The organism is Luteimonas fraxinea (assembly GCF_021233355.1).
Classification (GTDB): Bacteria; Pseudomonadota; Gammaproteobacteria; order Xanthomonadales; family Xanthomonadaceae; genus Luteimonas; species Luteimonas fraxinea.
This window is the reverse complement of sequence record NZ_CP089507.1, coordinates 2807717-2865387: the sequence shown is the minus strand read 5'-3', so window position 1 is coordinate 2865387 and position 57671 is coordinate 2807717. Positions and strand designations below refer to the sequence as shown.

Annotated in this window: 54 protein-coding genes, 1 tRNA gene and 1 pseudogene (1 of these 56 cut by a window edge); 26 read left to right on the top strand and 30 right to left on the bottom strand. The window is 62.9% G+C overall.

Features of this window, described 5'->3' with window-relative positions; all coding sequences use genetic code 11:
• On the bottom strand, positions 1-393 hold the 5' portion of the coding sequence (gap, locus tag LU699_RS12845) for a type I glyceraldehyde-3-phosphate dehydrogenase (RefSeq protein WP_232137269.1). The gene continues 612 nt to the left of window position 1, outside the view; only the first 393 of its 1005 coding nucleotides appear in the window; its start codon is at positions 391-393; its stop codon lies off the left edge, out of view.
• Between the two features lie 1210 nt (positions 394-1603).
• Here gap and LU699_RS12840 point away from each other — a divergent pair.
• Positions 1604-1912, top strand: coding sequence for a hypothetical protein (locus LU699_RS12840; protein WP_232137271.1), 309 nt, complete (start codon positions 1604-1606; stop codon positions 1910-1912).
• A 27-nt stretch (positions 1913-1939) separates the two neighbouring features.
• A complete protein-coding gene (locus LU699_RS12835; protein WP_232137274.1) occupies positions 1940-2671 on the top strand; it encodes a hypothetical protein in 732 nt (243 codons plus the stop codon).
• A 658-nt stretch (positions 2672-3329) separates the two neighbouring features.
• On the opposite strand, the gene LU699_RS12830 is transcribed toward LU699_RS12835, so the two are convergent.
• The 17 genes from LU699_RS12830 to LU699_RS12755 all read right to left on the bottom strand — a co-directional run bounded on the left by LU699_RS12830 (position 3330) and on the right by LU699_RS12755 (position 20349).
• Positions 3330-3764: a hypothetical protein gene (locus LU699_RS12830; protein ID WP_232137276.1), complete on the bottom strand. Its 435-nt coding sequence runs from the start codon at positions 3762-3764 to the stop codon at positions 3330-3332.
• An 816-nt stretch (positions 3765-4580) separates the two neighbouring features.
• The gene (locus LU699_RS12825; RefSeq protein ID WP_232137278.1) at positions 4581-6644 is read right to left on the bottom strand and encodes a peptidoglycan-binding protein; all 2064 of its coding nucleotides are present in this window, start codon (positions 6642-6644) and stop codon (positions 4581-4583) included.
• A 97-nt stretch (positions 6645-6741) separates the two neighbouring features.
• The gene (locus LU699_RS12820; RefSeq protein WP_232580194.1) at positions 6742-7629 is read right to left on the bottom strand and encodes a hypothetical protein; all 888 of its coding nucleotides are present in this window, start codon (positions 7627-7629) and stop codon (positions 6742-6744) included.
• 54 nt (positions 7630-7683) lie between these two features.
• Complete coding sequence (locus LU699_RS12815; protein ID WP_232148816.1) at positions 7684-8916, bottom strand: Tle-like phospholipase domain-containing protein; 1233 nt, start codon at positions 8914-8916, stop codon at positions 7684-7686.
• On the bottom strand, positions 8913-9485 hold the full coding sequence (locus tag LU699_RS12810; protein WP_232137283.1) for a hypothetical protein: 573 nt from the start codon (positions 9483-9485) through the stop codon (positions 8913-8915). The genes LU699_RS12815 and LU699_RS12810 overlap by 4 nt, the downstream gene beginning before the upstream one ends.
• 125 nt (positions 9486-9610) lie before the next feature.
• A complete protein-coding gene (locus LU699_RS18445) occupies positions 9611-10069 on the bottom strand; it encodes a DUF4189 domain-containing protein (protein ID WP_425491077.1) in 459 nt (152 codons plus the stop codon).
• 11 nt (positions 10070-10080) lie between these two features.
• Positions 10081-11109, bottom strand: a complete 1029-nt coding sequence (locus LU699_RS12805; protein WP_232137284.1) for a TrbL/VirB6 family protein — start codon at positions 11107-11109, stop codon at positions 10081-10083.
• 12 nt (positions 11110-11121) lie between these two features.
• Entirely contained in the window at positions 11122-11859 is a 738-nt protein-coding gene (locus tag LU699_RS12800) for a KH domain-containing protein (protein ID WP_232137285.1), read from the bottom strand.
• 55 nt (positions 11860-11914) lie between these two features.
• Positions 11915-14383, bottom strand: coding sequence for a VirB4 family type IV secretion/conjugal transfer ATPase (locus LU699_RS12795; RefSeq protein ID WP_232137286.1), 2469 nt, complete (start codon positions 14381-14383; stop codon positions 11915-11917).
• 4 nt (positions 14384-14387) lie between these two features.
• Positions 14388-14699 carry a VirB3 family type IV secretion system protein gene (locus LU699_RS12790; RefSeq protein ID WP_232137287.1) on the bottom strand — a complete coding sequence of 104 codons (312 nt, stop codon included), beginning with the start codon at positions 14697-14699 and terminating at the stop codon, positions 14388-14390.
• Positions 14692-15066, bottom strand: coding sequence for a TrbC/VirB2 family protein (locus LU699_RS12785; protein WP_232137288.1), 375 nt, complete (start codon positions 15064-15066; stop codon positions 14692-14694). The genes LU699_RS12790 and LU699_RS12785 overlap by 8 nt, the downstream gene beginning before the upstream one ends.
• Before the next feature lie 77 nt (positions 15067-15143).
• Entirely contained in the window at positions 15144-15974 is an 831-nt protein-coding gene (locus tag LU699_RS12780) for a lytic transglycosylase domain-containing protein (RefSeq protein WP_425491076.1), read from the bottom strand.
• A gap of 88 nt (positions 15975-16062) precedes the next feature.
• Positions 16063-17097 (bottom strand): P-type DNA transfer ATPase VirB11, encoded by a 1035-nt coding sequence (gene virB11 / locus LU699_RS12775; protein WP_232137290.1) that lies wholly within the window; start codon positions 17095-17097, stop codon positions 16063-16065.
• Positions 17098-17111: 14 nt separating this feature from the next.
• Positions 17112-18317, bottom strand: coding sequence for a TrbI/VirB10 family protein (locus tag LU699_RS12770; RefSeq protein ID WP_232137291.1), 1206 nt, complete (start codon positions 18315-18317; stop codon positions 17112-17114).
• Positions 18314-19084: a TrbG/VirB9 family P-type conjugative transfer protein gene (locus LU699_RS12765; protein WP_232137292.1), complete on the bottom strand. Its 771-nt coding sequence runs from the start codon at positions 19082-19084 to the stop codon at positions 18314-18316. The genes LU699_RS12770 and LU699_RS12765 overlap by 4 nt, the downstream gene beginning before the upstream one ends.
• On the bottom strand, positions 19084-19992 hold the full coding sequence (locus LU699_RS12760) for a VirB8 family type IV secretion system protein (protein WP_232137293.1): 909 nt from the start codon (positions 19990-19992) through the stop codon (positions 19084-19086). The genes LU699_RS12765 and LU699_RS12760 overlap by 1 nt, the downstream gene beginning before the upstream one ends.
• 12 nt (positions 19993-20004) lie before the next feature.
• Entirely contained in the window at positions 20005-20349 is a 345-nt protein-coding gene (locus LU699_RS12755) for a hypothetical protein (RefSeq protein ID WP_232137294.1), read from the bottom strand.
• 732 nt (positions 20350-21081) lie between these two features.
• Here LU699_RS12755 and LU699_RS12750 point away from each other — a divergent pair.
• The 12 genes and pseudogenes from LU699_RS12750 (at position 21082) to LU699_RS12700 (ending at position 32749) form a co-directional block, all read left to right on the top strand.
• The gene (locus LU699_RS12750; protein ID WP_232137296.1) at positions 21082-21648 is read left to right on the top strand and encodes a hypothetical protein; all 567 of its coding nucleotides are present in this window, start codon (positions 21082-21084) and stop codon (positions 21646-21648) included.
• Between the two features lie 72 nt (positions 21649-21720).
• A pseudogene (locus LU699_RS12745) lies at positions 21721-23394 on the top strand (type IV secretory system conjugative DNA transfer family protein); the annotation flags it as partial.
• Positions 23395-23585: 191 nt separating this feature from the next.
• Entirely contained in the window at positions 23586-23918 is a 333-nt protein-coding gene (locus LU699_RS12740) for a hypothetical protein (RefSeq protein ID WP_232137298.1), read from the top strand.
• The gene (locus LU699_RS12735) at positions 23915-26332 is read left to right on the top strand and encodes a hypothetical protein (protein WP_232580193.1); all 2418 of its coding nucleotides are present in this window, start codon (positions 23915-23917) and stop codon (positions 26330-26332) included. Before LU699_RS12740 ends, LU699_RS12735 begins: the two co-directional genes overlap by 4 nt.
• Positions 26333-26430: 98 nt before the next feature.
• Positions 26431-27399: a hypothetical protein gene (locus LU699_RS12730; RefSeq protein WP_232137301.1), complete on the top strand. Its 969-nt coding sequence runs from the start codon at positions 26431-26433 to the stop codon at positions 27397-27399.
• A 17-nt stretch (positions 27400-27416) separates the two neighbouring features.
• Positions 27417-28682, top strand: a complete 1266-nt coding sequence (locus LU699_RS12725; protein ID WP_232580192.1) for a hypothetical protein — start codon at positions 27417-27419, stop codon at positions 28680-28682.
• 108 nt (positions 28683-28790) lie between these two features.
• On the top strand, positions 28791-28964 hold the full coding sequence (locus LU699_RS18440; protein ID WP_425491075.1) for a phosphatidylglycerophosphatase A: 174 nt from the start codon (positions 28791-28793) through the stop codon (positions 28962-28964).
• Positions 28965-29140: 176 nt separating this feature from the next.
• The gene (locus LU699_RS12720) at positions 29141-29770 is read left to right on the top strand and encodes a GntR family transcriptional regulator (protein WP_232137303.1); all 630 of its coding nucleotides are present in this window, start codon (positions 29141-29143) and stop codon (positions 29768-29770) included.
• Positions 29771-29951: 181 nt separating this feature from the next.
• Complete coding sequence (locus LU699_RS12715) at positions 29952-30092, top strand: benenodin family lasso peptide (RefSeq protein ID WP_232137304.1); 141 nt, start codon at positions 29952-29954, stop codon at positions 30090-30092.
• Between the two features lie 49 nt (positions 30093-30141).
• A complete protein-coding gene (locus tag LU699_RS12710) occupies positions 30142-30291 on the top strand; it encodes a hypothetical protein (protein WP_232137305.1) in 150 nt (49 codons plus the stop codon).
• A 59-nt stretch (positions 30292-30350) separates the two neighbouring features.
• Positions 30351-31025, top strand: a complete 675-nt coding sequence (locus tag LU699_RS12705; RefSeq protein WP_232137306.1) for a lasso peptide biosynthesis B2 protein — start codon at positions 30351-30353, stop codon at positions 31023-31025.
• Positions 31025-32749, top strand: a complete 1725-nt coding sequence (locus tag LU699_RS12700) for an asparagine synthase-related protein (protein ID WP_269781272.1) — start codon at positions 31025-31027, stop codon at positions 32747-32749. Before LU699_RS12705 ends, LU699_RS12700 begins: the two co-directional genes overlap by 1 nt.
• A gap of 12 nt (positions 32750-32761) precedes the next feature.
• On the opposite strand, the gene LU699_RS12695 is transcribed toward LU699_RS12700, so the two are convergent.
• Both LU699_RS12695 and LU699_RS12690 read right to left on the bottom strand, forming a co-directional pair.
• Positions 32762-34843 carry an Atxe2 family lasso peptide isopeptidase gene (locus tag LU699_RS12695; protein ID WP_232137308.1) on the bottom strand — a complete coding sequence of 694 codons (2082 nt, stop codon included), beginning with the start codon at positions 34841-34843 and terminating at the stop codon, positions 32762-32764.
• Positions 34844-34884: 41 nt separating this feature from the next.
• Complete coding sequence (locus LU699_RS12690) at positions 34885-37131, bottom strand: TonB-dependent receptor plug domain-containing protein (protein ID WP_232137310.1); 2247 nt, start codon at positions 37129-37131, stop codon at positions 34885-34887.
• A 389-nt stretch (positions 37132-37520) separates the two neighbouring features.
• Here LU699_RS12690 and LU699_RS12685 point away from each other — a divergent pair, with 389 nt between their 5' ends.
• Together LU699_RS12685 and LU699_RS12680 are read left to right on the top strand one after the other, a co-directional pair.
• The gene (locus tag LU699_RS12685; protein ID WP_232580191.1) at positions 37521-37976 is read left to right on the top strand and encodes a helix-turn-helix domain-containing protein; all 456 of its coding nucleotides are present in this window, start codon (positions 37521-37523) and stop codon (positions 37974-37976) included.
• A 110-nt stretch (positions 37977-38086) separates the two neighbouring features.
• Positions 38087-38371: a helix-turn-helix domain-containing protein gene (locus LU699_RS12680; protein WP_232137314.1), complete on the top strand. Its 285-nt coding sequence runs from the start codon at positions 38087-38089 to the stop codon at positions 38369-38371.
• Positions 38372-38898: 527 nt separating this feature from the next.
• On the opposite strand, the gene LU699_RS12675 is transcribed toward LU699_RS12680, so the two are convergent.
• Complete coding sequence (locus LU699_RS12675) at positions 38899-39105, bottom strand: hypothetical protein (RefSeq protein WP_232137316.1); 207 nt, start codon at positions 39103-39105, stop codon at positions 38899-38901.
• A gap of 176 nt (positions 39106-39281) precedes the next feature.
• Here LU699_RS12675 and LU699_RS12670 point away from each other — a divergent pair, with 176 nt between their 5' ends.
• The 7 genes from LU699_RS12670 to LU699_RS12640 all read left to right on the top strand — a co-directional run bounded on the left by LU699_RS12670 (position 39282) and on the right by LU699_RS12640 (position 44418).
• Positions 39282-40103, top strand: coding sequence for a S1/P1 nuclease (locus LU699_RS12670; protein ID WP_232137317.1), 822 nt, complete (start codon positions 39282-39284; stop codon positions 40101-40103).
• A gap of 105 nt (positions 40104-40208) precedes the next feature.
• On the top strand, positions 40209-41075 hold the full coding sequence (locus tag LU699_RS12665; protein ID WP_232137318.1) for an MBL fold metallo-hydrolase: 867 nt from the start codon (positions 40209-40211) through the stop codon (positions 41073-41075).
• A gap of 62 nt (positions 41076-41137) precedes the next feature.
• Positions 41138-41647, top strand: a complete 510-nt coding sequence (locus tag LU699_RS12660; RefSeq protein WP_232137319.1) for a molybdopterin-binding protein — start codon at positions 41138-41140, stop codon at positions 41645-41647.
• 33 nt (positions 41648-41680) lie between these two features.
• Entirely contained in the window at positions 41681-42475 is a 795-nt protein-coding gene (gene modA, locus LU699_RS12655; protein WP_232137320.1) for a molybdate ABC transporter substrate-binding protein, read from the top strand.
• A gap of 3 nt (positions 42476-42478) precedes the next feature.
• On the top strand, positions 42479-43189 hold the full coding sequence (modB, locus tag LU699_RS12650) for a molybdate ABC transporter permease subunit (protein WP_425491069.1): 711 nt from the start codon (positions 42479-42481) through the stop codon (positions 43187-43189).
• A complete protein-coding gene (locus LU699_RS12645; protein ID WP_232137321.1) occupies positions 43189-43803 on the top strand; it encodes a molybdenum ABC transporter ATP-binding protein in 615 nt (204 codons plus the stop codon). Before modB ends, LU699_RS12645 begins: the two co-directional genes overlap by 1 nt.
• Positions 43804-43866: 63 nt before the next feature.
• A complete protein-coding gene (locus LU699_RS12640; RefSeq protein WP_232137322.1) occupies positions 43867-44418 on the top strand; it encodes a flavin reductase family protein in 552 nt (183 codons plus the stop codon).
• Positions 44419-44440: 22 nt separating this feature from the next.
• Here LU699_RS12640 and LU699_RS12635 read toward each other — a convergent pair whose 3' ends face one another.
• Positions 44441-45925 carry a M56 family metallopeptidase gene (locus LU699_RS12635; RefSeq protein ID WP_232580190.1) on the bottom strand — a complete coding sequence of 495 codons (1485 nt, stop codon included), beginning with the start codon at positions 45923-45925 and terminating at the stop codon, positions 44441-44443.
• On the bottom strand, positions 45912-46283 hold the full coding sequence (locus tag LU699_RS12630) for a BlaI/MecI/CopY family transcriptional regulator (protein ID WP_232137326.1): 372 nt from the start codon (positions 46281-46283) through the stop codon (positions 45912-45914). The genes LU699_RS12635 and LU699_RS12630 overlap by 14 nt, the downstream gene beginning before the upstream one ends.
• Before the next feature lie 278 nt (positions 46284-46561).
• On the opposite strand from LU699_RS12630, the gene LU699_RS12625 reads away from it, so the two are divergent.
• Both LU699_RS12625 and LU699_RS12620 read left to right on the top strand, forming a co-directional pair.
• Complete coding sequence (locus LU699_RS12625; RefSeq protein ID WP_232137328.1) at positions 46562-48550, top strand: acetyl-CoA hydrolase/transferase C-terminal domain-containing protein; 1989 nt, start codon at positions 46562-46564, stop codon at positions 48548-48550.
• 64 nt (positions 48551-48614) lie between these two features.
• Complete coding sequence (locus tag LU699_RS12620) at positions 48615-48932, top strand: BolA family protein (RefSeq protein WP_232137330.1); 318 nt, start codon at positions 48615-48617, stop codon at positions 48930-48932.
• Between the two features lie 247 nt (positions 48933-49179).
• Here LU699_RS12620 and tkt read toward each other — a convergent pair whose 3' ends face one another.
• Complete coding sequence (tkt, locus tag LU699_RS12615; protein ID WP_232137331.1) at positions 49180-51168, bottom strand: transketolase; 1989 nt, start codon at positions 51166-51168, stop codon at positions 49180-49182.
• 98 nt (positions 51169-51266) lie between these two features.
• Positions 51267-52619 (bottom strand): dicarboxylate/amino acid:cation symporter, encoded by a 1353-nt coding sequence (locus LU699_RS12610; RefSeq protein ID WP_232137332.1) that lies wholly within the window; start codon positions 52617-52619, stop codon positions 51267-51269.
• A gap of 110 nt (positions 52620-52729) precedes the next feature.
• On the opposite strand from LU699_RS12610, the gene recQ reads away from it, so the two are divergent.
• Positions 52730-54562, top strand: a complete 1833-nt coding sequence (gene recQ / locus LU699_RS12605; protein ID WP_232137333.1) for a DNA helicase RecQ — start codon at positions 52730-52732, stop codon at positions 54560-54562.
• Between the two features lie 163 nt (positions 54563-54725).
• Here the strand turns inward: recQ and LU699_RS12600 are convergent.
• The 5 genes from LU699_RS12600 to pal all read right to left on the bottom strand — a co-directional run bounded on the left by LU699_RS12600 (position 54726) and on the right by pal (position 57651).
• A tRNA-Lys gene (locus LU699_RS12600) sits at positions 54726-54801 on the bottom strand.
• A 72-nt stretch (positions 54802-54873) separates the two neighbouring features.
• Positions 54874-55551, bottom strand: a complete 678-nt coding sequence (gene queC, locus LU699_RS12595; protein WP_232137334.1) for a 7-cyano-7-deazaguanine synthase QueC — start codon at positions 55549-55551, stop codon at positions 54874-54876.
• Between the two features lie 76 nt (positions 55552-55627).
• Positions 55628-56308, bottom strand: a complete 681-nt coding sequence (queE, locus tag LU699_RS12590) for a 7-carboxy-7-deazaguanine synthase QueE (RefSeq protein WP_232137335.1) — start codon at positions 56306-56308, stop codon at positions 55628-55630.
• A gap of 3 nt (positions 56309-56311) precedes the next feature.
• Positions 56312-57130: a tol-pal system protein YbgF gene (ybgF, locus tag LU699_RS12585; RefSeq protein ID WP_232137384.1), complete on the bottom strand. Its 819-nt coding sequence runs from the start codon at positions 57128-57130 to the stop codon at positions 56312-56314.
• A gap of 8 nt (positions 57131-57138) precedes the next feature.
• On the bottom strand, positions 57139-57651 hold the full coding sequence (gene pal / locus LU699_RS12580; protein ID WP_232137336.1) for a peptidoglycan-associated lipoprotein Pal: 513 nt from the start codon (positions 57649-57651) through the stop codon (positions 57139-57141).
• Between the last annotated feature and the right edge of the window lie 20 nt (positions 57652-57671).

Below are 57671 nucleotides of genomic sequence, written 5' to 3'. Positions count from 1 at the left end.
CATCGGCGTGTCGTCCTTCGACGGCGCCGACAGGATCACCTTCTTCGCGCCCGCATCGATGTGCTTCTGCGCGGTGTCCTTGGTCAGGAACAGGCCGGTCGACTCGATGACGACGTCGGCGCCCACTTCGTCCCACTTCAGGTTGGCCGGGTCGCGTTCCTGGGTCAGGCGGATCTGCTTGCCGTTGACCAGCAGCGTGTTGCCCTCGACCGACACCGTGCCCTTGAAGCGGCCGTGCACCGAGTCGTAGGACAGCATGTAGGCCAGGTAGTCTGGCTCCAGCAGATCGTTGATCGCGACGATCTCGATGTCGCCGTCGAAGTTCTCCACTGCCGAACGCAGCACGTTGCGGCCGATGCGGCCGAAGCCGTTGATGCCTACCTTGATCGCCATGAATCCGGACTCCTGCAGCCGCGCGCACGCGGCAAAAGTGGGAAAGACGTGGCCGCGCGGCGCGTGGGCGCCAGCCCGGACAGCGCTGCACAGTCTATCAGCCGCGCCGAACCCGAGCCCCGTGCCAGCCCCGCGCGGCGTGCGCAATGATCCCGATCAAGGAGTTCGCGGCAGGAGGCAGGAGCACTGCCGGCATCACACGCCGACCGGAAACGCGCGACGCTGCCCCTCGCCCTGATCGCCCTCGCTGGCCTGACGCCGCCCAGTCGGCCGGCAACTGGGCCGACGCCCTCGGCGTCTCTCACGCGACCCGACAGAGGAGACGTACGTAGTCTGGGTGGGAAGCATGTCGGTTTGCGAGGCTTTACCTTGCGGTGGGATCGCTAGCAATAGCGAGGCAAGACGTTTTGAGGGTCGCAGTTGCAAAGACTTTGATTGAACACCGATTTTTCCGATCAGAACGCCCAGGTATATGTAAACGCTAGTAGACCTAGGCTATTGCTAGTGCAAAAGTTTGGTCCACAAGCGCATCTGGTCATCAAAACTTGGTGTGGATGATTCCTTGCAGTTTGGCGTGCACGAACGAATTGAGCGGTTGCCACGCAGAAGACTTGAATTCGTCGAGCGAGACAAAAAAACTAGTTAAATCAGAGAAGTCCATGACCATCTCAATTGATCCGAACAAGCTGAGAGTGACCGCGGAGCGACTGGAGCGAGTCCTGCTTCTTCACAAGAGCAAACGAATAGTTCAAAGCTTGCTAACGGGGCTTGGTGATCTGACTCTAGTCGCAAAGGCTGGCCGAGTTCTCGAACCTTTTACCGATGTTCCCTGCCACCGCGCTTTCGCAGAAGGGGTTTTTGCTGATCTAAAAAACCCAAGCCTCGAGGACGTATACGTTGCGTTTGCGATTGAGTTGAAGGGTGGACTTTCGGATACGGATCGCCAAAATCTTGAGAGGCTCGAGCAGATGCGACCGTACGAAGGCGTGACTCTTCCAATCAGTCTCCCTAGTGCAGCCAGACCGACTTCTAACGGGCGCTGGTAGATTGCACCTGCTCCGCCGCCAGCTCGCATGTTCGGACGGGCACGGAAGTGGAGCGAGAACGGAGCTCAAGCATGCCCCCCAGATCGCTTAACCCTTATGGACTCAGCGCATTGCCGCTGCTATTGCTGTTATCTGCTGTCCTACCCGCATGCACAGGAGCAAGGATGAATCCCGTCTACACGCAGTCGATGGTCGAGCCAATCACCGTTGAGAAGCGCTCGGAAAAGGAAATTTCGTTCCGCTACAAGGTCCGACCTGAGAGTAGTCACTACTCCGGCGGCGTTGATTTTGAGCGTGTCGACGATGCGCTCCGCATTGTCATCAGCCGCTGCGCTGTGGGATCTCCGTGCGAGCCAATGGCGAAGTCAGTGATCCCCCTGGACGATAGCTGGCAGGCGGAAGTGCACCTTCCCTTTGATGCCGCGCGCGTCGTCGTTTTGCATGCCGATGGCGAAAAGCAGGTCTATCCCTAATCACCTTGCGCAAGAAGGAAGACACGGATGTCTGATCAAGACCAAAGGCCGAGTGACCGTGCCGTTTTGGGTATCCATACGAATACGGAGCCAGGCTCGCCTCTGCTCGATGGACACGCTTGGCTGACGATCACGCGAAGTGGTAAGACCGAGGCCTACGGCTTATGGCCGGCGGACCATCCGCGCTTCAGTCAGGAGGCGGCGCCCCCAACCGACGTGCGCCGCGGCATCGAGAATGGTTTTGAGGCGACCGCGAGTCGCTATTACGCGTTAACACCTGATCAGCTCAAGACGTTCGAAGCGGCGACCCGTGAAAAGGTCACTTGGGCATACACCAACACCTGCGCCTCCTGGGCTAGCGACACGGCCCACCGCGTGACGGGAGAGCGCGTCAGCGCCTCTGAGCTCGTGGGCCTGACCGATACGCCAAGACAGATGCGCGAGAGTATCGATGCGCTTGAAAAACAGCGCAGAACTACCCAAGACGCGCCGCACCAACCGACTGAAGCCCAAGACCATGGATCGTCATCTCGCTCTCTCTCAACGAGTGACAAACGCGACCCGCAAGTCGAGCAGCTCTTGGCTTCCGCCGGAGATCCAGAGCGTATGAGAACTGCGATTGAAGCGCTGCAGGAATCTGCCCGCGGGCAAGCATTCGCGATGGATGCTTCGGCACACGCGGCGCAGCTGACTCATGCCGAGCAGGCTCAGGGAGATCTTGAGCGCGCACGTGGTGAAATGTCGCAGCAACACGCCTAAACGAGTTGCCTCGGGCCTGCGGACAGGCTGAGCTGCCTACGAACAACGCGACCTGAAAAGTTAGCCGTCAGACACTTTTCGATCCAAGGCTGCGCTAAGAGCAGTGCGCGCTCAGAGAGTCTCGCCCTTAGATAGTCCGCCACGCATGTGCCGTCCGCGCGCGCCATGTCGCTAAGCTTCCCGCCGCACAGATCCAGCGCTTTGTCGGTGTCCTGCCACCCATCCGCGCACTCGGTATTGGTCTCCGCACCGACCCGTCCGCAGATCTGCGTAGCGACTGCACTTGTTTCCGAGATAGTCCTCGCGATGAGCTTCCCCTCGTAGCTCTGACCACTGGCCACGTATGACCAAGTGCCGCAGATGCGTTCACCGCGCTGGACCAGGACATAGCGACTGCACTCATCAGAAGACGCAGCGCCTTCACACGACTCCCAGACTCCACTGAAGGGAGCACTCTCAGGGGCTGCTGCCGGCGAGGTCTGCGCGGACGCCGGGGGCACAGCAGTGTCTCTAACCTGGTGACCCCCAGCGCTCTGGTCCGCGCTTAGGCCGCCGCAGGCCGAAAGCGCAAGGATCGCAACGACGCAAGCTAATCGCATACCTGTATTCCCTCTTAGACCACGATCACAACGCCATCGCCACACGAGCTCTGTCGGACTCAGCAGCCACACTTGCCAACACCCTCATAGCTGCGCACTCCAGCGGAGTCAGAAATCTTGACCCGCGCGCGAACGTCGAAGTATTCGCAGCCGTCCTCAGCGTCCTTCGGGCATGTTGAACGCCCGGGCGAATAGTCCACGCGGGCGGTTCCGCCAGGAAACTGGAAGTCCTCGGTCCACGAGTCCCCTTCCCCATAACCGAAATGGTTGTTCCAGGGTTTGGTGGACTGCGCCAACACCTCTCTCTTTCCCAAATCGAATTTGAGAGGCGACCCTTCGGCGAGCTCGTGGAAAAAGTGCGTGCTCAGATTGGCTGGGCAGCGCATATTTGGCACAGCGACCCGGCAGCCGCAGCCGTCTGTATAGACGCAGCTTAGCGGCTGCGCTGTGCGGTCTGAGGGCCAAGCGGTTGACGTCGCAAGCAGCAGCGCCATCCAGATCGTTCCGCGCGTCATGCCTGCTCTCGCGAATGGGAGTGGGTATGCCTTGAACAGCCTCGGGAGTAGGCGACGACTGGGTGAGCGAGTGGCGGTGGAGAGCCAACTGCGCCTATGCGCCAAGCCTTGGCGATCTGATGAACATGACGAGACCCCTTTCGGGGTCTCGGACGTCGGCGCTTTCTTGGAGATTTTGGCCTCCGCCCCCCGCTCACGGGTGAAATGGCCTGGACGACAGAAGTAGATTCGCACGCAATGCCATGAAGGCTGTGTAGGCGAAACCCTAACTGGGAAGTAGGTGATAATCCGGGCGATCGAAGAGCGAACGAAGAACAGCGCCCCCGAGCATTAATGCTGGTGCGGCGTCATGTCTTTTCTGCCAGGACCGTTCCAGCGTCCCGGCTGCTCGCCTACGGGGCACACGGTCAGATACTGGCGAAACGAATTTATATCGTCATTCGACCAAGTCTTCCCGTAAGTATTGATGGGTTGGCAATGCGGCAGGACGACGAAGGCGCCCGTGTAGGGTGGCACCGGCATCCAACAGCGAAGCGGCGCCTTCCGCACATCTTGTCCCTGTTCGCAGAACAGGAACGGGTCGCTATCCCGATACGTAAGAACTTGATCAAGGTCCTGCGCGCCTACGCAGGAACTCGCGAGCAGGAGAGCCGTGAGAGTGAGCGGAATTCCAGGCTTCATACAATTCCTTCGTAGAGCACATTGGAAGAGTTGCCTGCTGAGCCACTGCACCAAGCAATCCGCTGGTGCAGTGGCGGCAGGCGACCGTTTTAATTGAACACAGATGCGAGATCGCTATCGGGACAGATCCTGGCTTGCTTTGGCCGGATCGGTGATCGCTTGATCCGCAGACTGTTTCTGCCACTGCTGCCCTTGCTCGCTCGACGCGTAATTGTCCACAAGGCGGCGAATATCTAGGCCGTCAGCATCTCGAGCAGCAGCTAGCATGCGCTGCACGAAATCTCCCTGCGATTCCCTCAAAGCGCTTTCCTGCTCCGTCCGCTCTTCGGCCGGACGACTTCTTTCCAGCTCCTCCATCTTCCCGCGCGTTTCAGGCCCCACGATTCCATCGACACGAATGCCGGCGGAGCGCTGCAGGTTCAGCACGGCCTCCCGGGTCGAGTCGCCAAATTTTCCGTCGGCGGAAAGCGCACGACCTGACGCATCGCTAAAGCCGAGCTGATGCAATCTACTTTGGAACTCCGCCACGCCAGGCCCATTTGCGCCGTGCTGCATCAGCTGATCATTCGCGCGCGACGCCTCTACTGCGCTCGCAACGGCGTCTTGGGACTGCCCACCAAAGATCCCATCGACTTTGATCGCGCTATCGGCCTGAAGCGCGCGCAGCGCGTGATCGGTGTGTGTGCCGAATGTGCCGCTTCTCGTCTCGAGAGGCTGTCCATCCTCACCGCGGTAGCCGAGCTGATTGAGCTGCTCTTGCAGCGCAATCACCGCGGCCCCATTGGCGCCGAGCTGCAGCGCGCCTGCCGAAAGCGCGGCGCGGGTAACATCTGCCGCGCTGGTCTGCTCGCTCCCGCGCAGCACTGGCATCGGATCAACGCGCCGTCCGTCGCGGAGGAGTTCAAAGTGCAGATGCGTGTCGCCGTGCGCAGGTGTGTTGCCTGTGCGGCCCATCGTGCCAATCTGATCGCCCGCCTCAACGCGCTGACCGTTTCGCACTGAAAATGCGTCTAAGTGGAAATACTTGGTCATCGAGCCGTCGTCATGCTGGATGCGCACGGTATTGCCAGCATCGGCATTTCCCGGCGCAACCTGCACAACGCCGCCCGCAAACGCGACGATAGGATCGCCCACCTCGCCTTGGATATCGATGCCGCCATGCGGCTTCCCGCTGCTGCGGGGCGTTCCGAACTCACCTCGCCCTTCGCGCGGCTTATCAGCCTGATTGATCTCTGTATTGCCTGGCGCAGGCCAAGTCGCGCCCGAGCGCTCAGGCGCCGGAGGTGACGTCCGCTCGGCCTCTGGGCGGCTTATCTGGTCAGTGATGGCCTGACGGGTCGCTTCGTCCGCGCGGCCAGTCTGCTCCGCGCCCCTTGCAGCTTGAAAGCTGCGAACCGCCTCCTCGGTGCGCTGACCGTAGATGCCGCTCGTCGTCTCAAGCTGATTACCCTGCCCGTCGCGATAGCCCAGCGTGTTGAGCGACTCCTGCAGCGCCCGCACGTCCTGACCGCGCTCGCTACGCGACAGCACGCCGTCGGCAAGCGGATCAGGTCTGACAGCCGCGCCTGGCAGCTGCGCAGTCGCTTCGATGCCACGATCCGGGATCGCGATTGCAGCATACTTCGCCGTCCAATACTGGGTGAACGACGTAGCGAGATCGCGATCGCTCAGCCTTGCGATCGCATCCTGTCGGTGACCAGTCAAACGCGAGAACTCGGCGTCATCAATATTGCCGAGAATGTTCGTGCGCGTCCTCGCGCCCGAGAACTCGCCGGTTGCGATTGCACGCTGGATCGACGCGTATCCGCCGCCACCCTGCTGGTGGGCCAGATACATGTCGAGTCCGTTCGGCGACTCTGCCCCCGACAAAAACGGGTATCCGGTCTCATTGGAGCGGTTGGTGATCTGAGTGCGATTACGCGCGTAGAGCGCTGCGGCGGCATCCGTGTTCGCGGTTGCGTCAAACTCGCGTCCCGTGATCCCGAACTCTGCTGCCGTGCGCGGCATGAACTGGAACAGCCCCTTGGCGCCGCTCTCGCGATTGTGCGCGTCCGCGTTGAACTTCCCGCCTGTTTCAATGTAGGCAAAGCGCAGAAAATCGTCGCGAGGAATACCGCTCTCAGCAGCCTCGCGTTCGATGATGTCGAGAACAGCTGCTCTGTCGTGATTACCGGCCATCATTGGCTCCTCAGGTGAAGTGCGGCCGCGGCGGGCCGCAGGACGTCAACCGGACTCAATCCTTGAGTCTTATGCAGAGCGGTCAACTCGAAATAGGTCAGGGCGCCTGATAGCGCTCTGTATTCGCGTCGAGTTCAAAGCTTAGCGCATCTTCTGGGCCAAGTGGACGAGTCTGGCCGGGGCCGACAACAGTCTCGCCGGACTGAACGATGCGTATGCGCGGGAGATCTCCGCCGGAAGACGGCTCAAACTCGAGTTCACCTGAACTGGCCGCGCAGGTCATCACGCCTCCTTCGCAGGCCTCAGCATTGTCGCTTCCTGCTTGGACAGTGCCGACATACGTCCAGACCCGGAACGGCGTTTGCGGCAACCCGTTTTTATTAAACAGGAATAGAGCGTAATTGGACATCGCAACGCCGTCTTCAAACATTCGGGTGGGCACGCCGAGAATCAATCGCCCGTCCGCCAGTTTGTGAGAGACAGTGCGGCGAGACTCATCCACCATTTCGGGCTGATTGAGACGGCCGAACTCACCGACAAAACCATCCGTCGCAATCTGAGACCAACCTGCTTGACCGCCCTCATCCTTCTGGACGAGCGTGACCTGCCCGATCGCGACATGCCCCGGTTCCATTGTGGTGCTTTCAGCCTCCGAGCCGTCCGTCCCCACAGAGCGCGACGTAAAGCCTGTGAAGTAGTGCTCGCCGTTCAAGTCGAACGCGTGGCCATACCAATATCCAACAGTCGCGCCGCCTTCAACCTGGAAGCTGTGGGCGCCATCGCCATCGCGCTGGTATACGAAATACAGCACGCTGTCCGGAGACGGCGGTTTCAAAGCGGTCATGCTGTTGTCCTTGTCCTGGATGTCCGTGGGCGCTGTCTGTACGGCTTGCGCCGATGAAGCTCCGCTCGTGTCGCCGCCCTGCGCGCAGGCCGAGATAGCAAGCGCGCCACCAATCAAAACGCACATGAACGATCGCTTCAAAACCCTCTCCTTGATAGAACGCCGCAAGCTCGACCGACACCGGAGACCGCCCGACTAGGCCTGACGCGCCGCCTCCTGATGCGTAGGTCCGCTCTGCTGGGCAGCGTCCCGCTGCGCCAGCTGCTGCGCTTCCTGATCCGCTCGCTGCTGCCAGGCCTGGCCGGAGGGTGAGGATTGGAGGTCCTGCGTCGCATTGCGAATGCTCTCAGAGTTCCCGCTCTTCGCGGCGTCCAAAAGTCGCGACACATAGTCCTGCTGCGTCGTGCCTTCGTTCCGCGCAAGCTGCACGTCGCCTCGATCACTGGGCGCGTCAACAGACGCCCGGCGGCCATCCCGCCCCCTCTGAGACTGCTCTTCCTCACGCCTCGCAGGCTCGCCAGCTGGAAGCGGGCCGCGGATCGCATCCACGCCATCGCGAATGAGTCCGCCCGGGCCACGCGAGATAACGGTCGCCCCGACGCGGCGCGCCTCGATATCGCTTCTGTAGCTCTCGATGGAGCGGTCGTTGTCGTTCGCGCGCGTGCGCGCAGCTTGGTCGTTGAGGATCGAACGATCGGGCTTCCCATCGCCATCTACGGGTAAGAAGTTATGCATGCTGTGCGAGCCGAACGAGCGGCCCGCTGCTGTGAGCGGAAAGTCCGGCGTAATGAAGTCGCGCCCACGGTGCTCGTGGTAGCCCGACTGGCGAAGGACGGTCATTTCCCGCTCTGTGGCATAGATCCTGACTTGCCCGTAATGCGGGCTCGCCGAACTCACCGCATCGGCCGCCATCACGTGGTTCAAAACGCGATTGCCGCCTTCGGGAATTCGTCGATCCAGGCTCGCCGCGCCGTAGGCGTTGAACGTCTCGCCGCGCAGGTCAAAGTGATGCGCTGACACCTGCGCAAGCGTTCCGCCCAGAGAGTGCCCGGTAACTGTGACTTCCGGTGCCGCGCGTCCAGGCGTCTTGTTTGACTGCTCCGCGTAGCCGATGGCGCGCCGGGTCAGCTCGATCGCATCGTTCGCCTGCGGATTGGTGCGGCTTGCCACCATCGATCCGTCCGCAACGACACCGTCCTTCCAGATCTGCTCAGTGCCGCGGTGCGCCACCACGATCTCGCCCGTATCGGCGCGCTGATAGACAGTGCCTTGGTAGCCGGTCCGGGCATTGTTCACGTGCTCCCGGATGCGATAATCAACGCCTTCGATCGTCACGTGCTCGTTGTAGGGCGGACTGCGCACGCCGACGCGGCGATCCTCGTAGCTGTCATTCGCGAGGCCCGCATATTGCTGCGACGGCACGCTCACGGCTGCGCCTGCTGCGCTGAAATCACCACTTCAAAGAACTCAGATTTTCTTGCGTCAGGCACATTCTCCAAAGACGGGTCCCCGAACTCTGCGTAGTTGTCGATCTCAGCCTTCGGATAGTGACCTTCCCAAAAGAACGTTGGCTTCGACCCACCCTGCTCGATTGCGTCGGCTTCAAGCGCGGCTACGAAGGACGTTGCCATCGGGTCACTCGATTCACGAAGGCTGACACGCGTCTCAATGAACTTCCAATGACACACGCCGCGGCCGTAATAGTCCTCATCGAGCACTTGGTCGGCAAACACGCGACCTACAAACTCTGTATCGGACACGCGCTTGAGCGCGACTGGCTCATTGGTCGAGATCCGGGGCACTGCGCCCGAAAGCGGCTGCGGCTCGCCGCACTCACCAGCGTTTTCGACGTCGTATTGAGCGGCAGCATCGATCTGCGCGAACGGCCCTGGAGCATCTTTGAGCACAACGCGAATGTCGTAAGCGTTCTTCGGGGCGGGATTGAGCTTACGCATCGCCTCAGCCCTAGATTCCTGACTCTCTTGTGCTGTATCCATCAGTCCTGACTCCAAATTCCGTTGGCCGCATCCAGAAAAGAATGTGGCGATGAGTAAACCCGCGCAAATTGACTTCACCCAGATCTCCTTAACGCGCCACTGCGAAGCGGCAATCGAGCGACGCGCTAGCGCACCGTTGGAGTGGCATCACCACTGCAGCCGCTCCAGCGGATTTCGCATGCTCGCCCACAGTCGCGCTTTGCTGCGTTGGTTGCCGAGCGTAGCGTCGGTTCAATCGCCCACCGCGACTTGAAACTGCTAGTAGCAACCGCGGCGCACTCATTTACAAACGTGACCTCAAGGGCGCACATGCCGCCACCACGCTCCGCACACATAGTGGTCGCCGCGCGAACGGCATCCCCCTCGCTCAGGTGCCCTGTGACAAAACCCGTGAGCCCATTTGTCTCGCTTACCGCATAAGCGCCCCACCTGTCGTCCGGGTGTGCTTGGCGGGTGTCGCCGACGCCATGTGCCGGGAGGAACACCCGGTTGTAGTCTGCAGAGCCAGGCTGCTGGGCGGCCGCCGACAATGTGGCGACGAGCCCGATAGCGATGCACAGCACGCAAGCTCGACATTGCCGCATCTTCTTCATCATCAGCCAATCCCTCCGTCACCACCTCGCCGAGGGCGCGAAGGCAGCGTTTCCTGCTTGAAGTCGGACACCTGGCCCGTGCTGTTGCGACCGACATTGCCAAAGCTTGAGTTTGCTGCGAACTGGCCAAGCGTGCCGTTGAAGAACATAGCGGCCATGGGCGGCGTCATCACCATCAGGACAGACATCAGCAGACCAACACCGCCCTGCTGAACAGCGGCGGAATTCAGGCCTCCACCAAAGCCGGGGCCCATCGCGCCAATGCCGATGCTCGACAAGGTGTACGCCGCCACCATCGCCGCAGCAGCCATCGCAACGACTTTGGTCGCGATGGAGACCATCACCGCGAGCACCGCCATCGCAAACATTGTGCCTATGCCGTAAAGAAGCCAGCGCTTGAAGAGGTCTTTTGTCTGATCGAATAGCAGAGCCAGGATGAAAAGCGGGCCAAAGCCCACGAAGAGAACGAGCGCAATCTTGTAGAGAAGCAGCATCGCGCCGCCGATGACTGAGGGTCCGGCGATGCCAATACCGGTCAAATTGGTCACCGCCTTCTGGTCTCGCGTGTTCGCATCGCTGCCCTGAGTCGGGAGAGCATCGACGAGGGCAAAAATCAGGCCCATCGTTTGGAGATTCTTGTCGATCGCGTCTTCCACTTTGCTGTCGTTGCCCGACACGACCTGATGGATCGATGTCGGCAAATCACTGGTGAAAAACGTCGTCAAATTGTTGCCGAAAAACGACATGGAGGTCGCAGCGATCACGATCAGAAAAGCGCGAAGTGATCCCACGACTAGGCCCATCAACGACTCACGGCTCCGGCCCGTTACGATCAGAAAGCCCTGAATGAGAACCCAAAGCACCAGAAGCGTGAAAACGATCCCGCTAACGAACCGCGTCGTTCGCCCCAAAAGCGCGTTCTGAAACGCGGCGATGTCAGAATTCACAACCCCGAAGATGAACTTGAAAAACGCCCATGACGCAAACCCACTCGGGTTAAACATCGCAACACTATCTGGCAGAAATTCCATGATGCGAACGCCTTATTTGATGATCGGCATCGAGAGAGAGCCACTGCCTTTGAGCGCGTTTCGAGTTAGCGCCGCCTGCGAATTACGAATGTGCGCGATTCGCGCCTCGTAAGCGGACATGTAGGTGTTGTAGCGGTCGCGATCGTTGTCCATAAGCGCAGTAAGTGCGAGGAGTTCATTCGTGTTTTGCTGAATGTTCGCGTAGTCATCAGCGCCGAGAGTCCTGCGATGGTCTTCGATCTGCTTCAACCGGTCATAGTTCTCTTTTGAGCGCTCGAACATACGCATCGAAAAGCGGTACTGGGCGAGCTCAGTGTTGGCGAGGTCTTTGCAGAGCTGTTGCTGACTGCTTCCAAGGCCTGTGGCCGCGCCGGACGTACAGAGCTGGTCGATCCCGACTGCACTCGCCGTTGGCTGCGTCGCATTAAGCGCCTCGTCTCCTGTAGGCGTGGCGATCATCTCTGGCGTCGTGCCGCCACGGGGGTTGACCCGAAGCTTCCGATTGACGTCGTTGAGCTTGTCAATGACGTTTCCGTTCTTGCCGATGCGGTTTTGCAGCTCTTTGATTTCCTGCTGCGTCTTCGTGTCGTTCACCTGCCACGCTGCCGCAGCCGCCCCGGTTCCGAGCAGCGCGATGACCGCGAGCGTGGCCGTCAGGCCGCGGCTGGCCTTTGGCAGATCAGGCGTCGTCCCGAAAGTCCTGGCCCATGCGGCAGCAAAGCCATGGCCGCGTTGTATGGTCGATGTCATATGCCCTTCTCCCGAAGTCTTCGATCAATGCGTCTAAGCTTCACAGGCGGCGGCGTCAGCTGTTTGCAGCGCGCCGACTACTGCCCCGCTCCACCTGCCCCTTGGCCGCGCGCCCCGATCCCTTCCGGTTTTCATAGAACGCTTCCAGCCATTGCTCGGGCGTGAGCTCCGAGCGATCCACGCCAAGTCGCTCGGACTCCTCCCGAACGATCTGGTCCATCACTTCAATGTTGTCTGTGCTTGCCGAGATCACAGCCAGCGCATCGTCCATGCCGCGCAGGTTGAGCTGGCACACGGTCGAACCATGTCCCTGCTTGACCAGGAACGAGCGTGAGCGCTCGTCCAGGTTCGCCACCACTTCGAACTCCGCTTCCGTGAGCTTCAAGCCCTCCATGTAATCCGCGCGCGAGGCATTCGGATTGGGAAGAAGAATGAGCGTTGCCGTCTGCTCGATCAGCGCTGCCGAGATGTCGCTCGCAAGCGCATCCTCGGGACTTTGCGTCGCAAAGATCCCAAGGCCATTCTGCTTTCGGATGGTCTTTTGCTTGTTCTTGGCGAAGTCTTTGAGCGCGCCGCCGCCGTCGAGGATCTTCCAGAACTCATCCATCACGTAGATGAGCGGACGACCATCGATCAGGTCTTCCAGGCGGTGCAGCAAGTAATTGATCACCGGCACGCGCACTTCGGCGTTGTCGATGACGTCCGTGTAGTCAAACCCGATGATGTTCGCGCGGTCCAGGTCAATGATGTCGACCGGGTTGTCAAAAACCCAGCCGAGCGTATTTCCGGCGGTCCATTTGCGAAGGCGCGCGAACAGTCCGTCGTCGCCCATGTTCGGAAGGCTCTTCTGAAAGTTCGTCATCGAACGCAGATGCTTGGGCATGTCGAGCATGCTCTCCACCGCGCGGAAGACGTCCTCATCCTCACGCGCGGTGTAGCTGACCTTACCCGCGAGCACCTTCATCAAATTGCCAAGGAACTGCACGTTTGCTTCCGTGCGCTCGCATTGAAAGGGATTGAAGCCGGTGGGTTGCCCGTTATCAAGCGCAAGATAGTTGCCACCACAGGCACGCACGAAGATCTCTGCGCCGCGGTCCTTGTCGAAAAAGAAAATGGTCGGCGCAGGATCGTATTTCTGGACCTGGCTGAGCAGGAAGTTGATCAGCGCAGTCTTGCCGGTGCCGGACTTGCCGATCACCATCGTGTTGCCGATCGCCTTCTCACCGAGCGAATTCTCCGCCGGATGCGTTGCGTGGAAGTTGAAGTAGTAAGGCTGTCCGTTTGTGGTCTGCAGGACGGTCAGGCACTGACCCCACGGGTTGTTGTCCTTCTTACCAGTCGCAAAGTTGTGGAGCGGCGAGAGGCCGAGGAAGTTCAGCGAGCTGACATTGGCAAGACGCGTGCGGAACTTCCAGTTGCCCGGAAGCTGGGAGTAAAACGCCGAGCAGACAGCAAGATCCTCTTTGACAGACACAAACCCCGCGTTCGAAAGCTCGGCTCGCGTTGTCGCGATATTCTGCGAGAGCAGCTTCTGATCATCGGCGTAGAGCGCCATCATGAAGTGGTACTCGCCAAGCACAAAGTTGCCGGACGCTACCTGATCCATTGCGTGATCCATCTCGATCACCTGGCTGACGGCCTTGTCTCCCGAAGAGATCATCATGCCCTTGGTGCGGTCGAGGATCTTCAAGGCATCCTGACGGCCCATTGGGCTGAACGAATGCGTGATGACGTATTCAAAGTCCAGATACTTCAAGTTGTTCAGGATGCCGGGATACGTACCGTCTGTGAACTCCTTGATGTTGAGGATCGCGCCGAACTGATTTTTCCCCCCGGGCGCACTGACGACGAAGTCGCCGGACTTTGCGGAGAACATGTGGCGCGCCACTGGCAGGTAGTCATAGATAGGAGCGCGAAGCACGGGGACCGGCTCTTCGAGCCGGTTGAGCAAGTAACCAAAGAAGCTCAGCGTCTCTGAGAACACAACGCCATTGTCCGCCTCATACAGGCCAAGGCGCACTGGCGCGTAATCTTTGAGCACGGCCTCGACGTTGCCAGCGAGCTCCATCGTCTTACCTACCGCCTGGTCCTGCTCGGCCTGAAGTCGGCTTGTATCGGCCGACTTTTCGATGAACTTCTTACCGGTCACAATGGGCCGGTAGATCATCGTCAAGTAGAGCTCGTTTTGCATGATCTTTTGCGACGAAAGACGCTCAAAGTACTCGTCTGACATCTGCTGATTGAAGGGCTGATCGAAGCGGCTCTCGACATCGATGCGGCCGCGCCGCCGAACGTCGTGAACCCAAAATGCGACATTGACAAAGTCTGGCGCACGAAGGGTTTGGAGCATCCGGTTGAAGGTGTTGTGCCTGTGTTCGAGCTCCCACTCCTCTCGGCCCACGAACGGCAACCCGTCAAGCCGCCAGGTAATGAAAAAGTCTCCGCCCGTTGTCTTGACCACATGCGCAGACACGTGGGCGGAGAGCGGTACGAACTCGGAGATGGCGGTGTCGGGCGCGAGCATGACGCTAGTCCTTCGGCTGTTCGAATGTCTTGCGATAGCTGTTGGGCGAAAGCACCCACATGCCGTTGTGATGCTTCAAATTTTTGACCTTCGTGCGGAACTGCAGCCTCAGGCCAAGCAGACGAAAGATCATCTCGTCCCGCCGCGCCATCTGTCGCATGATCATCACCACGAAAGGGAGCAGCAGCAGGAAGAACATGTCGATGTAAAACGTCAGCAGCAGGCACGCGCCAGCGGCGATCGCAAAGGGCAGATACGGAACCCCAAGGAACATCGCCGGACGCGTGCAGCCCCGAAAAAGAACGTCTTTACGCATAGACCGGCAGAAGCTGCACGACAACCATCGCGGTCTTCGTGACGTCTGCGGGGAGCAACATCTTGGCAATCTGCGCAGCCGCACCGATCAGAAATCCGCCAATCAGAACAGGCGCGACGTCGCCGATGCGCTTGTGGTTGAACGCGATCTGATAGCCCGCGAAGATCACCGCGATCGTCACGATCGCGATCGACGCGACGTTGAGAAGCGCGTTGATGTTGTTGAAAAAACTATTGACGCGGCTAGTCGCGCCGCTGACGTCTTGCGCCATCGCAATGAGCGGAAATGTCGCAACGCTCGCGCACGCGGCCAGAGCGGCTGCACGGGCGGCGCGAGCGGTCGAGATGATCGAATCTGCTTTCTTCATGAGTTGCCCCTTCTTAGTGGTGAGTTGAAATGTGCTGGGTGTAGCGCGACCGGTCCCTCGGTCAGATGAAGCGTGATCTAGAAGACAAATGCGGAATCCCTCGCGGGCGGCGCTTGGTGCACCGCAGCCGGCTGAGTGCTCGGCGCCGGCGCCCCCATGCCCTGGGGAGGGGGCGCAGATGGCCTCGGCGCGCCAACCAGTTGCACCACCACTGGTCCGTCCTCGGCGGCGGGAGAAGCGCCTGCACCCGCGCCGTCGCGCCGCACGGCCGCGGGGGCGGCGGCGGTGATCGCGTCCACAGGCGCGGGCTGCAGGCGAGACGTCTCCTGGGTCGCATCTTGGCGAGCGCTCGAGGCTGCAGCTTCCGCGACGCGACGCGCGATCAAGCTTTCAACGGCGCTCACGGCTGCGGCGCGCGCCGGACGCGGGGTGCTTGGCTGAGACCGGATGACCGGGATAGCGGCCGCTTGCGCGCCGCTTGCGACCGCGCCCTGCCAAGACGCAACCACCTTCTGGACGTATCCATGACGAAAGCCGGTCGTGAAGTTGCCGGAGTAGTAGCAGCTAAACGCCTTGCCCCAGTCTTGACCCGAGCGACCGTAGCACTCGGCGAGGATCCGCGAGCCGGCCTGCACATTGGGGCAGATATCAAACGCTTTCTCGTAGCTGTCGAGCCCCTGCTTATCGAGGTTGTAGCGGTTCACCTGCGCGATGCCGAGGGAAAAGTTGTAGCCTTCCTGTTCGAGCATGCGCGCAGTCGAAAGGGCCTCGCCAAGGCTCCGAGGCTGCCTAGCGAGCCGTCCGCCTACAACGCCGATCGCGAACGGATTGAACGACGATTCGACCTTGGCGACGTGATGCATCACCTCGGCTGGAACCGCGAGATCCGCGCAGGCCATCATCTCGATCCCTGGCAGCATTACCGCACCTCCCCGCCCATGGCGCGGCGCGCGAGCGCCGTGCACGCAGCGCCAAATGCAACGCAATTCCAGGCGCTCATGCCAGGCCTCGCGTGGGATCGAAATCGATACCCGTGATGAAGCGGCGCCCTGCGTGCGCCTTGATGTGCACCACGATGTCGATCGTCAGCTTCAAGAGACGCTTGATCACTTCGAACTCAAGCCCCGCGCCCTCTGCCGACGCTTTGACCATCAAAGCGAGTTGATCCCACGTCTGCGACGTGCTGCCGGCATGGCAGCTCGTGATCGAGCCTGGGTGGCCGGAGGCGCAGTTGCGGATGAAATAGAAAGACTCGTCACCCCGGAGCTCCGCCAGGATGATGCGATCGGGCTTCATACGCAGACATGCCTCCATGCAGGTCTTCGCCGAGATGTTGCTCGCACTTTGTCCGCCCTTGGAATAGAGCAAGTGCACGACATTGGGCTGAGACAAGAAAAGCTCGCGCGCGTCCTCGATCGTGACCAACCGCTCCTGATGTGAGATGTGGTTTACGAGCGACTTCATGAAGGTCGTCTTGCCGCTGCCAGTCGCGCCGGAGACCACGATGTTCTTGTGATACTGGACGGCTTTTTGAAAAAATACGGCATAGTTGCGCTGACGCCGAAGCTCCAAGAGCTCCTGATCGTAATCACTGACGGTGTGTTCTTGCTCGACGACCTCGTCAAAAAAACCGTCCCGCGCATACTCTTCGAGCGTCTTCCCAAATCGCGCCGGGAGGCGAATCGTGATCGACACCTTTCCCGCGTCGCATGCGGGCGGTATCACGAACTGAGCACGCTGACCGGTTGGAAACGTCAACGAGACCATCGGATCGGCATCCGTAATACGCTGGCCGGTGTTGCTTTCGTTGACCACTGCCGTGCAGAACTGGCGTGCCCGCTCAAAGGTAAGCGAGGGCACTTCGACGCGGTTCCAGCCCGAACGCGTCTCCAGATAAAGCTCGCCGGGCTGGTTGATGCAGATCTCAGTGACGTCTGTCGAGTGCATATGCTCGCCAATGCCGAGGATCTCGTACTGATAGTCGAGAAACTCGTTCGACACTTTGGCGAGGATGGCGGTCTCGGCATTCATCTGCGTAGCGTCGATCAGCGGATCACAGAAGAAAAATCGACGTCGCGGGACACATAGATCGCAACGACGGTACCTTGATTGATGGTAACGGTCGGCGGGCGGCTCATGTTTCGGTCCAATGCCATGTTGGCCATCCGCTCCATCGTCCGCGCCGTCGAGCTCTCATACGGGTTTTGCACGATCGCGCCGTTGACGACAGATGTCTGGGGGGGACCGTTCTCCGCTGCCGCATACTTGAAGGCGTCGCTCAGAATGCTGATCAAAAGCGCCGAAGTGATCCGCTGACCCCAGTGCGCCGTGTAGTGGCCCGGGTGGCCAGCCGACCCCAAGACGTCCACGCCCGGACTAGTCATGTTGATATCGAGTCCGTTCGGCGTGGTCACGCGATCCCATGCCACGTTGACGCGCTCGCCAATGAGCTCGTCGCGCCCGTAGCTCCCCTGCACCTTCGAGCCCCGCGGCAGCAGCAGACGCTTGCCGTTCACTGAGTAAACAGGCTCGGTAACAATGCACGAGGTGTAGCCCGGATAGTCGGAGATCACCCGCGACTGGAGCACGCATCGGATGTATGTACCGCGCAGCAGCAGTGTGTCGGGCTTGTAAAGGGGCTGGGCACTGGTGAGACCCTCCGCCGGGCCTGAGCGAACAGAGGACTGCTGACCCTGCCCGGTCAACATCGCCGCGTAATCCTGCGGATTGAGGCCGCCTTGCTGGCCGCCCTCCGGCGCGCCGCCGCCCATCATGCCGCCGCCGCCCGCATCTTCCATTCGCCGCTCGAGTAAAGAAGGCGCCTGGCTGCGAAGCGAATCCATGCTTGGCATGTTGGAGGACTGAGACGTGCGATTGTCATCGATGACTGGAAGCGGTGGCAGTTCTTCGGCAGCCGGCACCTGCGCTACTGCGCGCTCAGGCGGGAGTTCGGGCAGATCGCGCGGCGCAGCGGGAATGATGACCTCCTCACTCGCGGGACGCGTCGCCACCGCGTCATCTGCCGAGTCCCCAAAGATCAGCCAGGCGGCAATTGCGATCAGTGCAACAACGATCGCAGCAAGGAACACGAGCGCCTTGCGATTAAGGCGCTGGACATCTTCTGCCTGGAGGTAAGGCGCTTCTCCGTCGAGGTTCGCGTCGCCTGCATACTCTCGGCGTGCATAAGGATTTGGCGCCTGACGACGATCAGCGTCGTGAGCATCATGCTCATTGGGCGGAATTTGATTCACAGTTCCGGTCTCCTGCGCAGGCCGATCGCGTTATTTCCATGGCGGACAACGAGGAAGGCATATGTACCGTGCACGACGATGGTGTCGCCCTCGACAGTGGAATTGACGATGAACTCTTCCCCATCCTCGCTTTCGCGGGCGAAGACGGCCGGGAAATTTCCGCTTGGAAAGCGCGTGCGATCGCCCATTCGGATGTAGGTGAATCGTCGGTCGTCATAGACCGTCGAGGGCACGAGCCAGCTTGGTTGGCGCTTGTGATACGAATACTCATAGGCGAAGTAGTAATCGCGAGTAGGCTCGATCGTCGTGCTGAGCTCGGCCACCGGCTCGCCTTCTGGCGTCGACTCTGCTGCGAACTTCGTATCCGTCGGGTAGACGAAGCGCACCTTGTACTGCACGCCCGATGCTTTCGCCTGGTCAAGCGCGCGCCAGTTGGTCGCGACCACCTTGAGCTCGAAAATATAGGAGTGCGCCGCGGTGCGGATCAGAAGGTTCGTATCGACATCGACGTTCTTCGGTTTTAGGTAGAACACGTTGTCACGACGGCTGATATCCCAGCCCCCACTGAAACCCGAGCTGTAATCAAGAATTTCTTCATGCGGACTTAGCTCGATCTGCGTTGTGATACCAAGGCCGGTCCGCACCTGATAGACCCTGTCGGCTTCATACGCATACTCCTCTACCACCTGCGCACCGGCAGGTGCAGCCAAGGCCGCAAGCAACGCTGCGAACCCTAGCTGTAAACATACTTGGATCACACGCCCCATCACTCCCTCTCCCCTTGTCCGCCGACGCCTTCCATTTGTTCCGCGGGCATCGTCGGCAGGGGCGCTCCTGGCGTCGTCCCCTGCTGTCCCATGGCCGTCATGTTTGGATCCATCGGTGCCGCAGCCATCTGGGGCTGCTGCATTGCCGGCACCATCTCAGCCACCCCAGGCGAAGCTGCTGACGGCGCAAAATCGTTGTCGACTCGATAGTTCACGACCCGGAAGCCAAGAGGATTGAGCAAACGGTCTTCATCGTTCAGCCGCAGATCCTGGTCGTAAGCAAACTCCATCGTGGCAATCTTGTTATCGAGCGGCTCCGAGCGACCGGTCCCCTTGTCATACACATTGCGCTGAAACCGCACCGTTGCGCCTGACGGACGGCTTCCATCACCACCACCAATCAGCACAATGCTGAGGATCCGCACGTGGAGCGCCTTGCCTGAACCGTAGACCCGAAACGGGCGATCAGGATTGCTCTCGGAGTGGAGTGCGATATAGGCCGGAGACACCGCCGGGCCGGCCATTGAGAGAGCCGTGCGCCAGTTCCGTTGCCCGATCAGCCCCGAGTCGTAGGACTCGCGAGCCAGGATGAAGTTGGCGACGTTGCTTTTGTTGATCGCCTCAGTGGCCGTTACGTCCCGGTTCTCAAAATCGCCGACCAGACGGGCAACCGAGGCCGTCCCGGTATAGGGATCGGCCATGACGAGATACGGCACCTTCTCTTTCAGAGGCAGAAAGAGGAAATAGCCGCCGGCCAGAATCAGCGACATGAGAACGGCGCTCCACGCCACAAGCCACGCGCGCTTCTCGCTGCGCTTTGCGCGCTCGGCAAGCGTCAATTCAAAGCTCACGCCCTGCGCAACAACGCGCTCAACCGCAGGCGTATCAGTATTTTTTTTACCAAACATCGATAGCGCCCCTTATTGTCCGGCGCCAGCCGCAGAGGTCTCTCCGCCGCTTGTTGCGGGGAGCGAGTCGTCGCGCTGCGTGGCCAGGCTCACGACGATTGTCTGTCGGTCCACCCCCACCACAAGATGTTGCGATGCATAAGCGGCATTCAGGGCCGACGCTGCCTCGACAAGGCTTGGCGTGCGAATGCTGCCTACCGGGCCGTAAAGCGTGTAGTCGTTCGGATGGAGATACGACAGCGTCATTCGCTGATCGCGTGCCCAACGCGTCAACATGCTCTTCAAGGTGCCGTCTGCGGGAGACGCCTGAAAAACATAGACCTGATTGAGCGGGATGGCCTGCGGCGCATCGGCCATACGATTGACTGGCATCCACTTACCGCGCGGATCTGGCGCGGAGGGAGTTGCGCAGCCAATCAAGGAGAGAGCAGCGGCCACGCACAGAAGGCCTGAGGCCTTTCGAAACGGCAGGTTACGAGTCACGCAATCACCATCGGCAAGAATCAGCCACGGCTTGGCCGCGCCAGCCCGTGTGGGTGCTGCGCAGACCTACGTCGCTGCATTCAAAAAAATTCTAACGATTCAGACACGCAGCATCGACGCCCCGCACCAAACAGCTTTTCTTTCTTGTCGATACAGCGCGCAGGCATTGCCTACGAATCGCCCCCTGTTCTGAAACTCCCTTTTTTGACCCTTCCTGCCCCATGACGACCACGCCCGAGCGCGCTTCGCCAACCTGATCTTTCGCTGAACATATTTGAACTTGCAACAGAGCGTCAAGCAGTCCTATGCAATGCACGCATTGTTCATTTAAACCGCGCTTACGACGCCCGCTCGTGTTTCAAACTCAAGACAATCCAATACATCGCTCGCTTGAACTTGTGACGGAAGTCACACCGCGATCTACGGCTTGCGCGGGTCATGCTGCACGCCTCGCCGAAACTCGTTTGCCGCGCGGATCATCGTCAGAAACGCGTGACGGTCGTCTTCATGTAACCCGTCATTGACGAAGACTGTGAAGTCTCTGGCACCATGCGAGCAAGCCCAGGGGGGCATCTACCAGACAGGTGAGATGTGGATCGATCGAGCATGGAGGATTTCATCGCCAACGCTGCGCTTTTATCAGGGCAGCTCGTGCACCAGTGCGAGAAAGCAGCGGCAAGTCAGGCGTCTGCCGCTGCAGATTTGCGCGGCACTGCGGCGGAAGTCAGGAAGGAGGTCCTTGCCGGGAAGGCCGAAATCACTCATAACGCAAAGAGCGCGGTGCGTGAGGTGCTCTCGCAGGAAATCCCTGCTGCGGTTGAAGCTATCGCACAGGCGGGCGACCGCCTGACTCGCATTACAGAGCAGCTTGCGCGAGATCAGGCCGTAGCTGGCGCGCACATGCGCAAGCTCGGATGGAAAGCGCTGGGCGCGCTTTTGCTCGCTTCGGCGCTGTTAATCGGGGTGACCGGTTATATAGCGTCGAACAATCTCGCGCGCGCCGCGAGCGCAAGTGTTGATGCCGAGATTCTAGAGGCGCTGCGAAGCGTTTCGATTACGTCCTGCGATGGCCAGCCTTGCGTCAAGCTCTCGGACGGTCAGGCGCGATGGACGAAAAACGACGACTACATTCTTGTCGACACCAGCGCAGCCGAAGGCGCACCGGTGCCCTGACCGCCCGCCCTGATGTCGCCGTTCGCTCAGGTGCTTCAAACCTATTGCCAGTTCTGAGTCAAAGGAATCGCTTTGAACAACTTTCGATTGATCGCGGCGCTTGTCCTCACCGTTCTTTTCGGCGTCGCTGCTGTCTACCTCTCTGGCTACCTGACCCTGATATTCCTCGGACTCGACACGGGGCAACTCGGGTTTGGCACCTACTACCAATACTTCAAGAACATCGATCATCCGCAGGTGCAGCCCTACGCCTGGCGCATATGGACCGCCGGCGGCATTGGTGGTGGTCTGATGCTGTTGGTGTGGGCATCGCTCCTCGTCATGCTCTACAAGCTTCGAAGCGATCGGAATATCCATGGCCGTGCGCGCTTTGCCGGCATGCTCGATCTCGCCAACAAGGGATTTTTGAAGCAGAAGGATGACGGCATCGTCGTCGGCCAGCAGAACGGCAAGCTGCTGCGCCTCTCGGGTCAGCAGTTCGTGATACTCGCCGCGCCTACCCGCTCAGGCAAGGGCGTCGGGGTTGTGATCCCAAATCTCCTTGACTACCGCGAATCCGCGGTCGTGCTCGATATCAAGCAAGAGAACTTCGACTTGACCTCGGGTTGGCGCCGCTCGATTGGCCACGAGATCTACCTGTTCAACCCGTTTGCGGAGGATCGTCGCTCGCACCGGTGGAACCCGCTGACCTATGTGTCGAGCGATCCATCGTTCCGCGTGTCCGATCTCCAGGCGATCGCCGCGATGCTCTATCCGGACGGCGACGACAAGGACAAGTTCTGGACAAGCCAAGCCCGAAATACCTTCCTCGGCTTCACGCTCTACCTGTTTGAACAAGCAGAAGCGATACCGGTCGCTCCCACGCCAACGCTTGGCGAGGTTTTGCGCCTCGCGTCTGGCGACGGCACCGAGCTGAGGCCCTACATCCAAAAACTCGCGGAGGCCCATTTCCTGAGTGGGCAGACAAGGACGGCCTTCGCTGGTCTCCTGTCCCAGGCAGACGTCACCTTCGCCTCGATCATCGGCACGTTCAGAGAGCCCCTCAACGCGTTCCTTAATCCCGTCCTGGATGCCGCAACGAGCGGCGACGACTTCCGGCTTGACGACGTGCGCCGGAAGCGCATGACGATCTACGTTGGGATCCAGCCCAATAAGCTGGCCGAGAGCCGCCTGATCGTGAACCTCTTTTTCAGCCAGCTCATCAATGTCAACACCAAGACGCTGCCGCAAAACGACAAATCGTTGAAGCACCAGTGCTTGCTGCTGATGGATGAGTTCACGTCGATCGGTAGGGTCGACATCATCTCCAAGGCCGTTGCCTACATGGCCGGCTACAACCTCAGGCTCCTACCAATCATCCAGTCGATGGCGCAGCTCGACGCGGTGTATGGCAAAGAACTCTCGCGCACGATCATCACGAATCATGCGCTGCAGATCATCTATGCCCCGCGTGAGCAGCAGGATGCGAACGACTATTCCGAGATGCTGGGCTACACGACGGTGCGCCGCCGGGCGCGCACGCGCTCACATGGTCAGGGGCGCTCCGTGTCGGATAACGAGGTCTTGGAGAAGCGCGCGCTGATGCTCCCCCAAGAGCTCAAAGCGATGGGGCCTGAGAAGGAGATCGTAATCTACGAGGGGCTCGCGCACCCCGTGCTTTGCAAGAAGATCCGCTATTACAAGGACAGCTATTTTACGAAGCGCCTAATGCCCGCGGTTGAGGTCAGGCCGCTCAACTTGGAGTCAAGAGCCACGAGTGCCGCGGGCATCAAGGTAAGCGTGTCGCAGGATTCGACAACGTTGAACGCACTCGGCTTGTAGTGCCGTGCGGCCTGACCACGCTGGCTGAGGCTCGACAAGACCGGTCAGCAGTATCTTTTCAAGCGATTGCAGGCGAATTGATTGCGCAATCGAAGTTCTAACAGAGAAGGAATTCTATGACGAAGACCATTGATCGAATCAAGCTCGGGACAACGGCAGAACACTTGGAGCGGGTGCTGCATCATCACAAGGATGATCCAGCAGCGCGGGCCCTACTGATGGAGCTTGGCGATCTGATCCTCGCCGCAAAGGCCCGTCAGATTTCAAAGCCACTGGACGGGGTGCCTTGTGAACGCGCGTTCGCCGAGGGGGTCTTTACCGAACTCACCGACCCGAGCGTTGATGAAGCATATGTCGCCTTCTCCATCGAGCTCAAGGGTGGTCTCTCGGACGAAGACCGCCGTGATCTAGAAAAGCTTGAGCAATTGCGTGCGCAGGTAAGGCGATGAGCGATCACCGCCTTCTGAGCGAGGAGATCAGATCTCAGCATGCGGACGCCATCGCACTTGGTCGCTCGTTTAAAACGCATGGCGTCAGCGAACAGGCCGCAAAGGAGTTCCTGCGCACTGATGAAGGTCTGCTCTATCAGCAGCGACTGATAGAGGCTGATCCCACCGCGTCCGCTCAGGTCATCCGAGAGCGCGCAGTTCTTCAAACCATGTCGGGGCAAGAGCTGCCGCGCTTGGTGTCCATCAGCGAACCCTTAGTCAAGGCGGTGCCAAGTGGCACGCAACCGACGCCCTATACTCCTTTTTTCGGGAAAGAATCCGATTTCCTCCGTGAGGTCGCGTCAGGCGGCAGCATCAACGAGCGCTTCGGTCTTCCAATCGCAAGCGAAGCGCCTGTCTACGACCTCTACAGAATTGTGCCTAAGGCGCCGACCGAAGTGTTCATGAGCACGGTTGCTCCCACGTCTGAACTAGGAGGGGCTGTCGCTCGAACTGGCGGAGCAACCCAGTACCTGGTGCCCAACCGCAACCTTTTTAGCGAGGCTGTGCGGGTTTCAAGTCTTGGAAACGATCTCTCATTACACGAAGGATTGAGCGCTGGCAGAAGCATAGGCGCTTCAATCACTGCGCCAGTAGAGAGCGGTGCGCTAACCAACGGGGGAAGTGGGCTTGCGAAGACCGTCGGCGCGGCCGGATTGTTCCTAACCGCTCATGATGCTCTGACCAGTAGTGCCCGTTCTGACGCACTTCGTGATCAAGGCAGTGTGCTTGCGGCTCAATCTGAGCTCAATCACTTTGCAGGACGGAACATCGGGGGCTGGGCCGGCGCTGCGGCCGGCGCCGAACTTGGTCTGGCAACTTTTGGCAGAACGCCGCAGACAGCCGTCATCGGCGGCGTCGTAGGTGGCGTGATCGGCTCGGTCGCGGGTGAGCGGATCGCCGACCGGGAGGACGCCAAGAAGATCTACAGTCAGATCGACAAAGACGGCGTGCAGTGGCGCCTCGCTGGCAAGCAATGGGAGCGACAGGAACTCGCTGATCTAACGCAGGACGCCGCAACCCAGCCGCAGCGCCGCAGCTTTTCTGCGCTACCTGAGAAGACAAGTGAACTGAACTATCGGGCCACAAACGCTGCGGTTGATCTAACCTCGCGCGATCAGCCCTCGCCTGCCAACCCGTTCAAACTTGCGGCGGGTGCCGAAGATCGTGCCAGCTTGCAGCGCGCCGACTGGCAGCGGGATACGCGGGGGGATGGATGGTATCGAGACATTGTGAGCCGCGTAGAGGCGCCGGACATACCGGTATTCGGGCGAGAGATCGCCTCGCCCGCGCGCGCGGAAGCGCTCGACGCTGAGTCAACACGGACCATCGCGTCGAACATTGCGAATAGCCCCTCGGCAACTGCCGCACGCTACGAGGCTGTGTATCGCTCGGAAGGCTGGGATCGTCATGGGCCGATGCCTACCCAAGTGGTGAAAGCGCTATCAGGTGCCGATACCCTGACGGCGTCCAACGGCCGCGCTTACATTCGCGGTCCAGATGCCACTTGGCGGCACGAAGACGCAGTCGCGTCAGGCAACCTGGCGAGTGAGCTCGAACTCACGCGTGAAGCGCTCATGCCCGCGCTGGCGCAGCATGCAGAAGCGATGCGCCACGTCTCCGTTCGAGCCGCACCATCTCCCGAGGCGCAGGATCGATCCAACCTGACGTCAACTTACGCCGATTACGGGGTTGCTCCGAGCCGTGAGAGCTTGGATGCGACTTTGATCGCGGTGGCGCGAACTCGCGCCGCGCACGGCCTGGATCGCTCTACCACATCACTCTCTCCTCAACCCGACAGCGATGGGCGCTACTCGATTCACTCGCCGATTGATCACCTTGTCAGGCACGAGGGCGTCGTGCGCGTCGCCGCCACCACAACGGCGGAGGATATCCAGCGCGCACGGGACGATCAGACGACGCATCGTGAGCCTTCTACTGAGCCGCGAGCGAAGGCTCCACCGACCGATCAACCCGCGTCTGATCAAACCCCTGGGCCACTCGGCATCCCACTGGGCGAGACTTCGGCAAAGGAGACGTCTGCGTCGCCGTTCGCGGCTAGTAGTCATCCTCAGCATGCGCTCTATGCGCTGCTGAAAGACAATCTTCCTGAGGGGACGTCCGAGCGTCGACTTGCGCAGTTCACTTCTGAGTGCCAACGCAGCGGCATCGGAGCCCGCTCTCTGGCATCGATTGAGATCGCGGGAGAGCGCGCGGCCTTTGCAACCGCCAGCGGGTGGCCGCGAGTTGACGTCAATATCAGCACGCCGCCGCCCTCTGTTGATGAAAGCGCCCTGCGCGCGCAGGAGCAGTCTCTACGCGCACAGATCGACGGAGCACGCGAAATGCCTCAAGCCCAGGCTATGCACCTTTGAGAAGATGTCTGACTGCGCGCACGATCAATCTCGTGATTTCTCATCGCTTGACGCCCCATAGCCGCCAGACACGCACTTGGTTCGGTGCTGCTCCGCTCATGCTTTTCTGCGCGCTCCTCAGCGCCTGTGCTGCGGAACCTAGCGAACTGAAGGAGGATCTGGCGCTCGTAATTGAGCCTGATCAACAGCACGTCCCGCTGCGCTACCGCTGCCCGGCGATCTCGATTTCACCTGCCAGAGCCCAGGCGCACGTCAGCCAAGACGCTGCGGTCGAGCGGGCCGTCGACCGGCTTATTGCCGATCAGAACATTGCGATCGATCCCGAGCACCAGGCGCGTCAAGCCAGCACGCAGCCTGTTCCGTTCAAGCTCGGCCCGAACACTTTCGCACTGCATCGCAACTTCTTTTACTTCCAGAATGCGCCGAGCGCCGTGCCAAGCGACGGCACTGTCAGTCTCAGCCTCCAGTGGCCTTGCCTGGAGCCCTTACCCCAAGGCTACAACTTCGCGGAAGACGACGACGCATCGATGCGCGCAATTCTGATCACCGCTCGCTACCTGGATCCTGAGCGCATCACAGTGCCGGTTGCGATGCAGCGCGCATTGCTTCCACTCGACCCGAGAAGTCCCGCGCAGCGTTCCAATCCGCTTGAAAGCCTCGACATGCGACTGCAAGGCGACATCGCGCATGGCCGGCTTGTTCCCTACTACGCAGACATCGGCGCAGTTCAGCGCTACTTGCGCGGCCGGCATCCAGGTAATGTGCGGGCGCATAGCCGTGAGAATGCGTTGCAAATCGCGAAGGACTGGTATATCAGGCGCAGCACTGACGCCGCTACGCTGAGCGTTATCAAGTGCGATAACCGGGAGATTCCTGACGGGCTACAGATCGAAGGCTCGCTCGTAAAGGATGATCCAGGCGTGCAGCGCAGAGCCTCATGCGACCATCTCTATGCGCTGCCGGCCCTTGGGATGGTGGTCGAGATGAGCTACCCACGCGCGTTCCTGCTGGACTGGAGCCGGATCGAGCAGCGTATCGAAGCGCTCCTTCGTCCCACGGGTTCCTGATCACGGGGAGATAGAGCGTGAGTGGCTTGAACAACAAGGACGTGGAGATCCTCAGCTTTTATGCTGAGAACGGCAATCGCGAACTTTACTGGAATTACCTCGCGCAGAAGTCAGGCAATGATGGCTATGGCCTCCTTGCGCTTGGCGTTGTTCGGAACGACAACGTGCCCGGACAAGTCGCCAACTACTTTGCGCAGTCCGCGGTGCGGGCGAGCCGCCCCAGCATGACCGAACGGGACTGGGAGAATTTTGGCGTCGACCTGATGCGGCGGGATCTAGCCGAGCGTCAGGAGGCTAGGCGTAAGAACGAGCCAGTGCGCGCGCTCAATCTCTCTGCAGTCGACGTGACGCGTGTGCACGACCGGTCATTCGAGAACGCGGGAATCGCCAAAGAGGCTTGGACGCCCCGCAAACTTATGGAGATGGCCAAGCGCAAGGGTGGCCCTGCCGCGATGGAGGAGATCTGGTCGGGCATGCTCGACAACCAAAAGCTCGGCATCTACCGCGGCGTATCCACCCTCGACGAGGTCAGGACGCACACTGACTTCTCTTCGCTCAGCAGCATTGCGCGCGCGGGCCAGTATGTCGCTGACATGACCGCAGCGCGCATGGCGGCGAATTCCGCGCTTCCGAACACCGACCCCAACATGATCGGCTCGGTGAGCCACAGCTACATCTATTCCCAGCGCGATCAAAGCTGGGCAGAGGTGCAGCAGCATGCAGGCAGCCCCGTGCCCATGCCACCTCGTATCTCCACGGTCCGGGACGAACGCTTGATCGCCGAACTCAACGATACGCGGGCGCTTCGGCAAGAGAGGATCGCCAGTCGCGATGAGCGACATCCCGCTGACCCCTATCGCACGATCGCGAAGAGTCCATTCACTCTCGCCGAGGCGCCCTCAGTCACGCGCGATGCGGAAACGGCGGTCGCTGCAACTGACATCAATTCGCGGCCGCTTGCTCAGAACGTCCGGCGCGCCCTTGCTGAGCGAATGCCCGAAGGCGCGGCAATCTCAGATGACCGACTCGCGCAGTTCACTGCTGCGGCAAAAATCGCTCGGATTGGGGACCATGCCTCCCTCCGCGTGGATATCGGGAGGGACAGCGTGACGATCCGCGGCAACCACCCGGCGCAGGTGGCGCACGTCGACCTGACAGCGCCTATCCCGCCTCAAAGCGAGAGTTCTTCGATCTTTAGGGATGCTCAGACCGCTCAACTCGCCATCTTAGGCCAGCATGCGGAGCATGCGGTTGAGGCGCATCGAGGCTTCGAGCGCGCCTAAGCACGCGGTTCCTGAAGAAGCGCCGCCCCATTCCACCACGCCCCTTAAGTCTCAGCTCACCGGACGCTTTTTGCCTTCAAATGGCATGAGCAAGTTCAATTTTTATCAATCTGCGCAGACACTTTGTCGCTGCTCGGCGGCGGAGATGCGTCTGCCAGTGTGGTTGACGAGTTCCTCGCATTCTCCCTTGCATGTCTCGCATTGCCGAAAGCGCGGAGCGCTATGTGGATAGTTGCGGCGTTCACCCTGTTTCGCATCATCGACGCGACATCATTCCGATGAATATGGGCCGCTGTTGGTCGACGCGCAGCTTCGATTTCCGCTATCGGCCGAAAGCGGAAGTTCTTGGAGACGCCTCTAGCGGGGCTTTCGTGATAGCGCGCATGGAATCGCACGCAAGGCAGAGCTGTAGTAATTTCGTCACAGGACGACGCTTTACGCCGACACGGAGTTCCGCGATGAACGCGATCCACACCAAGAGCACGTTTCTTTATGAGCGCATCCGTCGCGCTCTGCAGGCTGGTCGGTACGTGCCAGGCCAACGAATCGAGCCGGCTGCAATGGCCCGGGAATTCAAGACCAGCCAGACGCCCGTTCGCCTCGCGCTATATCGGCTTATCGGCGAAGGCATGATCTCGGACCACGCGCGCGGCGGTCTCTTCGTGCCGCTGCTTAGCGATCTAATGTTGCGTGACCGCTACGAGTGGATGGAGCGTCTCTTATTGGTGGCCTGTGAGATCGGCTGGAGCGAGACTCCGCACCGTCACCGGAAGCTGCTGACACTGGGAGACGACAGCGATCTAGCGAAGGCCACATGGAAGCTGTTCGATGCCATAGCCGAGGAAACCGGCAAGCGGTCGCTTCACGACGCGGTACGACGCATCAATGATCAGCTCGCGCCTGTGCGTCGCGCTAAGGAAAGTTTGATCGACAACGTACATGCCGAGTTTGCCGACTTGCACACAGCTTGGCGAGACCGAGACGTTACCGCACTGAAGACAGGTATCAGTGCTTACCACGATCGGCGCAAACAGCTTGTACCGAAGATTGTCGCGCTGCTCATCGAGCAGAGCGAGCACCTGCACTGACTTGATCAGTCAGCTGACTGCGCAGCACCGTCCAACCTAGAACTGCAGCACAGAGCATCCGATCACACTTCGGATTTAATTATTCCGTAGTCAAACAATAGTCATTTGAGAATTATTTTTCGTGGTGCCTACGCTCGCTTCGTCATGGAATCCTCCCATGACACAACCGTAGGAGACGGCAATGAAGACCAACGACAACATCCCCGCCGACGTGCGGGACGAGGTGATCGAGCTCGGCGTCGCGAGCGTCGAGACGAAGGGTGGCGCTCTTGTCGGCGAAGACATCGGCGATCCCTTCATTCCCGGGATTTCCGAAAGCTGACTGGACAGGCAGAGAAAGCTTCTGCTTCCCGCAACTCGGAGACTCGATCATGAAGACCACAGAAGAAGCAACTCGTGTCGCTGGTGCGCCAAGCGAAGACGAGATCCTGATTGGTGTCGCAAGTGTCGACACCAAGGGCGGCGCACTTCTCGGCGAGGACATGGGCAACACGACCATGCCCGGAATCGCCGAGGACTAGGAAGTAAGGGGGCGCGCCACAACGGCGCGCCCCTTTTGCTGCTGAAGGGAGGCATGCGCGTGACTCGATACGTCCTCGCACATCAGATTTCGTACTGCCAAGTCGGTAGTCGACTTGTATTCCTGGACATTAGCCGAGATCGCTATTTCCGACTCGGGAAGGATCTGGAGACAGCACTTCTTGCTTATTTTTCGGGCGGCGCACCCGACGAGACTTGCGTTGGACAGTTGATCCAGAAGGGCGTGCTCGCGGAGAAATTTGGCTCGTCCACCGAAAGGCGGCCCCTTGCACCGCTACCTTCCCAGAGTGCGATGGAGATGGCCGAGATAGGCACGCGCACCCACGTCGTGGAGTTCCTTGAAGTGTTCTTGCTCGTGATTCACACGCGGATTCGACTTCGGATGACCACACTCGAGAGCGTTCTCGACGACTACGTTCGCAGCGAAGAGATCGCCGGCACGCCTGCGCGCTGCTCGATGGAAAGCACCGCGCAACTTCTGACTACATCCGCCGCTTTTCGGCGCGCGCGTTTATTCGTTCCGGTGAAGATGCGCTGCCTTGTCGACTCCATTGCACTGACCCGCTTTCTTCGGAGACGACGTCTCCGGACGCGGCTCGTGTTCGGCGTCGCGCTGGATCCATTCTCTGCGCATTGCTGGGTGCAGGCACGCGACCTCGTCCTGAACGATACAGTCGGAAACGTCCGCTGCCACACAGCGATCAGGAGCGTCTGATGTACCGATTCGCTGCCCTTTTCGGTGATTCTCTGACTGCAAACGAAAACCAGATCGGCGAGTCGCTTCGCGCCGCTGGACTCACTGATGTGCTGACGCACGCACGCTTTTCTCTATATGTCTCGGCCGACACGCCTGTCACTCGACTTCATGCGCGGGCACTTCTGGTCGGTCATGCCTTTCGGCGCGCAGACGGCACACCGCTGACAGGTTCGACTCACTCCGAAATCCCTGCGGACATCAAACTAACCCGCTACCTGATCGAACAGTGTTGGGGTGACTACATCGTCCTTGAATTTCCCGCTGACGACTGGGCGCAGTTCGACACGATACGAGATCCCTCAGGCGGCGTGGCCTGCGTGTACTCCATCGCCTCTGGGTGCGTGACTTCAGACGTATCGGCGATGGTCGACGCAGGCGTGATTCGCCGCGCTGTGGACTGGAGCTTCATCAAGGAAAATCTGATCTACCCGCACCTTAAAACCGGATCGACAGGTCTGTTGGACGTGAGCGAGCTTCTTCCGGGCCATCGACTGCGGATTTCCGGCGACGCCGCGACTACGGACGAACTGTGGACCCCATGGACGTTCGCAACCCGTGACCAGCGTTATCGCAGTGCGCCTGAAGCAGCCGCAGCTGTTCGATCGAGCGTCACCGCCGCCGTTGAGTCTTGGGCTGCAGCCGACGGCGACGTCTTGCTTGAGCTGTCGGGCGGCCTGGATTCGTCGATCGTCGCGGCCTGCCTGCGCCACTCAACGGCCCGCGTCACTTGCTGCAATCTGGTCACGGCAGTGCCTGGTGCTGACGAACGCGACTATGCGACCGCGATGTCCGGCGTGCTCGGCCAATATCTTCATGTCAGAACGTTGCGCGTCGAAGACGCCGCATTCGACTTCCCGCCCCCGGCGAATGCCGTCGCCCCCAGCACCTGGTTCCTTCAGAACGCTGCGAACACGTTGAAGGAAGCCATTGGGCAAGAGCAAGGCATACGCAGCTTCTTTTCGGGCGGTGGCGGTGACACGGCGTTTGGTTACATCAAAACCGCTGCCCCTGCGGCCGACGCGTACCGGGAGCGCGGCTTGCTGGCTGCCGCATGCGCAGCTCGCGACCTGGCGGAGCTGCATCAATGCACTTTCTGGAAAGCGTGCCGGCTAACCATAAAGAAGCTGCTCTCCCCTCCGAAGCCACCCCGTGTTCCTGACTTGTCATTCGTCCGTGACACCGCCCACCGCAGCGCGATCAGTCTCCACCCATGGTTCGCCTCGCCTCCCGACTCGCTGCCTGGCGACCGGGAGCGCATCTTCGATCTCGCGGGCGCGCAGATCTTCCGGGATGGCGTTGCTCGCGCGACGACATCTCACCTGCGTATGCCCTTGCTGTCCCAGCCCGTGGTAGAGGCCTGCCTCAAGGTGCCGAGCTGGATGTGGATCGAGGGCGGTTACAACCGCTCCGTTGCCCGGTCTGCGTTTGCGGATGATTTGCCCGCGAAGATCCTGCATCGCCGGAGCAAGGGCACTTTCATGAACTACTCGGGCGCCGTCTATCGGCGGAATAAGCCGCTCCTGCGGGACTACCTCCTGCAGGGATCGCTGGAGGGCCATGGTCTGCTGGATGCCACCGCCCTGCAGCGCTTCTTCGATCGCCGACACGACGATCTGGACGATGGTTTCATGCGCATCTTCGACCTGTGCGCCATCGAGAACTGGGTACGTCATCAGACTTGAGGCGCGTGCGGTCTATCGCGGCCATGCCGCCGACGCCTCGCGCATCCGTCGCCAGCGGTCGTACTCGCCTTGCCTTGCTGGATCGGCATGCTCAAAGCCCTGTAGCCAGAACCGAAACCAGTCCAGATTCCGCTCATAGGCGGTGAGCTTGTGACGTGGCTGGAATTTCTGGTGGGGCTCATTGGGGAACACGTAGAGATCTGCCTGACTCCGTCTTAGCAATGGAATCACGTAATCCAGCGCGTACATGTATTCCTGCTCGGAGTGCTGGAACAGGATTGGCGCCTTCATCCTGTCGAGCTTGAAAGCCGGTGAGATGGCCTGCCAGCGCTCGGGCGTCTGTTCCGGGGATTCCAGTCCCCACATGTCGCGCAGGCCATCGAAGAACATGTCGCCCTTCATGCTGCCGATCAGGTAGTACAGCGGCGAGACGACGGGATTGGCGATCGACGCAGCCGCGATCAAGTCTGATTCGGCGACGGTCCACAGCGTAATCGCACCGCCCAGGCTCAGCCCGCCCATGCCCACGCGTGTCGGGTCGATCGCGCCCTGGCCCGCCAGAAGCTCGATGACGCTGCGCACGGCCTCCAGCCCCTCGCCGTGACGCTCGACCGCGTCCATTGTGTAGTTGGGCAGGCGATTGATGCAGAGCGCCGAAATCCCGGCGCCTGCCAGTGAGGCGAGGGGCCACTCGTCCCCCACGCCACCCCGCACGAAGCCTGGACAGTTGTAGTAGGTCACGAACAACGGCGGCGCCACGTCATCCTCGTGTCGCGCCGGATACAGCAGGCCTGAAAATCCGCGGCCCTTCTCATCGGTCCAGTGCAGTCTTTGCACTGCAGGCAGACGCGACATGTCCTGGGCCAGCCCTCGGTTGGGGTCGAACAACACACGGCTGTCACCGGTGTCGATCTCGATCCACTCCAGTCTTGGCGGCTGCATCGGATCTGCCGTGACGCATGCCATGGCATTGGACGAGACTGCACAGCCTGTAGCTGGGTCGCGGCCGCCACCGTTTACCAAGCCTTGCGACTGCACCACCGGAAGCACATCTCCCGTCTCGATGTGCCAGCGATGGACCGACTGCGCCCAGCCTTCGGAAGGATCGCGAGACGTGAACAGCACTTCGCGAAGTAGCGGGCGCCACTGGACGTCAGTGATCGAGCGTCCGGTGCATGCCTCGGCTAGGCACTTGGCAAGCTGTCCCCTACGCGCATCAGCCGTTGCCGACAGCACGATGCTTGGTCTCTGCTGTTGGCCGTCCGTCTCACCAGTGCGGGTGAGCAGCGCGACGCCCTCCCCGTCCGGCTGCGCGATCGACTTCCACAACTCGCCCTCAACGCCGTCCGGCACCGATGGCGTGGTTTGCCCATCTGCGCGGCGCGCATCGTGGAGCGGCGCGGACAGACCGGTCGCCAGGTCGATTGCATACCAACGAACCGGCGTATCCGACATCAGGTTCCGGCGGCTGAACCAGATCTCCGCGAACCGCTGCGTCGCCATACGCCCTTCGACATTGCCCGAACGGAACAAGCTCTGACCGATCGGCACGTCCGGCTCGATACGAATGCCTCGGTAGTATTCGCCCGTTTCCGCCATCGCGACAGCCTCGCGCGCAGCGCCCACGCTGTAGTGCAGGTGTCGCCCATCGTCGCCGAGCCGGACCTCTTGCACTTCCCCCGCTTCGTCTGTCACCGGCGCAGCGCCGGTGCCGTCTCCGGCCGCACGCCAGATTCCGATGCGCGCATCGATCAACGCGCGGTAATACAACCAACGACCGTCGGGCGACCACACGGCACTGGCGGGCAACGCCACGCCAGCCGAATCCCGTAGCGGCACGCCGCCTTCGGCAACGCGGCGCGGCGCGAGGTCCTCCCGCCCCTGCACGTACCAAATCGTGTCGTAAGTGTTGCGCTCGATCGAGGCCTGCTCCGTGCGAAACGCCACGCGGCTGCCGTCCGGCGACATCACGGGATTCGCGATGTCCACGATCTCCAACAGTTGCCGCGGAGCAACCGCGCTGGCAACCGACGGGGCGGCGAGCACGCACATCAGAACGCCAGCCGTGAGGCCGCGTGTTCGATCATTCGTCATTGGAATTTCCTCGACCTCGTCACCAGCATTGCCGGCGCACGTCACCAGTGCTTGGCGACAGACAGGGAGACAAAACGACCGATCGGCGAGTAGTTCGACGAGTCGTAGGGGGCCACGTAGAGCGGCGCCGTCACCTGGTACTGGGGCGGATCGCGGTTCAACACGTTGTCTACTGCAAGCGCGACCTCCGAGCCGGCGAGCACGCCGCCTTGCCGGTCGGTCGCGTAGCGAAGCGATAGATCCATCGTGGTGAAGGACGCGGACTTCACCGCATCCAACCGGTTCGTCACGCCGCTGCTGTGGTTGAAGAATGTGGACCCCGAGAAGCCTCCCCGCTTCCACACGCCACCTAGCCGCGCGTTGAGCTTGGCCGGACTGAACAACGTGCCCGACAAGTCATACGCCGCCTGCCCGGGGATCGTCTGCTGGCTGCTATCCAGCCAGCTTGCCGAGCCCCGAAGCGTTAGCGAGCCCAGCGCCAGATCGGTGCGATAGGTTCCGGACACATCGACACCCCGGATGTCCTGGCGCGCCACATTGACGTATTGCAGATACACGAGGGCTGCGATCTTGTCTGGGTCATAAGGCATACCAGTCGCGCTGCGAAACGTATCGGCCCGGTCTAGCAACGCCTGTTGTGCCGTCAGTGGTGGCGACAAATCCACGAAGGGTGCATACAGCGCGCTGCTCAGCGCTTGGGTGGGGTTTGCGATAGGCTGGATGACCCGGCTGGTGTAGGCCACCTGGAACCATGTCAGTTCTGCTTCCAGCCCCGGCAACGCGCTGGGATGCCAAGCCAGGGACACAGACCGGGTGGTCGCGCGCTCGGGGTCGAGATCGCGGTTGCCGCCGGTCACTGCCAGCACGGCAGCATCGGCTGCATAACCCGTACCCCCAAAGCTGCTGGGGTGGTACAGCCAGGCGTCGGCGGATGCATACCGCTCGAACAGCGTGGGCGCCTTGAACGATCTGCCCCATGACGCCTTCAACGTCATGTCGGGACTGGGGCCATAGATCAGGCCGAGCTTCGGCGTGGTGACCTGTCCAAAGCTGCTGTAGTCCTCGGCGCGCGCGGCCGCGGTCACCGACAGGCGCTCAATCCCCGCCCTTCCCTGCGCCGGCGCGACCAGCGGCACATCGATCTCGGCATAAGCGAATCGCGCGCTCTCGCTACCGTCAACAGTGTTAATGCCCGTGACGTGATTGGTACTTCGAAACGTGTTTCGGCGCTGGCCCAGGCCAGTTGCCACACGCGCGTCCCCCGCCGGTAGCGCGAAGAGCGGGCCCTCGGCGCCAATCTCATGACTGCGGCTTTCGTTGCAGTAGCACACGTCAGAAATGCTGGTGACGCCGGTGGTGGTGATCGTCTCGCGGCGCACCTGATCGTGAGTGCCTCGGCCAAATGCGCCGCTGACCGACAGACTCCAGTCATTGGGCAACCACACCTCGGCGCTCGGGGCCACCAGCGTCGTCATCGTGTGCGGCGTGACCACGCTGTGCCGCCCGGCCCAGTTGTAGTGGTGCAGTTGATCGCGCTCGGTGCGCAGTGCATCCACCCGCAGTTCTACTGCGTCGCCCAGCGACTGGTGGGCGCTCAACAGGCCACTGCGCAGATCGCTGCCGGGATACAGCGTCGAGGGGTCCACCAATTGCTCGGTGTAGCCACGCCTATCGCTGTAGATCGGATCGACGGATGCATCCTTGTACGTGGCGATCATCCCGCCACCCGACCACGTAGCGCCTGTCGTAACCGTGTACTCGCGCGTGGACAACCCGCCCTGCGTGGCCGCGCCCAAGCGCGCACCAATGCCCACGCCATCGTAGTCGCGCTTGAGCACTACATTGCCCACGCCGCCGACCGCATCAGAGCCATAGATGGCCGATGCCCCGTCAGCGACGATCTCGATGCGCTCCACCGCCTCGACCGGAATCGCGCTGATGTCCACCGACTGCGTAAAACCGCCGTAGGCCATGCGCCGGCCGTTGAGCAACGTCAGTGTGGCGTCAGCGCCCAGACCGCGGAGGTTGAGGCCCGATCCACCCGTCATGTTCTGGTTGGCATTGCCAGCACCTGAAATGTTGCCGCTGAGCACGCCGGGGTTCTGCCCGCCGCTGAAGTTCTGCGGCACGCTGCGGATCACTTCGCCGAGATCCGAGAAGCCCTCTTCGCGGATGCGCTCGCTGCCGAGGGTGATTACCGGCGAAGGCGTGTTGCCGCCACGGATGCGGGTGCCGGTGACCGTTACTGCGTCGAGTTCCGTCGCATCAGATCCCTGAACTCTCGCCATTGGCGGCACAGGTCCGGCTGACGGCCTCGTAGCGTCTTCTCGAGCTTCACTCGCTTCTACTGCTTCCCGCGAGTCTTGCGCTATCGCGGCGCTCGTCATCAATAGCGCAAGAACAAACGATCCTTTTGAGATTCGCTCGATCATTGGCATGTGCCTTCCACTTCCTGTGCATTCCATAGATATCTCTCCTTCGTTCGCTGCCGGCCCAAGTTCGTATTGCTCTGCGTAATTCATCTACAAGCGCAGCGGCGTGCTGCTGCCTCGGCGGTGCGCAAAGCAAACCCTCCGTTACTACGTTAAACGTAGCAATGGAGACACTACGTATTACGTAGTATCGATGTCAAGCCGCTCGGCAGAGTCTTTGTTGTGTCTGAAACGGAAATGGACACATGGCAAAGAAATCGCCTGGCGCCATCTATGGGCGCCGACTGCGTGAAGCACGTGAAAACAGGGGTATTTCGCAGACCGATCTGGGTTTGGCAGTTGGCTTGGATGCATCAGCCGTAAGCCCGCGAATCAGCCGCTACGAAACCGGGAAGCATCAGCCCAAGCTGCAGATGCAGCAGCTCTTCGCCGAAGCCTTGGACCTGCCATTGGCTTATTTCTATGCCGAGAGCGATGAGCTCGCGCAACTCATATCGAGCTTCGGACGTCGGGACAAGCCGGGGCAGCGGCGGGTCAAAGCGGTCAAGGCAAAAGCAAAGCCAAAGGCGAAGGCGAAGGCAAAGGCAAAGGCAAAACCAAAGGCAAAGGCAAAGGCAAAGGCAAAGACGGCGACGAAGACGAAGACGAAAACGAAAACGAAAACGAAAACGAAAACGGCCGAGCCGAAGCGTAAAAGCTAACGAGAGTCGAGTGGAGCGCAACGCCGGCGTTCTACTACGTTAAACGTAGTATCGCCCAGGCGTGCGTACCCGGAAGCTTCATTGCATGGAAGCACCGAACGTACGCGAGCATGGCTGATCGGGGGCCACTGCCCGTCTATAGCCGAAGGCTGAGAGAGGCAAGAGATGCGCAGGGCATCTCTCAACGCGCATTGGGTATCCAGGCAGGTCTAGACGAGTTTGTCGCCAGTACTAGAGTCAATCGCTACGAGACCGGCGTTCATCAGCCCGATCTTCAGACTCTGCAGCGAATTGCGGAAGTGCTCAAACTTCCTACTGCCTACTTCTACGCTGAGGATGACGACCTCGCTGAGTTGATCTCTAGCTTCAAAGGGCGGGCGAATGCAAAACGTTAGAACAGCGGGGCTGCCCTTTCGGTAGTTGTGCGGATAGCCTGATCATTGCGATCAAAGCTTTGCGAGCTTGACCTTGCTGCCTACCGTCCAACAGACGGCGATCATCGACCTCTTGGCATTGAGCAAGAAGCGGCGACACCCAGCTGCGGCGATTTCTTACAGACGCAGTCTTGTGAGAGACACAAGCATCTCCTCAGTGCCTAAAGGGAGAAGGTCATGATCAACATCAAGGTAAGCGAGCTCGGCGCTGGGCGCTTTGAGGTGGAAGCGCCCGGCCGTCATCACGAGGCCTTCGAAGGCCAGTTGGGCGCCATATGTGCTGCTCACGCGCTCGCGGAGGGAGGCAGTGCAACAGGGCGAACAAGTGCGAGTGCTGCTGCCAGCCGGAATCGATTGGGAGATCCGATTCGAGCCGCACGGCGCGTAGGCTTGGTTCAACCTCCGCTTACGCGCTCAACGAAAATCTCGTTGATTCAAATTTTCGCGCCCCAGACGAAGGTTGACTTCGCGGCACAGGTTCAAGGCGCTCAGGCCACGCCGTCTACGCCCCACTTGGCAAACATCGCTTTGATCTCGTCGCGACTCGCGAATTCACCGCGATTGGCGGCTGCAATTCCGTCGCGCACTGCTGCATGAAAAATATCCTTATCCACAGCGCTGGCGATGTTGAGCGATCGGATTGCTTCGCGCTGATTCCTGATCTGCTTGCGCTTGGCTGGGCCCATGACGGACATGATGGCTCTGTCTTAAGCGATCCGGCATTTTCCCTCATTTGGTCGAAGCCGTGCTAGGCGGATGGGGCTCGTAAGGAGACATCAAGAGCGCTGATGACGACTGATGCTCACCTTCCCAACGCCATCGGGCTTCTCCTATGTGCATGGTAGGTATTCCGGCCGGTTAAACTTCGCCCATGCTGCTTCGAATTCTTCTATGCGGTGGCCTGCTGGCCGCCTTCGCCCTCCCTTCATCCGCCCTCGCCTGGGGCAAGCTTGGTCACCGTCTGGTGGCGCAGATCGCCGAGCGCGATCTGACGCCGGCCGCGCGCGCCGAGGTGTCCCGGCTGCTGGCCGGCGAGCCCGATCCCACCCTGCCCGGCATCGCCAGCTGGGCCGACGATCTGCGTGAGCACGACCCGGATCTGGGCAAGCGCTCGGCGCCCTGGCACTACGTCAACATCGGCGAGTCGAACTGCCGATACGAGGCGCGACGCGACTGTCCGGACGGCAATTGTGTGGTCGAAGCAATCAAGACGCAGACCGCGATCCTCGCCGACCGCACCCGTCCGCGCGCCGAGCGGGCGCAGGCGCTGAAGTTCGTCGTGCATTTCACCGGCGATGCGCACCAACCGATGCATGCCGGCTACGGCCACGACCGCGGCGGCAACGACCAACAGATCAATTTCCGCGGCCGCGGCACCAACCTGCACGCGTTCTGGGACAGCGGGATGCTCAACAGCCAGAACCTGTCCGGCGATGCCTGGCTGGCGCGGATCGGCGCGCGTGCGCCATCGGCCAATCCCAGCGGTCCAGTGCGCCTGCCACCGCCGGCCGCCGACTGGGCCGAAGCGGCCTGCCGCATCGCGTTGGCGCCGGGTGTCTATCCGCGCCGCGCACGCGTCAACGAGGCCTACGTGACCGCGCACCTGCCGCAGGCCGAACAGGAACTGCGCGATGCGGGCGCCCGTCTCGGTGCACTGCTGAACACCGCGCTCGCGCCGCCCGCGCAACGCTGACATTACGCAATCGCAACGTCCGCGCGGGCCGCGTGGACTAGCATCGGTCGCGGAGTACACGCCGTCCGGACGGCGTGCGCCGCCCACGCTCCCAGGAGGATCGCGATGCCGCCACCGCAGGTCACCCCGTTCCACCACGCTGGCAGCGGCACGTGGAGCTACATCGTGCGCGACCCGTCATCGAACGCGGCGGCGATCGTCGATCCGGTGCTGGACTTCGACATGGCCTCGGCGCGCACGTCATCGGCCTCGGCGATGCTGCTGCTCGAACACGTGCAGGCGCACGGCCTCGACGTGCAGTGGATCCTCGAGACACACGCCCACGCCGATCACCTGTCGGCCGGCGACTGGCTGCGCCAGCAACTGCCCGACGCGCGCCTGGCGATCGGCGACGGCATCCGCACGGTGCAGAAGACCTTCCGGCCGATCTTCAATCTGGGTGAGCATTTTCCGGTCGACGGCTCGCAGTTCGACCGGCTGTTCGCAGCCGATGCCACGTTCGCGATCGGCGCGCTCGAAGGCCGCACGATTCCGGTGCCCGGCCATACCAGCGACAGCAATGCCTACCTGATCGGCGATGCGCTGTTCACGGGCGACTCGCTGTTCATGCCTGACGGCGGCACCGCCCGCTGCGATTTCCCTGGCGGCGATGCGGCCACGCTGTACCGCTCGATCCAGCGCATGTTCGAACTGCCCGACGCCACCCGCGTATTCGTCTGCCACGACTATGGCCCCGGCGGCCGCGCGGTGGCCTGCGAGACCACGATCGGCGCGCAGAAGCGCGAGAACATCCACGTCGGCCACCACATCGACGCGGCCACCTTCGTCGCCCTGCGCGAGGCCCGCGACGCAACGCTGCCGATGCCGGCGCTGCTGCTGCCGTCCGTACAGACCAACATCCGCGCTGGAGCCCTGCCCGAGGCCGATGCCAACGGCGTGCGGTATCTGAAGCTTCCGATCGACACGGTCTGAGGCGCGTTGTCGCCGGTGCGGCCGGCCGTTATGCTCGTGCGTTCATAACGAGGGAAGCCGCCATGGTCCGTGGTCTGCATCTGTCCGCGCTGCTCCTGTGGGCCACCGCGGTCCACGCGCAAGCGCCCGAGACACATGACCATGCCGCGCACCAGCGCGCCGCGACGCCGGCCGATCCGTCGCCGGTCGTGGTGCCGCTGGACGCCGCCGCACGCGCCACGCTGACCCGCCACACGGTCGAGGCCAGCGCCTACGGCCACACGCTGCGCTGCGAAGGCGTGTCGCTGGCAGCCCTGCTGCAATCCAGCGGCGCGATGCCGGACGCACCGTTGCGCGGCGCGCATCTCGATCGCTACGTGCTGGTCCGCGCGCGTGACGGCTACCGCGCGGTGTTCTCGCTCGGCGAGCTCGACGCGACGCTCGGCAACCGCGGCGTCTATCTGGTCGATCGCTGCGACGGCGCCCCGCTCGACGCCGACAGCGGTCCGTTGCGCCTGCTGGTCCCCGACGACACGCGTCCGGCGCGCGGCGTGCGTCAGGTCGAACGCATCACCGTCATCGCCGCGCCCTGATCCCGTCGCCCTCCTACTGGAATCGCCATGCACATGCTTCGCTCCCCCCGCTGGCTGCGCACGTCCGCCGCCCTGCTGCTCACCGTCTTCACTGCGCTCGCCGTCCTGCCGGCGTTCGCCCAGGAACGCGCGCCGATCACGGTCTTCGCCGCCGCCAGCCTCAAGGAATCGATGGACGCCGCGGCCGCGCGCTATCAGCAGGACACCGGCCAGCCGGTACGCGTCTCATACGCCGCCAGCTCCGCGCTCGCGCGGCAGATCGAACAGCGCGCGCCGGCCGACGTGTTCGTGTCCGCCGATCTGGAATGGATGGACTGGCTGCAAGAGCGCAACCTTATCGATACCGCCTCGCGCCGCGTGCTGCTCGGCAACACTCTGGTGCTGGTCGCGCCGGCCGACAGCGCCGCGCAGCCGCTGACGCTCGCGCGCGGCACCGACCTGCTGCCGCTGCTCGGCGCACGCGGTCGTCTGTCGCTGGCGCTGACCGCGAGCGTGCCGGCCGGCAAGTACGCCAAGGCGGCGTTCGAATCGCTGGGCCAGTGGTCTGCCCTGCAGCTGCGCGTGGCCGAGTCCGACAGCGTGCGCTCGGCGCTCACGCTCGTCGCGCGCGGCGAGGCGCCGCTGGGCGTGGTCTACGGCAGCGATGCCCAGGCCGAACCGCGGGTCAAGGTGCTGGCGACGTTCCCGGCCGACAGCCATCCGGCGATCGTCTACCCGGTCGCACGCATCGCTGCCAGCCGCAACCGCCAGGCCGATGCCTTCGTGCGCTGGCTCGACGGCGAGGCCGCGTCGGCGATCTTCCGCGAACACGGCTTCTCGATCCGCTGATCGATGGCGGACCCGGGCACGCTGCTGGGCTTCGGGCCCGATGAACTCGTCGCGATCCGGCTCAGCCTGAAGGTCGCGGCCGCTGCCGCGTTGTGCAGCCTGCCATTCGGCATCGCGATCGCATGGCTGCTGGCGCGCCGGCGTTTCTTCGGCAAGTCGCTGCTCGATGCGCTGGTGCATCTGCCGCTGGTGCTGCCGCCGGTGGTCGTCGGCTACGCGCTGCTGGTGCTGCTGGGCGGCAACGGCATGATCGGCCGCTGGCTCGAAGAGACGCTCGGGATCACGTTCGCATTCCGCTGGACCGGCGCCGCGCTGGCGAGCGCGATCATGGGATTCCCGCTGCTGGTGCGCACGATCCGGCTGTCGATCGAGAACGTCGACCGCCGCCTCGAACAGGCCGCAGCCACGCTGGGGGCGAGTCCCTGGCGCGTGTTCTTCACGATCACCCTGCCGCTGGCGTCGCCGGGCGTGATCGCAGGCGCCGTGCTCGCGTTCGCGAAAGCGCTGGGCGAATTCGGCGCGACGATCACCTTCGTCTCCAACATCCCCGGCGAGACGCAGACGGTGTCGTCGGCGATCTACGGGCTGATGCAGGTGCCCGACGGCGAAGCCGGCATCTGGCGTCTGGCCGCGGTGTCGGTGGCGATCTCGCTGGCTGCGCTGCTCGCCTCCGAATGGCTGGTACGGCGCCAGCGCGGCGAGGTGCACGACTGATGCTGCACGTCGACATCGACCTGCGCCGCGGCAGTTTCGCGCGCCACATCCGCATCGACGCCACGCAGCGCGTGCTCGCGCTGACCGGGCCGTCGGGCGCCGGCAAGACCAGCGTGCTCAATGCGATCGCCGGTCTCGTGCGCCCGCGTGCGGGCCGCATCGAGATCGACGGCCGCGTGCTGTTCGACAGTACCGCGCGCATCGACGTGCCCGCGCATCGCCGGCGTGTTGGCTACGTCTTCCAGGACGCGCGCCTGTTCCCGCACCTCGATGTGCTGCGCAACCTGCGATACGGCCGCCATCACGCCGGCGCCGACACCTTCGAACTCGATCAGGTGGTCGAACTGCTCGGTATCGGCGCGCTGCTGCAGCGCCAGCCGGCGAATCTCTCCGGCGGCGAAGCACAACGCGTGGCGATCGGTCGTGCGCTGCTGTCGCAGCCGGCGGTGCTGTTGTTCGATGAGCCGCTGTCGGCGCTCGACGAAGCGCGGCGCGAAGAGCTGATTCCATGGCTGCAGCGCGTACGCGACGAGGTGCGTCTGCCGATGCTCTACGTCAGCCACACCAGCGACGACGTGCGGCGTCTGGCCGACGCGGTGCACACGCTGGCCTGAGCAGGCGACGCGGCGTTCACCGCCAACCTGCGGCAATCGCAGGCCCGCCTGCAGGTCCGCGTCATGCCCCGCACCCACGCGATTCCGCCCGATCAGACGCGTCGCTTTCTCGAACCCGGCCCCGTCGTGCTGCTGTCGACCGCCCACAAGGGCGAACGCGGCATCATGACGCTGGGCTGGCACATGATGCTGGGCTACGACCTCGTCGGCACCTACATCTGGTCGGCCAACCGCAGCCACGCCCTCGCGCGCGCCAGCCGCGAATGCGTCATCAATCTGCCGACCGCGGACATGCTCGACACCGTCGTGCGCATCGGCAACAGCAGCAGCGCCGACGCAGACAAGTTCGAACGCTTCGGCCTGACCGCGGTCGACAGCAGCGACGTCGACGCCCCCGGCATCGGCGAATGCCACGCACGTTTCGAATGTCGCCTGCACGAAACCCGCATCACCGCCGACTACCCGCTGTTCGTCTGGCGCGTCGTTGCCGCGCACGCCGCAGAACGCCCGAAATGGCCGCGTACCGTGCACTACCGCGGCGACGGGCAATTCATGGTCAGCGGCGACGAACGTTCGCGGCGGGCGCTGTTCAAGCCGGAGATGCTGGAGTCGTAACCGCGAACGCGCGGCCGCCGACTCAACGCAGCGGCGGCTTGCGGGGCGCGCGGCCCCGCTTTTCCGGCGCTGCGACGACACGCAGCGCAGCGGCCTCCGATTCGAGGCGTGCACCGTCGAGTTCGCCATCGATCAGCGCTTCCACGGTCGCCAGCGGCACCGACTGCATGCGCATCGACACCGGCTGCGTCAACGAGACACCATTGGCGGCCTCGAAACGACGTCCGGTGGCATCCGCGATCCGACGCAGCGCTTCGCCGACCGGCACGTCCTTCAGCTGCAGCTCCAGCGTGCGGCTTCCAGCGTCGTACTCCACACGTGTCGGCCCTTGCGCCACCAGGCGCAGGCCGTCGCCGTCGGGCACCACGTCCAATCCCCGCGACGCGGCGACTGCCATGATGATCGCGCGCGCCGGTGTCTCGCGTTCCAGCCAGGGCCGCGTGGGTGCGCCATCGAGTGCATCGGCATCGCGCAGGCGCAGGCCTGCCGCCGCGGCCGCACGTTCGGCGGCGGCGCGGCCGGACAACGGTGCGGGATCGATCGGCGCCATCGGGCCCACGTTCTTGGTCTCCACGTGCACGGCGTCGGCAGCCACGGTTCGCGGCGGCTGGGCCGCCCAGACGCCCACCGTCAGCATCGAACCCACCACCATGACCACGGCCGTACCGGCTGCACGCCGACGGCGACCCGGAATGATCTGTCCAAGCATTTCGATTCTCTCCTTCAAGGGATGGGTCGCCGGCCATTGGCAGGCGAGCGTGCGTGACTGCAGACATGTGCCGGACTTGAGCAACGCTTCCGCATACCGGCGCCGGCTGTCCGGACGCGCCGCCAGCACCGCTGCATCGCAGGCGAGTTCCTGATCGAGACGCAGGCGCCGCAACGCCCACCACCCGACCGGATTGAACCAGTGCGCCGCACACAACAGGGTCGCCAGCAGGTTCCACCAGACATCGCGGCGGCGGACATGCACGCGCTCGTGCGCCAGCACCAGCGCCTGTTCGTCCGGCGAATAGCGCGTCTCGAAATCCGCCGGCAGCACGATGCGCGCGCGCAATCCCACGACCGCAGGCAAACCCTCGCTGGTTTCGGCACCAAACAGCCCATCACGACGACGGCGCAGACGACCCAGTCCGGCTGCAAAGCGGCGATGCCCGACGACCTGTGCGATCAGCACCACGGCAATACCGAGTCCCCAGATCGACAGCAGCGCGACCTGCCAATCGAGACCGGACGACAGCATCTGCGTTGCAAGCGCGTCAGTCGTCTGACCGGCATTTGCCGACAGCATCCCCACCGCTTCAGCGGGCGCCGCTGCAACCGTCACTTCACGCGCGGGCAACGAGGCGGCGCACATTGCCAGCGGCACGGCCCACCAGGCGCGATACGCACAGCCGGCGCCCGCCCAGCGGCGCAACGGACGCGCACACGCAGCGACCAGTAGCGCCGAAACACTGCCCGCCACCGATGTGGCGACCAGAAGGCGCAGAACGTCAGCCGCGTCCATCTTCGAGCGTCTCGATCAGGGCGCGCAATTCATCGATATCGGCCTTCGACAGCTTCTGTCGCTCACCGAAATGCGCCACCAGCGGCGCGACCCGGCCACCGAACAGGCGGTCCAGCAGACCATCGCTCTGCTGCGCCAGCCACTCCTCTCGTTGCAGCACCGGGCTGTAGAGATACCGCCGCCCATCACGTCCGGCGCTGATGGCACCCTTGGTCAGCAGCCGGTTGAGCAGCGTCTTGACCGTCGCCTCCGCCCACGCCTGGCGACCTGCCAGCGCGGCCACGACCTCCTCGGCGCCCCGCGGGCTGCGGGCCCAGAGTACGTCCATCACTTCGGCTTCGGCTTCGCTGATATGCATTTCGTTTACGCACGTAATCGTTGATAGGATTACACATGTAATCGAGTTGATCTGTCAACACGTGACATGGACGCGTCTGACCTGAAAATCGCGCCGCAGATCCAATTGGGCAGCGGGCGCGATGTGCCTCGACGCGAGACCTGCATTGCACCGGTCCGGGATCCTGGACGCGGCGATACGCGTGTCCGCAATGCAGGTCGCGTCCATGCGACTTCGTCGCGATCAGGCGGTGCGATGGAGCGGCCGCCTATTCACGTGCGCCTGCGTATCCTCTCGCCATGACCGCCTACGTCGACTCCATCGAAGACGCCGTCAGCCGCATCCATGCGCATGTCGACGGTGCCCTCCACATCGGTGCGCCGCTCGGCATCGGCAAGCCGCACCGTCTGCTCAATGCGTTGTTCGATGCCGCGATTGCAGATCCCGCGCGACCGTTCACGCTGTACACCGCGCTGTCGCTGGATCCGCCGAAAGGCGGCGACGATCTCGAGGGCCGCTTCATCGGCCCGTTCGCGAAGCGGCATTTCGGCGAGGACTTCGTGCGTCTGAAGTACGTGGATGCGCTGCGGCGCAACGCGCTGCCGCCGCACGTCGAGGTCGAAGAGTTCTACATGCAGTCCGGCGCGATGCTGGGCTCGTCGCAGGCGCAGCGGCGCTACGCCAGCCTCAATTACACGCACGTGGCGCGCGCGCTCGCGGATCGCGGCGTCAATGTGCTGGTGCAGAAGGTCGCGGCCAATGACGACGGCACGCGCTTCTCGCTGTCTTCGAACACCGATCTGACCTTCGACGCGATCGATGCGCTGCTCAAAGCCGGTCATCCGCGTCCGCTGGTCGTCGGCGAAGTCGATCCTGCGCTGCCATGGCTCGACGGCACAGCAGCGGTGGATGCCGCGTTCTTCGATGTCGTGATCGCGCCGCCACCGCCCTACCCGCGCCTGTTCGGCCTGCCGCGCCAGCCGGTGTCGGATGCCGATTACGCGATCGGTTTCTATGCCAGCACGCTGGTGCGCGATGGCGGCACGCTGCAGATCGGCATCGGTGCGCTCGCTGATGCGCTGTGCCATGCACTGGCGCTGCGCCATACCGATAACGCGGCGTACCGGCGCGTGCTGCACGCGCTCGATCCCGATCTCGCCACACATCGCACGGTGCAGGCCGTCGGTGGACTCGATCCGTTCAAGACCGGCCTCTACGGCTGCAGCGAGATGATCAACGAGGGCTTCAAGCGTCTGGTCGAAGTGGGCGTGATCAAGCGCCGCGTCGTCGACAAGGCCAGCATGATGCGACGCGTCAACGACGGCACCGCGAGCGCGCTGGATCTCGATCTGCTTGAGCGCAACGGCGAGTTCCTGCACGGCGCGTTCTATCTCGGCTCGCCGGATTTCTACGCCTGGCTGCGCGGACTCGACGACGAAACCCGTCGCGGTATCGGCATGAAGCGCGTCGGCGAGGTCAACGAGCTCTACGGCCTCGACGAAGGCCTCGAGCGCCTGCAGCGACGCGATGCGCGTTTCTTCAACAGCTGCATGATGGCGACCGCGCTGGGCGCGGCGGTGTCGGATGGACTGGAAGACGGCCGCGTGGTGTCCGGCGTCGGCGGCCAGTACAACTTCGTCGCGATGGGCCACGCGCTGCCCGACGCGCGCTCGGTGCTGCTGCTGCGCGCCGCGCGCGATGCCGGCGGCGGGCGCGAGGCCAACATCCGCTGGCACTACGGCCACACGACGATCCCGCGGCATCTTCGCGACGTCTACATCACCGAGTACGGCATCGCCGACATCCGCGGGGCGACCGACGAGGACTGCACGCGCGCGATGGTGCGCGTCGCCGAAGCCCCGCATCAGGCCGGACTCGTACAGCGTGCGCAGGCAGCAGGCAAGCTCGATGCGCGCTTCGTCGTTCCCGAGCCGTGGCAACGCAACACGCCGGACAGCCTGCGCACGTCGCTTGCACCGCTGCGCGCCGACGGCAGCCTGCCCGACTATCCGCTGGGCAGCGATTTCGATGTCGTCGAGCAGCGCCTGCTGCGTGCGCTGGCCTGGCTGCGCACGCAGACCGCGACGCGACGCGGCAAGCTCGCCACGGTGTTTGACGCGCTGCGCGAGGGAATCGGTGACGACACGCCGGCACTCGCGCGCATGCAGCTGCAGGCGCCCAGCGGCCTCAATGAACACCTGATGGCGCGGCTGGTGTCGCTCGGCCTGCGGCGCACCGCGCGTCCCAGTGCGCCCCAGGATGTGATCGCGCCGACATCAGCTGTCTGAGACGCGGTTGCGATCGCATGCCTCGCCTCCATCTCGTTCGACGACACCCGTGCAGGACCAGACCATGACCACCCGCGCCGACCAGCTCCGCGACGCCCTCGCAGCACTTTTGCCCACGCACCTCGATGTCGAGGACGAGAGCCACATGCACAGCCGCGGGCTGGAGACGCATTTCAAGGCGGTCGTGGTCAGCGCGGCGTTCGACGGCAAGCGTGCGCTCCAGCGGCACCAGGCGGTGTACCGCGCGCTCGGCCCGCAGATGCAGCAGATCCACGCGCTGGCGCTGCATACGTTCACGCCCGAGGAATGGGCCGCGGAAGTGCAGGTGCCGGATTCGCCGCATTGCCGGGGTGGGAGCAAGCACGACAAGCCGGCGGGCTGAGGCCAGCCTCTCGTAGGATTGGTAGAGCGCGGCGAAACTCATCGCTGTGGAGAAGGGTTCGAACTCCGATCTGTTTATTGCGAGCGTTCGTCCCTCACCCCAACCCCTCTCCCGGCGGGAGAGGGGCTCAATGCGGTGTGCTCAAGGTCGACGTGAACTCGAACGCATGACGCTCGCGAAGAATCACCTAAAAAAAAGCCCGCTTGCGCGGGCTTTTTCGTTCACTGCTGCAGATCGTGCGTCCCGATCAGAGCGCCTTCGCCGCCTCGACGATCTTCTCGACCGTGATGCCGAAGTGCTGGAACAGCTTGTCGGCCGGGGCCGAGGCGCCGAAGGTGTCGATGCCGATCACGGCGCCGTCGAGACCCACGTAGGCGCGCCAGAACGGGGTGACGCCGGCTTCGATCGCGACGCGCTTGCGCACGGCGTTCGGGAGCACGGATTCGCGATACGCCGCGTCCTGACGATCGAACACGTCGGTCGAGGGCATCGACACGACGCGCACGTTATCGCCCAGCTGTTCGGCCGCCTGGGTCGCCAGACCGATCTCCGAACCAGTCGCAATCAGGATGATCTCCGGCGTGCCGACCGAATCCTTCAGCACGTAGCCACCGCGCGCGATGTCGGCCACCTGCGCGGTGTCGCGTGCCTGGTGCGGCAGGTTCTGGCGCGAGAAGATCAGGCAGCTAGGGCCGTCCCGACGCGTGATCGCCGACTTCCAGGCCACCGCCGATTCAACCGCGTCGCACGGGCGCCACACGTCGTTGTTCGGGATATAGCGCAGGCTCGCCAGATGCTCGACCGGCTGATGGGTCGGGCCGTCTTCGCCCAGGCCGATCGAATCGTGCGTGTAGACGTGGATGGCGTGCGCGGGAATCAGCGCGCTCATGCGCACGGCGTTGCGTGCGTAATCGCTGAAGACCAGGAACGTCGCGTCGAACGGGATGAAGCCGCCATGCAGCGCCAGACCGTTCGCGATCGCGCTCATGCCAAACTCGCGCACGCCGTAATAGACGTAGTTCGCGTTGGCATCGGTGCTGGCCGCGGACGTGCTGCCCTTCCACAGGGTCAGGTTGGAATGCGCGAGGTCGGCCGAGCCGCCGATGATTTCCGGCAGCAGCGGCGCGAAGGCTTCGATCGCCATCTGCGAGGCCTTGCGCGAGGCAATCGTCGGGCCGTCGCTCTGCAGCTTGGCGATGAAGGCATCGGCCGCTTCGACGAAGCCGTCCGGCAGGGCGCCGTGCGAGCGGCGCACGAGTTCGGCGGCGAGATCGGGGTACTTCGCCTGGTAGGCGTCGAACTGCTGGTTCCATTCCGACTCGCGCACCTGGCCGGCTTCGACCGCGCGCCAGCCGTCGCGCAGTGCCTGCGGCACGTCGAAAGGACCGTGGTTCCAGCCGAGCGCTACGCGCGTGGCGTCGGATTCGTCCTTGCCCAGCGGCGCGCCGTGCGACGACTCCTTGCCGGCGCGGTTGGGCGAACCGAAGCCGATCGTCGTGCGGCAGCACACCAGCACCGGCTTGTCGTCTTCGGCGGTGGCGGCTTCGATCGCACGCGAGATCGCATCGGCGTCATGGCCATCGACGTCGCGGATCACGCGCCAGCCGTAGGCCTCGAAACGCGCCGGGGTGTCGTCGGTGAACCAGCCTTCGGTATTGCCGTCGATCGAGATGCGGTTGTCGTCCCAGAACGCGACCAGCTTGCCCAGGCCCAGCGTGCCGGCGAGCGAGGCGGCCTCGTGCGAGATGCCTTCCATCAGGCAGCCGTCGCCCATGAACACCCAGGTGCGGTGATCGACGACGGCGAATTCAGGGCGGTTGAAGCGCTGCGCGAGCAGGCGCTCGGCGAGCGCGAAGCCGACGGCGTTCGCGAAGCCCTGGCCCAGCGGACCGGTGGTGGTCTCGACGCCGGGCGTCTCGTGGCGCTCCGGGTGACCGGCGGTCTTGCTGTGCAGCTGGCGGAAGTTCTTCAGCTCTTCCAGCGGCAGGTCGTAACCCGACAGGTGCAGCAGCGCGTAATGCAGCATCGAGCCGTGGCCGTTCGACAGCACGAAGCGGTCGCGGTTGAACCACTGCGGATTCGCCGGGTTGTGGCTGAGGTGGTCGTTCCACAGCACTTCGGCGATGTCGGCCATGCCCATCGGCATGCCGGGATGGCCGGACTTGGCGGCATCGACGGCGTCGATGGCGAGGAAACGGATGGCGTTGGCGAGTTCGCGACGGTTCGACGTGGTCATGGGCTCGGAGACGGGCGGCAGCGGGCGGGAGCCGCCAATTGTCCCACGAGCGCCGCGCCGCTGCCCGGGTGATGTCCCGGCAGCGGCGTGATGCGGCCTTAAGCCGGGCGCGGCAGCGCCTGGTCGGTCACCGGTTCGGCGTCGTCGTCCTCGTCCGCTTCGCCGCGGCCGATGACCACCGAACCGACCATGTCGCCGCCGATGTTGACCGTCGTGCGGCACATGTCGAGGAAGCGGTCGACGCCGAGGATGATGCCGATGCCTTCGGGCGGAATGCCGAACATCACCAGGATCGTCGCGATCACCGGCAGCGAGCCGCCTGGCACGCTGGCCGCGCCGATGCCGCCCATGATGCACATCACCAGGATCATCGCCTGCTGCAGCAACGTGAGTTCGATGCCGAACAGCTGGGCGAGAAACAGCACGGTCACGCCCTCGTAGAGCGCCGTGCCGTTCATGTTGACCGTTGCGCCGAGCGTGCAGACGAAGCGCGCCACGCGTCGCGGCACGCCGAGGTTTTCCTCCGCGGTCTTCAGCGAGGTCGGCAGCGTGGCCGCGCTCGACGAGGTGGAAAACGCGGTCAGCAACGCCGGCTGCGACTTCTTGAACACCTCCAGCGGCGAGCGCCGGCCGAGCACCGCAATCAGCAGCGAGAACGTGCCGAAGAAGTGCAACGCCAGCGCCAGCACCGCGGTCAGCACGAACCAGCCGAGCTGCACCATGAGGCCCAGGCCCATGCGCGCGGTCAGCGTGAACAGCAGCGCGGCCACGGCGTACGGCGCCAGACGGATCACCCAGTCGATCAGCTTCAGGCTGATGTCGTAGATGCCCTGCACGGCGCCGACGAAGCTGCGCGTGCCCGGCGAATTGACCACCGTCGCGGCGATGCCGAACAGCAGCGCGAACACCATCACCGCGATCAGATCGGTTGCGGCGGCCGCGGCGATCGGGTTGCGCGGCACCATGTTGAGCAGCATGTCGACGAGGCCGATCTTCGCCGGCTCGGCGATCGTGGCGCCCGCGGCGACCGAATCGGACAGCATCGCGTCGCGCAGCGCCGGATCGATGCCCGCGCCCGGCTGGATGATCGACACCACCACCAGACCGATGATCACCGCGATGAAGGTCGTGCCGAACACCCACACCAGCGTCTTGCCGCCGAGACGGCCGAGCGCGCGCGGATCGCCGATCTCCACCACGCCCAGGATCAGCGCCGAGAACACCAGCGGCACCACCAGCATGAACAACAGACGCAGGAACAGTTGGCCGACCGGTTCGGTGACGTACTGGATCAGGCCCTCGACCCATCCGGAGAACGCAGGCGGGACGCCATCGACGGTCAGATGGCCGGTCAGCAGGTTGATCGCCAGGCCGGCGATCGCGCCGATGAGGAAGCCGATCAGCATCTTGGTATGAAGCGGCATGCCGCCGGATCCGGGCGTCGAGGTCATGCGGTCGTCCTGCGGGAAGACCGGGCAGCTTAACAAACGCCGTCCGGACGACACTTTGGTGCGTGAGGTGGCGATGCCGGCGCGCCGGCCGCAGCCGGTATCCTTGTGCGATGTCTTCTTCTCCAGATGCCGCCGCGCTCGAGGTTCTGCAGCGCGTGTTCGGCCATGCCGCATTCCGCGGCGAACAGGCCGCGATCGTCTCGCATGTTGCCGCCGGCCAGGATGCGCTGGTGCTGATGCCCACCGGCGGCGGCAAGTCCATGTGCTTCCAGGTGCCCGCGCTGTTGCGCGAGGGCGTCGCCATCGTGGTGTCGCCATTGATCGCGCTGATGCAGGACCAGGTGGACGCGTTGCTGCAGTCGGGCGTGCGCGCGGCGTTTCTCAATTCCACGCTCGATGGCGAAACCGCGCAGCGCGTGGAGCGCGAGCTGCTGGCCGGCGAACTTGACCTGCTCTACGTCGCGCCCGAGCGCCTGCTGACGCCACGCTTCCTGTCGCTGCTCGACCGCGCACCGCTGGCGCTGTTCGCGATCGACGAGGCGCATTGCGTGTCGCAATGGGGCCATGACTTCCGCCGCGAATACCGCGAGCTGACGATCCTGCACGAGCGCTGGCCGCACGTGCCGCGCATCGCACTGACCGCGACCGCCGATCCGCCGACCCAGCGCGAGATCGCCGAGCGCCTGCAGCTGGAAGACGCGCGCCGCTTCGTCAGTTCGTTCGACCGGCCCAACATCCGCTACACGGTGGTGCAGAAGGAAAACGCCAAGCGCCAGCTGCTCGATTTCGTGCAGTCGCATCGTGGCGAAGCCGGCATCGTCTACTGCCTGTCGCGGCGCAAGGTCGAAGAAACGGCCGAATATCTCGCTGGCCAGGGCATCGATGCGATTCCGTACCACGCCGGCATGGACGCGGAGTTGCGCGCGGCCAACCAGCGGCGCTTCCTGCGCAGTGATGGTGTGGTGGTCGTGGCGACGATCGCGTTCGGCATGGGCATCGACAAGCCGGACGTGCGCTTCGTCGCCCATACCGACCTGCCGAAATCGATCGAGGGCTACTACCAGGAAACCGGCCGCGGCGGCCGCGACGGCGAGCCCGCCGATGCGTGGATGTGCTACGGCCTCGGCGATCTGGTGCTGCTGCGGCAGATGATCGAACAGTCCGAGTCCGGCGACGAGCGCAAGCGGCTCGAACACCGCAAGCTCGATTCGCTGGTCGGTTACTGCGAGACGATGCGTTGCCGTCGCCAAGTGCTGCTGGCGAACTTCGGCGAGGACTATGCGGCCAAGGGCGCGGGCCAGCCCTGCGGCAACTGCGACAACTGCCTCGACCCGCCCGCCGCGTGGGATGCCACCGTGCCCGCGCAGAAAGCGCTCAGCTGCGTGTATCGCAGCGGCCAGCGTTTCGGCGCCGCGCACGTCATCGACATCCTGCGTGGCAGCGAGAGCGAACGCATCCGCCAGTTCGGCCACGACCAGCTCAGCACCTACGGCGTCGGCACCGATGTCGATGCGCGCGTGTGGAAGAGCGTGCTGCGCCAGCTCGTCGCGCAGGGCCTGCTCGATGTCGACGCAGAAGGTTACGGCGGCCTGCGACTGACCGAAGCCAGCCGCGGCGTGCTCAAGGGCGAGACGCAGGTGATGCTGCGCAAACCAACGAACACGAAGGAGCGCACGCGCACCACACGCGTCGCGACCGGTGCCGACATCGATCTGGCACCGGCCGACCGGCCGCTGTTCGAATCGCTGCGCGCGCTACGCGGACGCCTGGCGCGCGAGCAGAACGTGCCTGCCTACGTGATCTTCCACGACGCGACCTTGCGCGAGATCGCACGCCTGCGCCCGATCAGCCATGGCCAGCTCGGCGGCATCGGCGGCGTTGGTGCAGGCAAGCTGGAACGCTATGGCGATGCCGTGCTGGAAACGGTGCTCGACGCGGATTGACCGACGCGTGCCGTCTGTCGGTCTGGAGCGGTAATCGCATCAACAGACGGTCGCCAAGTCCGAATAGCGTCATCACGTCAGCGCGTGCGGTCCTGCTGCGGCATGCACAACGCGCGGTGCGGCGAGCGTAATCGCGAAGCCGCCGCGCCGATGCCCTGGAAGCTGGTGGGTCGTGATGGATTCGAACCATCGACCAGCGGATTAAAAGTCCGATGCTCTACCGACTGAGCTAACGACCCGGAAGACAGTCGCCGGCAGCAGTGGCCGGCGCAGGGGGCGCATTCTAGCGCAATGTGGACCGCGCGTCGGCCTCAGGCCGTCGTCTGTACGTACCGCGTGGGATCAGGCACGCCCGCGGCGTCGAATCCGTCCGCGCGCAGACGGCACGCGTCGCAGTGGCCGCAGGCCATACCTTGGGCATCGGCGTTGTAGCAGGACACGGTCAGGCCGAAGTCGACGCCCAGACGTACGCCTTCGCGCACGATGTCGCCCTTGCCCATGCGCTGCAGCGGGGCGTGCACGCGGATGCCGGCGCCTTCGACGCCCGCCTTGGTCGCGAGATTGGCCAGACGCTCGAAAGCATCGACGAATTCGGGACGGCAATCCGGATAGCCGGAATAGTCGACCGCGTTGACGCCGCAGAAGATGTCGGCTGCGCCGAGCACTTCGGCCCAGCCGAGGGCGAGCGACAGCATGATCGTGTTGCGCGCGGGCACGTAGGTCACCGGAATGCCTGCGCCGCCCGCTTCCGGCACGTCGATGTCGTCGGTCAATGCCGAGCCGCCGATGCTGCGCAGGTCGACGTCGACGGTCTTGTGCACGGTGACGCCCATCGCGGCCGCGACGCGCGCGGCGGCATCGAGTTCGGAGGTGTGGCGCTGGCCGTAGCGCACGCTCAGCGCATGCACATCGAAGCCCTGTTCCTGGGCGATGGCGATGACGGCGGCGGAGTCCATGCCTCCGGACAACAGGACGACGGCTTTTTTCATGAGGCGATCTGGATGCGGTACGGAAATTCGGAATGTCGCGCGACAGGCTAGCGCAGCCTTCGGGCAGATGCCGGGCTCAGCGCCCCGGTTCGTCATCCCACAGCAGCTTGTGCAGCTGCATCTGGAACTTCACCGGCAGGCGATCCGCGACGATCCAGTCGGCCAGCTCGCGACCGGTGATCTCGCCCTTGCTCGGCGAGAACAGCACGTCGCAGCGATGCGGCAGCCCCTTGGTCAGCACGACGTCGCGTGCCCACTCGTAATCGGCGCGCGAGCAGACGACGAACTTGATCTGGTCGTGCGCGGTCAGCAGCGGGAGATTCTCCCAGCGGTTGCGATGCGCTTCGTTGGAGGCAGGCGTCTTGATGTCGAGCACGCGGCTCACGCGCGGATCGACGTCGCTGATGTCCAGCGCGCCCGAGGTTTCCAGCGACACCTGGTAGCCGGCATCGCACAGGCGACGCAACAGGCCGATGCAGCGCTTCTGCGCCAGTGGTTCTCCACCGGTCACGCAGACGTGCCTCACGCCATGCTTCGCAACTTCCGCGAGGATGTCGTCGATCGTCCACCACTGGCCGCCGTGGAAGGCGTACGCGGTGTCGCAGTAGGTGCAGCGCAGCGGGCAGCCGGTCAGACGGACGAACACCGTCGGCCAGCCGGCATCGCGGGCTTCGCCCTGCAAGGACAGGAAGACTTCGGTGAGCTTGAGCCGGTCGGCCGCGGATGCGGCGACCGCATCGGGCGCGACGGCGGTCATGGATCAGCGCAGGCGCGAGAGCTGGATTGCGCGGAGCCGGTCGGCGGCGGTGCGTGCCGCGTCGGTGCCGGGATACTGCTTGCCGACATCGGCGAGCGTCGTCTCGGCGCCGTCGAGGTCTTTCAGCCCGTACTGCGAAAGACCGACCTTGAGCATCGCGCCCGGGGCCTTGTCGCTCTGCGGATAGCGCTGCAACAGCGACAGGAACTGCTCCTGCGCCAGTGCGTAATTCTGGGTGACGTAATAGCTCTCGCCAAGCCAGTACAGCGCGTTCGGCGCGTAGCTGCCCTGCGGGTGCTGCTGCAGGAAGCCCTGGAACAGCGTGGCGGATTCGTCGTAACGCGCATTCTTCAATGCATCGAACGCCTGCTCGTAAGCGGCGCGTTCGTCGGCAGGTGCGGCCTGCGTTGAGACGGGCGCAGCGCTCGTCGCAGAACCACGCGCGGCCTGCGCATTTGCGCCTGCCGCGGGTGCCGGCGTTGCAGCGCCGGTGGGATCGGGCAGTTCAAGACCACCGCCACCGCCGCCCTGCCCGCTCTCGAGCCGGTTGAGCCGGCCGTCGATGTCGAGATACTGGCTGCGGTTGCTGGACTTGAGCTGCTCGTTCTGCTGCTGGAGTTCTTCCACCTGCGAGCGCAGGGACACGATCTCCTGCCGCAGCTGATTGAGCTGGTTGAGCAGATCGACGTTGGCGCTGGTATCACCCGCGCGCGCTTCGAGCGAGGCCACGCGGTCCGCGAGGCTCGCCCGTTGCGCCCATGCGGGCGCGGCGACCACGAGGGTCGCCGCGAACGCTACTGGGAGTACCAGCCAATGACGCATCGAACGCATCAGCGAGCGGTGTAAATGATCTCGACGCGACGATTGCGGGCCCAGCAATCTTCGTTCGAGTCATTGCAGACCGGACGCTCTTCGCCGTAGCTGACGACAGCCAGCTGGGCAGCCGAACCACCGTTGGCCTGCAGTGCCGAGGACACGCCATTGCCACGACGCTCGCCCAGACCCTGGTTGTACTCGCGGCTGCCGCGCTCGTCGGCGTGGCCTTCCAGCGAGATGCGCGCAGCGCTGCGGTCACGCAGGTACTTGGCATGGCAGGCCATTACAGCCTGGAACTCGGGACGCAGGTTGTCCTGATCGAGATCGAAGTAGACGACGCGCTGACGCAGGCATGCATCGCTGTCGAGGTCGGCCGGGGTGTAAGCACCCGCGGTCGGGCCAGTCGGAGCCACGGTGCCGGTCGACGGACCGGTATCGACCGGTGCCTCTTCCTTGACCTTCTTGGAACACGCAACGGCAGCGGTGCAGAGCATCGCGGCCAGCATCAAACGGGTGGTCATCTTCATCTCGTCGATCCTTGGTTTTC

Coding starts and splice junctions, on each gene's coding strand:
- LU699_RS12665 (WP_232137318.1), top strand. CDS start 40,209: ATGCCGCCACCGCAGGTCACCCCGTTCCACCACGCTGGCAGCGGCACG.
- LU699_RS12630 (WP_232137326.1), bottom strand. CDS start 46,283: ATGCATATCAGCGAAGCCGAAGCCGAAGTGATGGACGTACTCTGGGCC.
- LU699_RS12670 (WP_232137317.1), top strand. CDS start 39,282: ATGCTGCTTCGAATTCTTCTATGCGGTGGCCTGCTGGCCGCCTTCGCC.
- modB (WP_425491069.1), top strand. CDS start 42,479: ATGGCGGACCCGGGCACGCTGCTGGGCTTCGGGCCCGATGAACTCGTC.
- LU699_RS12635 (WP_232580190.1), bottom strand. CDS start 45,925: ATGGACGCGGCTGACGTTCTGCGCCTTCTGGTCGCCACATCGGTGGCG.
- queE (WP_232137335.1), bottom strand. CDS start 56,308: ATGACCGCCGTCGCGCCCGATGCGGTCGCCGCATCCGCGGCCGACCGG.
- LU699_RS12680 (WP_232137314.1), top strand. CDS start 38,087: ATGGCTGATCGGGGGCCACTGCCCGTCTATAGCCGAAGGCTGAGAGAG.
- LU699_RS12645 (WP_232137321.1), top strand. CDS start 43,189: ATGCTGCACGTCGACATCGACCTGCGCCGCGGCAGTTTCGCGCGCCAC.
- LU699_RS12830 (WP_232137276.1), bottom strand. CDS start 3,764: ATGGCGCTGCTGCTTGCGACGTCAACCGCTTGGCCCTCAGACCGCACA.
- LU699_RS12825 (WP_232137278.1), bottom strand. CDS start 6,644: ATGGCCGGTAATCACGACAGAGCAGCTGTTCTCGACATCATCGAACGC.
- virB11 (WP_232137290.1), bottom strand. CDS start 17,097: ATGAATGCCGAGACCGCCATCCTCGCCAAAGTGTCGAACGAGTTTCTC.
- LU699_RS12740 (WP_232137298.1), top strand. CDS start 23,586: ATGACGAAGACCATTGATCGAATCAAGCTCGGGACAACGGCAGAACAC.
- LU699_RS12840 (WP_232137271.1), top strand. CDS start 1,604: ATGAATCCCGTCTACACGCAGTCGATGGTCGAGCCAATCACCGTTGAG.
- LU699_RS12610 (WP_232137332.1), bottom strand. CDS start 52,619: ATGACCTCGACGCCCGGATCCGGCGGCATGCCGCTTCATACCAAGATG.
- LU699_RS12695 (WP_232137308.1), bottom strand. CDS start 34,843: ATGACGAATGATCGAACACGCGGCCTCACGGCTGGCGTTCTGATGTGC.
- LU699_RS12660 (WP_232137319.1), top strand. CDS start 41,138: ATGGTCCGTGGTCTGCATCTGTCCGCGCTGCTCCTGTGGGCCACCGCG.
- LU699_RS12805 (WP_232137284.1), bottom strand. CDS start 11,109: ATGGAATTTCTGCCAGATAGTGTTGCGATGTTTAACCCGAGTGGGTTT.
- LU699_RS12675 (WP_232137316.1), bottom strand. CDS start 39,105: ATGTCCGTCATGGGCCCAGCCAAGCGCAAGCAGATCAGGAATCAGCGC.
- LU699_RS12700 (WP_269781272.1), top strand. CDS start 31,025: ATGTACCGATTCGCTGCCCTTTTCGGTGATTCTCTGACTGCAAACGAA.
- LU699_RS12640 (WP_232137322.1), top strand. CDS start 43,867: ATGCCCCGCACCCACGCGATTCCGCCCGATCAGACGCGTCGCTTTCTC.
- LU699_RS12760 (WP_232137293.1), bottom strand. CDS start 19,992: ATGTTTGGTAAAAAAAATACTGATACGCCTGCGGTTGAGCGCGTTGTT.
- LU699_RS12835 (WP_232137274.1), top strand. CDS start 1,940: ATGTCTGATCAAGACCAAAGGCCGAGTGACCGTGCCGTTTTGGGTATC.
- LU699_RS12765 (WP_232137292.1), bottom strand. CDS start 19,084: ATGGGGCGTGTGATCCAAGTATGTTTACAGCTAGGGTTCGCAGCGTTG.
- tkt (WP_232137331.1), bottom strand. CDS start 51,168: ATGACCACGTCGAACCGTCGCGAACTCGCCAACGCCATCCGTTTCCTC.
- LU699_RS12795 (WP_232137286.1), bottom strand. CDS start 14,383: ATGCTCGCGCCCGACACCGCCATCTCCGAGTTCGTACCGCTCTCCGCC.
- LU699_RS12735 (WP_232580193.1), top strand. CDS start 23,915: ATGAGCGATCACCGCCTTCTGAGCGAGGAGATCAGATCTCAGCATGCG.
- LU699_RS12690 (WP_232137310.1), bottom strand. CDS start 37,131: ATGGCGAGAGTTCAGGGATCTGATGCGACGGAACTCGACGCAGTAACG.
- LU699_RS12785 (WP_232137288.1), bottom strand. CDS start 15,066: ATGAAGAAAGCAGATTCGATCATCTCGACCGCTCGCGCCGCCCGTGCA.
- LU699_RS12620 (WP_232137330.1), top strand. CDS start 48,615: ATGACCACCCGCGCCGACCAGCTCCGCGACGCCCTCGCAGCACTTTTG.
- LU699_RS12810 (WP_232137283.1), bottom strand. CDS start 9,485: ATGGATACAGCACAAGAGAGTCAGGAATCTAGGGCTGAGGCGATGCGT.
- LU699_RS12720 (WP_232137303.1), top strand. CDS start 29,141: ATGAACGCGATCCACACCAAGAGCACGTTTCTTTATGAGCGCATCCGT.
- modA (WP_232137320.1), top strand. CDS start 41,681: ATGCTTCGCTCCCCCCGCTGGCTGCGCACGTCCGCCGCCCTGCTGCTC.
- LU699_RS12790 (WP_232137287.1), bottom strand. CDS start 14,699: ATGCGTAAAGACGTTCTTTTTCGGGGCTGCACGCGTCCGGCGATGTTC.
- LU699_RS12715 (WP_232137304.1), top strand. CDS start 29,952: ATGAAGACCAACGACAACATCCCCGCCGACGTGCGGGACGAGGTGATC.
- LU699_RS12730 (WP_232137301.1), top strand. CDS start 26,431: ATGCTTTTCTGCGCGCTCCTCAGCGCCTGTGCTGCGGAACCTAGCGAA.
- LU699_RS12625 (WP_232137328.1), top strand. CDS start 46,562: ATGACCGCCTACGTCGACTCCATCGAAGACGCCGTCAGCCGCATCCAT.
- LU699_RS12755 (WP_232137294.1), bottom strand. CDS start 20,349: ATGGCCGATGCGCCGCAGGCCATCCCGCTCAATCAGGTCTATGTTTTT.
- LU699_RS12685 (WP_232580191.1), top strand. CDS start 37,521: ATGGCAAAGAAATCGCCTGGCGCCATCTATGGGCGCCGACTGCGTGAA.
- LU699_RS12800 (WP_232137285.1), bottom strand. CDS start 11,859: ATGACATCGACCATACAACGCGGCCATGGCTTTGCTGCCGCATGGGCC.
- ybgF (WP_232137384.1), bottom strand. CDS start 57,130: ATGCGTCATTGGCTGGTACTCCCAGTAGCGTTCGCGGCGACCCTCGTG.
- LU699_RS12710 (WP_232137305.1), top strand. CDS start 30,142: ATGAAGACCACAGAAGAAGCAACTCGTGTCGCTGGTGCGCCAAGCGAA.
- LU699_RS12750 (WP_232137296.1), top strand. CDS start 21,082: ATGGAGGATTTCATCGCCAACGCTGCGCTTTTATCAGGGCAGCTCGTG.
- LU699_RS18445 (WP_425491077.1), bottom strand. CDS start 10,069: ATGCGGCAATGTCGAGCTTGCGTGCTGTGCATCGCTATCGGGCTCGTC.
- recQ (WP_232137333.1), top strand. CDS start 52,730: ATGTCTTCTTCTCCAGATGCCGCCGCGCTCGAGGTTCTGCAGCGCGTG.
- queC (WP_232137334.1), bottom strand. CDS start 55,551: ATGAAAAAAGCCGTCGTCCTGTTGTCCGGAGGCATGGACTCCGCCGCC.
- pal (WP_232137336.1), bottom strand. CDS start 57,651: ATGAAGATGACCACCCGTTTGATGCTGGCCGCGATGCTCTGCACCGCT.